Here is a 57,671-nt window from a genome sequence, read left to right as displayed (position 1 = left end):
TCGTTGGTCCTGGCCCGCTGCCTTCAATTTCCGCCAATACGCCGACTGGCAAATCGATTGGAAGGGTCCGTATGCCTTGCTCCTCCAAATAAGCCCGAACCTTGCGGGTTGTCTCATACTCCAGCATTGACAGCTCGGGATAGCGGTGCAGCTCCCGCCGTATATGGATCAGCTGTGGCAGCAGCTGCTCTGCTTCTTTCACAAGCCATTCAGATGTCATCGTGTAGGGATCTCCTTACCCTGCCTGTACCGTAATCGAGTCTTTATGCGGAGCTAACGGCTCATTTTCCCACACTGTGCTTGGAATCTCACGCCGCAGAACCGGTGCGACCTCGGTTGCGAAGAACTCGGCCTGCTCACGCTGCTCCGCTTCGGTCAGTCCGTCCACACTGATGCTGAGCACTTGATTTCCAAACACGGAATGATAGTTCAAAATCTTCTCGATCACACGTTCCGGACTGCCTACCAAGATAGGGCCATTTTCAATATTATCCTCAAGATCTTTGAAGGGGGATCTGTCATGAGGCGCTTTAAGTCGGCCATGAAACGCATCGTAATAAGGGCGAAAGCGTTTGATCGCTTCCTCTGTCGTTTTTGCCAAGTAAATGCTGCCTCCAGCACCTGAGCCAACCACTGCCTTACTCGGATCATGTCCGTAAAAAGCCAAACGCTCGCGATAATGATCGATGAGTTCTTTATATTTGGATTGGCGGTGTATTGTATTGGAGGAATATAAGGGCTCACCGTATTTGGCTGCCAATTCAGTCGAGAAGGTGCTTGACGCGCTGCCATGCCATACAGGTATCGACTTTTGATAAGGCCTTGGCTGCGTCGTGACATTATCCAGTTGTGAACGATAGCGACCTTGCCAGCTGACGTTCTCCTCATTCCATAAGCGCTTGAGGAGTGCATAACGCTCAGCAAGTGATTCCCACTGCTCCTCCTCAGTTATGCCGAAGAGCGGATAATGACTGGCATCATTCCCTTTGCCGATAATCAGCTCAATTCGCCCTCCTGAAAGATGATCAAGCGTGGCGTAATCCTCGGCAACTCGAACAGGGTCGAGCACACTCAGTACCGTTACGGTTGTAAGCAAGCGAATACGCGACGTTCTCGCAGCGATCGCGGTTAAGACGACTGGCGGTGAGGATGCCAAGAATGGCGCGGTATGCCGCTCACCAACTCCATAAGCTTCAAAGCCCAGCTCTTCGGCTAGAACAGCCTGCTTCAGCACGTTTTGAAATTTCTGTTGGGTCGTAAAGGTTTCCCCTGTGATGGCGTTCGGGGTGTTCAACATAAGGCTCATTAAAGCGAATTTCATTGTATTTGTCCTCCTTTATTTTTCACCGCTGCTCATGCATATTCTCCTATAATGGATAATGGCAGGCCACCGAGTGACCATTAGTAATCTCGACCAGCTTGGGCGCTTGCTCTCGGCAGCGCGCTGTAACCGCAGGGCAACGGGTATGAAACCGACAACCTGATGGTGGTGCCGCAGGCGAAGGAATTTCTCCTTGAATAGCAGCGAACTCTTTCTTTCTTGTCGGGTCAGGCCAAGGAATGGACGCGATAAGCGCAGCCGTATAATGATGGGCTGGATGACGAAATAATTCGTCGGCCTGTGCCACTTCAACCAGATTGCCGAGATACATAACCCCGATTCGTGAGGATACGTGTCTGACAATGTTTAACCCGTGCGCAATGAACACATAGGTTAAACCGAGCCGATTTTGCAGTTCCTGCATCAAGTTCACAATTTGCGCCTGAACCGAGACGTCAAGAGCAGATACAGCCTCATCGGCAAGCACAAATCGGGGGTTCAGTGCGATGGCACGCGCAATTCCAATACGTTGACGTTGACCACCTGAAAATTCATGTGGATATCTGGAAGCCCATTGAGGATTCAGGCCAACGATGTGCAGCAGCTCCTCCACCTTGGCTTTTTGTTCTGCAGGACTTAACGCTTCATGAACGGCCAGCGGTTCTGCGATCGTTTCACCTACAGTCCAGCGAGGGTTAACAGATCCGTACGGGTCCTGGAAAATCATTTGCATATCGCGTCTTACCGCTCGCCGTCTGCTGGTATCCATTGCTGTCAGCTCTTCGCCGCCAAAAAACACTTGACCAGCCGTGGCTTTCTCCAGCTGGATAAGAACGCGACCGAGCGTGGACTTTCCGCTTCCCGACTCACCGACAAGTCCAAACGTCTCGCCTTCACGGATCGTAAATGAAACATCGTCGACGGCATGAATAACAGCTTTCGTAAGTCCAAAAGCTCCTTTAACCGCGTAATGCTTTGTAAGCCCACGAACCTCAAAAAGCAGCTTAGCTTTGCTCAGTCTATCTTGTTCAGGCTCCAGCTGATTGATGTGTTCAATGGCTGTATTCGTTGCAGCGGGACTTGTGACGGGCTGACCAAGAGCCATAGCGCTTACCAAAACTTCGGTATGCCAGCAAGCAGCTTCGTGACCATCGGACCCTCTAAGCGGAGGTACTTCAGTTCGACATTGCTCTGTAGCCAATGGACAACGCGGATGAAAGCGGCAGCCCGAAGGAAAATCCGCTACATTAGGCGGTGTTCCCTCTATGGTATACAAGGGAGCATTGCGGTCGCTGTCCATCGTTGTGATAGATCGCAGCAATCCGGCTGCATAAGGATGCCGTGGCTGTGCAAAGAGACGGGCGGCGGGTGCCTGCTCGACAATCCTGCCTGCATACATGACGATCATCCGGTCTGCTATCTCCGCAGCTATGCCCAGATCATGCGTAATTAGCAGGATTGACATACCCAGTTCCGCCTTTAAATCATTCAACAAACGCAATATTTGCGCTTGAATCGTGACATCGAGCGCTGTCGTCGGCTCGTCTGCGATGAGCAGCTCCGGACCGCATGCGAGCGCCATCGCGATCATCGCCCGCTGCAGCATCCCACCCGACATTTCGTTCGGGTATTGGTTCATACGAAGCTTCGGTTCAGGAAATCCGACGCGACGCAGTAATTCAACCGCCTGCTCACGCGCCTCCTTATTGCTTCGCTTGTCATGACGGCGAATCGTTTCAACGAGCTGGGTACCGATGGTAAAAACCGGATCGAACGCAGCCATCGGCTCCTGAAAAATCATCGAAACCCTCTTGCCACGAATAGCCCGGAGTACACTCTGGGGCAGCGTTGTCAACTCTTCACCATCCAGCTTGACGCTGCCTGTCGCAACGCGGCCTTTATCAAACTCAATTAGCCTCATAATGGCTTTGGATGTTATCGTCTTGCCGCTGCCAGACTCCCCGACAAGGCATACGGTCTCGCCACGACCGATTTGAAAGCTTACGTCGGTAATCGGCGTAATGGAGCCGCCTGAGGACGGAAACTCCACTGTCAACCGATCGATTGTCAATAATGGTTGGGTCATAAGCCGCCTCCTACGATTTAGCCGCCGCTTTTTTTCGGGTCCAATACGTCCCGAATATAATCACCGATGATGTTAACAGACAGTACGAACAAGGCAATGGTAAGACCTGGGAACGTGCATATCCACCAGGCAACGGTCAAATACCCTCGTCCCTGTGCCAGGACTGTCCCCCAATCTGGTATTTCCTTTATAACTCCTAGACCCAGGAAGCTAAGCCCGGATCCGGCTAGAATTGAAGTTCCAATACCAATCGTTGCCATAACCAGAAAAGGAGCCAGTGAATTAGGGAGCACATGCTTCCAGAATATTCGGATACCCGAGCTGCCGATCGAACGCGAGGCGAGCACAAATGGCCGGTTTTTGATGCTGAGAACCTGACCGCGCATCACTCTGGCGTACCGAGGAATTGTTGCTGCGGCTATGGCCAGCACAACATTGAACAAGCTCGGCCCGAGCGCGGCTGCTATGGCAAGTGCCAGCAGAATACCCGGTATCGTCATAAGCACCTCAATAATCCGCATGATGACTTGGTCAATCCATCCTCCGATATAGCCGGATAACGCCCCTAATGTGGCACCTGACAGCCCGCCAACCACGACGGATGCAAATCCGATCAGAAGTGAATCCTGGCTTCCATACACGACAAGACTGAAAACATCCCTTCCTAAATAATCTGTTCCTAACAAGTGACCCGCACCGGGCGGCTTCAGTAAATTAGCTACATCCATCTTGGTCGGGGAATAGGGCGCAATCCACTGCGGTGCGATCGCACACACGATCAGGAACAGCACAATCAGTCCCGCAGCATACAGAAACAGCTCCGATGCGCCAATATGCCATTTTCGCACAATCCTTTTACGTTCGATCTTCCACATCGGTTTAAGGGCTGCTGCTTCTTTCATTCCGGTTCCTCCTCATCTTATTGCGACCGCCTAATGCGCGGATCGACGAATGTATAGGATACATCCACAAGCAGATTAACAGCGACATAGATGATCGCCGTGAAAAAGACAACACCTTGTACAACAGGCATATCCTTCGCTATGATCGCATCGGCAAGGATTCGTCCGATTCCCTGCCTTGCAAACACGGTCTCAATCACGACAGTTCCACTCAACAGCTCACCGATCATGACGCCTATCATCGTAAGCGCAGGTATGAGCGAGTTTCGTAGGGCATGTCGATACATGACCGCACGTTCCGCCAATCCTTTTGCACGTAGCGTCAGTATGAATGGCTCTCCCAGCACTTCCAGCATTGTATTACGGACCATTCGGACAATAAAACCGGCTCCGACCAATCCCAGGGCAAGACCCGGAAGGACAAGCGTGTCCCAACCATCCGAGCCCATTGCGGGGAACCAACCCAGCTGAATGGAAAACAGCAGCAGCAATAAAATCCCCGTCCAGAACGAAGGCATCGAGATCCCAAACAATCCGACGAACCTCGCCATAATATCGATAATACCGTTGCGATGTATGGCAGACAGGACGCCGAGCAGGATTCCGATTACGATGGACACTACCGCGCTGACGAGCGTCAAGGCTAACGTCGCCGGAACATGCGCCAAAATTTTGGGAAGCACCTCATCATGATTGATTCTTGATATCCCAAAGTTCCCATGAAGCAGCTCAACGAAGTAGTGTAAAAACTGGACATAGAACGGTTGATCCAGACCCATCTGATGACGCATGTCCGCGATCGCTTCCGGTGTTGTTGCATTCCCGTCCAGCATCTGAAGTACCGGGTCGCCGGGCAACACATACATAATGATAAAGACCAGCATCGACGAACCGACGACAACGAGCAAGGAGGTCAACAAGCGGGTTGCGATGGTTCCGGTCATGTAGCTTTCCTCCCTTTCAATTATTTACGGATACTGACATCATAGAACAGTGGGTAACCGAGCAGATCATATTTCAGTCCTTCTACTGTTGTGGGATGAGCTACCGTATAAGGAAATACGTAGATTGGAAGAATAATAGCCTTTTGGATCAAGTATTGCTGGATTTGCCCATAAATTGCCTTCCGTTTCTGCAGATCGGATTCCGCAGCACCCTGATCGAGAAGCTTGTCGATTTCCGGATCAGCCAAACGTGCCCAATTCGTGCCTCCTTTAGAAAACTCCTTATCCGAACGGAAAATATTACGAATCACATCCGGATCGGCTTTGACCTGAGAATTGCCCCAAAGGTCATAAGAACCATCCAACAGCGGTGTATTCGTGTCCTTTGTGATATTCAATACGGTATTAATGCCGATTTGCTTGATCTGTTGTTGGACAATTGCGGCAATATCATTGCGCTTCTCACGGTTTGGCGATCCGTCCAGATAGCGAAGGGTCAGCTTCTTACCGTCCTTCTCGCGAATGCCATCGGCTCCCTTTTTCCAGCCCAGTTCGTCCAGCAGTTGGTTTGCCTTTGCTACATCCGGCTTAATGCGATTCTCCAGTGTCGCATCATATCCGAGTAAGCCAGGCGTAAACGAGGACCAGGCACGCTCATAGGTACCTAAATACAGCGTTTTGACAATCGTGTCTACATCTACCGCAAGCTGGACCGCTTGGCGTGCCTTGGGATCGTTCCACGGTTCATTACGTAAATTGAAGTAAAGCGAGAAAGCCGTTCCGTTCGTGGCCGCTTGATCCACCTTGATCTTGGCATCATTTTTGAGAGCTGCTATATTTTGCGGCGGTACAGCTTCGGCGGCAAGCAATTGTCCGCTTTGTACGCTGCCGATCCGGGTCGCTTCCTCCGGTACAATCTTAAATGTCAGCTTGTCGAGATGAGATGGTCCTTTATTGTCAGCACCCGGTGGTCCCCAGTTATAATCCGGGTTCTTCTCAAGTGTAATCTCATCGTTCTCCGTCCACTTCACAAATTTGAACGGGCCCGTTCCGACGGGATGTTTTACATATTGATCACCAAATTGCTGAATAGCCGTCGGCGAAGAAATACCGAGGAATGCGGAGCTTAACCCACTAAGAAATGCTTCAAACGGCTGGGAAAGATTCACCTTGATCGTGTAATCGTCCACAACCTCCGAGGACGAGACAGGACCCAGCAATGAACGCGCTTGTCCTGTTACTGCTGCGACATGATCAAAATTTGCTTTGACCGCAGCAGCGTTAAACGGGGTACCGTCTTGAAATTTAACGTTTTGGCGAAGTTTGAACGTATACGTTTTACCATCATCTGATTTGGTCCAGCTGGTCGCCAGCCAAGGCTGAAACGAGCCGTCAGCCATTTGGAAAATCAAGCTGTCGAATATGTTCCGGAACACCCGATGTGATACGGCAAAGCCACTGGCACCTGGGTCCAGTTTATCGGGTGAAGTTGCCAAAGCGAAGGTCAATGTACCGCCCTTGACTGGCTTGCTGACTTCCGTTTTGTCGCCGCTCGTCTTCTCGGCCTCCGTCCCCCCTTTGTTCGTCGAGCAGCCTGCCAATACTAAGGTTAAAGCCACGAAAAACGCTGTGGATTTGATCCATTTGGATCCCAAAATAGTCTTCATCATCTATCCCCTATTCGTGTTCGTCTTCTCGTCAATCCGTACTACGCAAACATATTCTACAAATGTACAGCCCCTGCATGATTGACAGCCGCCGATGCCTGCTTAATCCGATCTATCTGACCGATATGGTAATGCACGTGTTTGATAAATCCGGCTACGATATCGGTGATTCGCACAGTTTCACCCTTGAAATTGATACCTGTTTTCTCCCAATCCTTTTCCGTCAATCGTCCGAACAGCAGGCTGTTATATTGAAGCAGAGCACGGAAAGCTTCCAGAATTTCACCGATTTCACTTTCGTTCGCTTTCTGTCCACTAACCCAGGCATCTTGATTAAAAGCGGGCAGTTGAGCTGTCGTATTCGCGAGAATATCACGAATACGAAACGAAACGACGATATTATGGTCCGCCAAGTGGTTAATGACCTCTGTTACGCTCCATGATTCGGGTGCTGCTTTCCATCTCAATTGCTCCTGATTAAGTCCATCAATCGCTTGAACCAATGAACGATGCGTATCCAGGTATGCTGGTATTTGATCTAAACTCATTCGGGTCCCTCCCAACAATTGTTTGTATAATGATTGCTTCATAATTACTACTTATCACATTGTTTTAGTTGGTATTAAATTAATACTTAACATACCATGACTGTTTCCGACCGTCCAATAGAGTTCTTCTATTCATTAATAACAAATTCCGATTGTAAATCGGGAACTTCAGCATCCACAGCCTAATGAAAGCAAGCAAAAGACTTTCAGAACGCTGCTGCTGCAGCGCCTAAAAGTCTCCGGTTGTCCGGCAGCCTCTTCTAGGTTTCCCTTCTATTCTTAGTGAGCAACTGGCTGCAATGTCAACGGTTTGTTATCCCAAACTGTACTTGGAATTTCGCGTCTCAGAACCGGCATGACATCAGCGGCAAACCGTTCTACCTGCTCAAGCTGCTCCGCTTCAGTCAAGCCATCCACACTGATGCTGAGCACTTGATGACCGTAAGCCTCGTGGTAATTCAGGATTTTTTCGATTACACGATCAGCGCTGCCCACGAGAGTAGGTCCATTCTGAATATTATCCTCAAGATCCTTGAAGGGCGATTGATTGTGCTGAGCCGATGCCGTATTGTGAAAAGCATCGTAATAAGGGCGATAACGTTTGATCGCTTCCTCGTTGGTATTCGCCAGGTATAAGCCTCCTCCGCCTGCTCCCACGACTGCGTCCTTGGGATCTCGCCCGTAGTAGGCCCAGCGTTCGCGGTAGTTGTCGATCAGCGCTTTATATTTAGCCTGCGGATGAAAGCCGTTGGATGAGAAAATCGGCTCTCCATATTTGGCCGCCAGTTCAGTGGATAGTGGACTTGATGCGCTGCCATGCCACACCGGAATCGACTTCTGAAACGGTCTCGGCTGTGTAGTGACTTGGTTCAGCGGAGAGCGATAGCGTCCTTGCCAGCTGACATTCTCCTCATTCCATAGCTGCTTGAGAAGCGCATAACGTTCGGCAAGAGACTCCCACTGCTCTTCCTCACTAATGCCAAAAAGCGGATAGTGCCGCGGGTCGTTCCCTTTGCCGATAATCATCTCGAACCGGCCTCCAGAGAGATGATCCAGTGTTGCATAGTCCTCGGCCACCCGTACCGGGTCCAGTACGCTCAGCACCGTTACTGTTGTAAGCAGCCGAATCTTGGAGGTATTGGCTGCGATAGCGGTCAATACCAATGGCGGTGAGGAGGACAGGAACGGTGCGCCATGCCGCTCACCTACACCATAAGCTTCATAGCCAAGCTTTTCGGCAAGAGTTGCCTGCTTCAACACGTTCTGAAATTTTTGCTGTGAGGTTAAGGTTTCCCCGGTTACAGCGTTTGGGATGTTCATCATCAGGCTAAACAATGCAAATTTCATCTTTCATTTTCCTCCTTAATCATATTCAATAATTCGTATCGATTTAGTATGAATTATTCGTTTAACCTACTCTATCACACGCCGCTGCAGACCGTCTAATAGGCTTTTTCTATTTTATTATTTAATAATTCAATTTATATGATGCTCCGCTACAGCTTCAACAGACTCCGTTTTATTCAATTTTGCCAAGGTGTATCGGTTTTGCGGGAAGGGCAAACCCAGGTTGCCACGCAGCGTATCCGCTTCGTATTCGGTTCGGAACAAACCTCTTTCTTGTAAGATAGGAACGACATGATCTATAAAATCATTTAATCCCGTCGGCAGAACGGCACTTCCGATCATAAACCCGTCCGCTGCTCCCTCCTCGAACCAGCGTTGTATCGTATCGGCAATTTGTATGGGCGTTCCTGTAAACCCGCCTCTTGGCGAAGCTACTCGGATTGCCAATTGACGTAAGGTGAGGTTTTCTTCTTTTGCTAATTTTTTAATGAAATCACTCGTGCTCTTAAATCCTTCACTTCCCAAATCCCCAAGATCCGGCAGCGGTTCGTCCAGCGGAAACTGACTAAAATCAAAATGATTAAAAAACCGTCCCAAGTAATGTAAGGCGACGTTTATATCCACAAGATTGGCAATTTGCTCATACTTCGCTTTGGCTTCTTCCTCAGTAAACCCGACAATCGGGCTAATACCCGGGAATATCAGTACATCACCGGCAGAACGTCCGAATTTGACTACCCTACTTTTCACATCCTGATAAAAGCTTTTGGCATCCTCTATCGTTTCATGTCCAGTAAATATGGCATCAGCTTCTTTCGCAGCCAGATCTCTGCCCGCATCCGACGATCCCGCTTGAAAGATTAAAGGCTGCCCTTGCTTGGATCTGGCTATATTGAGCGGGCCCTGCACCGAATAAAATTCACCCTGATGGTTAACCCGATGCATTTTGGAAGGATCTATAAATTGACCGGATTGCTTATCGCGAACAAAAGCATCGTCCTCCCACGAGTCCCACAGCCCCTTTGTTAGCTGCAAATATTCCTCTGCGATTCGATATCGCAGCTCATGAGAGGGATGCTCGGTTTTACTGTAATTTAAAGCTGATCCCTCCAAGGGAGAAGTGACTGCATTCCAACCCGCACGACCGCCGCTGATCATATCGATCGTTGCGAACTGTCTGGCAACCGTGTAAGGCTCGCTGTAAGAGGTGGAGAGTGTCCCGACTAGCCCTATGTGTGAGCTCACTCCTGACAGAGCGGATAAAACGGCAACCGGCTCAAATCGGTTCAAAAAATTCGGATGCGAGATTTCGTTAATATACAACCCGTCTGCCACAAAAACCAAATCCAGCTTACCCGCTTCGGCTTTGTGAACAAGCTGCTTATAAAAATCAAAATTTACACTTGCATCCGCCACAGCATCGGGATGTCTCCAAGCTGCCATATGACCACCAGGTCCGTGCAGCATCGCTCCAATTTTCAACTTTCTTGAGTTTCCTATGGTAAGCACCTCGCAATCGTATAATAGGAATCCTTAGACCTTTAATTGTGCAAAAGCCTCCTGCAGCTGCTCATAAGCATACAGTCGTTGTGCAAACTCATTTAATGCCACAGTCACAATAATCTCCTCAATTTGATATTCGTTGTGAATGGCGATCAGCTTCTGACGTACTGTCTCTTTGGAGCCGTGAATGATGTTTGCCTGCGTTTCCTGAATGGTGTAAGGCTCAGTTGTTTGCCGTCCATATTCCTTGATCTGTTCCCTATTTTTCACCGTTAAAGTGCGTCCGCTTTCCAAATGAATTTTGAAAATCTTCGAATTAGCTGCAGCCAGCTGCTCTGCCTCCTCGTCGGAATCAGCTATAATGACGGATAACGCGAGAATTGCTTGGGATTGCTTCAGGTATCCTGACTGAAAGTGCGAACGGTATAGCCCGAACGCTTCAACTATCGTTTTTTTCTCTCCATTGAACGACTGCGAGAATACGTAAGGAATACCCAGACTTGCCGCCAGTTCAGCACTTTCTACACTGGCACCGAGCAAGTATAAGTCGGCTGGCTGCTCTGGTAGAGGGGTTGCTCTGACACCATTCAAGGAATCCTCTGCATCCAGCTCATTAGCCAGCAATCGCTTTAATAATACGAGCTTATCTCCTAACGATGGACTGTTCCCGGATTCGTTCTGCTGAAGCGCTCGAGTGGAACGCGGCAAGCCCCCAGGTGCTCTGCCTATCCCAAGATCGACACGTCCTGGGGCAAGAGCAGCCAGAACATTAAAATTTTCTGCTACCTTATACGGGCTATAATGCTGCAGCATCACGCCGCCTGATCCAACACGAATCTGCTTCGTAACAGCTAATAAGTAAGCTATGAGTACTTCCGGCGAAGAACCTGCCAGTTTATCCGAATCATGGTGCTCAGACACCCAGAACCGGTAATAGCCCAGTTCCTCTGCTTTTTGCGCAAGCCTAATCGTATTATGAAACGCCTGATTTGCTGTCTCCCTTTCTCCTATCGGGCTTTGATCCAAGATACTTAACCTGAGTCCCATCCTCAACATCCTCTCAATCAAAATATATCCTATAGGTTTTGTTGGTTTAATATCTTACTAAAACTGTATCACTGCCCATTAACAGCGTCAACGGGTAGGACAATAGGTTCTTTCTATCCAATCATTTAAACATTCTATTAAAGGTTAGCAAAGCGCCTTGAATTGGATTCCTCTAACCGTATCCTGAAACAAGCTGTGCCATTGCAGGCCTTCTCCATTCAGTGAGATCAGGTTGGTGCGAAGGGAAAGGCTGTTTAAGGTCGGAAGCTCGATAGGCACCAGCAGTTTTTCCTGAACTTCCTTTTGAACACACAGCTCCGGTAGGAAGCTGATCCCGACACCTTTTAACACCAGTTTTTTAGCCGTTTCCAAATTATCGATATGATACACAATGTTTGGCGGAAGGTGCAGCGATTCGAACAGCCTATGAATTTTCATCCAGTCGAGTGATCCGCATTCAAAAAAAACCATAGGTTCATTAACAACGTCCTCAACAGTGACGGATTCCATCCTGGCGAAGGCATGCTCTTGGCGAACAAAAAGACGAATAGGATCATCAAAAAATTTAACGGAATGAATATGGGGATGAGTAATATTGCGGACAAGCCCTAAGTCGATTTCCTTGCTTAGCAGCTTGTCTAATAAAGCTTCAGATGGAGCGGTGGTCAGCTTAATTTGCACATCCGGCATTCGCTCCTTCAACACAGGGAGGATCTCGGGAATCAAATAATTTGCAACTGATACTGTGCAACCAATCCGTAACTCATCAAGTGATGTGCTCTTATGCTGCAGCTGCTGTTTACCTTTTTTATAAGATTGCAAGATTTGTTGGGCGTATGGCAAAAACTGCTTTCCCTTATCCGTTAAGGTGAATTGTTTGCCTTCTCTTTCAAAAAGCAAAGCATTTAATTCCCTTTCCAAGGATTGAATTCGGGCGGAAATCGAAGGTTGAGATAAAAACAAGGCGTCAGCGGCTTTGTTAAAGCTGTTGAAATGGATTACATAGACGAAAGCTTCCAGATTCTCAATATTCATAGCTAGTCCCCTTTCTTAATACCGAGCCTATAGAGCGGTCTTCCCCAAAAATAAACAGAGATACATCCACCTCAATAGAGGAATGATGCATCTCCAGTTATTTCATTATAAAATAACTAATCCGATATGTTTAGTATATTTTAAATATAGATTACCTTACCTGTTATGTCAATGCAGTATTTCTCATCATCATCGCAAGCCTGCATCCAGTTAAAGCACAAAAAAACAAGCTGATTCCGATTAAATATCGGAGCCAGCTTGCTGTGTAAAGTGTTATTCATCATCCATGAAAATTAAGCAGATACCACTTTGATTACGTTACGAACGGAATCTGCGGATTTATCAAGAGCTGTCTTTTCTTCAGGCAGAAGCTCCAATTCGAAAATCTTCTCGATGCCATCGCCACCCAACAAGGTAGGTACGCCCATGAACAGGTTGTCATAGCCATATTCGCCTTGCAGTAAGGCAATAGCAGGAATGATACGTTTTTTGTCCTTAATGATCGCTTCAGCCATTTGAACCAGGGAAGCTGCAGGTGCGTAGTACGCACTGCCGTTACCCAACAGGTTCACGATCTCACCGCCGCCTGTACGTGTACGCTGTACAATAGCTTCGATACGATCAGCAGGAATCAGCTTCTCGATCGGAATACCGCCTACGTTGGAGTAACGAACCAATGGAACCATATCGTCGCCGTGGCCGCCCAATACGAAGCCGCGAACATCTTCAACCGATACGTTCAATTCCTGTGCGATAAATGTGCAGTAACGAGCTGTATCCAATACGCCGGATTGACCGATTACACGGTTTTTCGGGAAACCCAAAGCCTCGTAAGCTACATATGTCATAGCATCAACCGGGTTGCTCAAAATGATGACGATGGAGTTAGGACTCGTTCTTTTTACATTTTCACAAACGGATCTTACGATACCTGCATTGGTGTTAACAAGGTCATCACGGCTCATACCTGGTTTACGAGCAATACCTGCTGTGATGATTACGATATCGGAGTTCGCTGTATCGTCGTAGTTGGAAGTGCCTACGATGTTGCTGTCAAAGCCTTGAACCGGGGAAGCTTCGAGCATATCCAAAGCTTTACCCTTTGTTGGGTTTTCCAATTGCGGGATGTCCAGCAGAACGACGTCTCCCAGTTCTTTCTGTGCTGCCAAGAATGCAGTTGTTGCCCCTGTGAAACCTGCGCCTACAACGGTAATTTTTTTACGTTGAATTGCCATAATAGTTAGCCTCCTGAAATGGTTTATTGGGGGATGAGAGGTTAAAGATTAAAGATTTAGTGATTAAGGTCATAACGTCCAAAAGTAGGCTTTCAGGATTAGGGATGTGCCTCCGGCCGCTGTTGAAACTGTGTTCTTATTATTAGATGAAGCGGTGGGAACACAGTTTCAAAGGCGGCACGTAAACTCTACGGCACAATCCCTAACTCCTTTTCGCACGATTTGGAGTTAAGTCAAGTTCACAAAGTCCATCAACCTTTCACTCGTTGAGTGTAGAAAGATTCGCCTCGATTATACCCCAGGCGTAACAAGGTCTAGGGCTGCTAAAAGCAAAGCAAAATCTAGAACCAAATACTAAGCAAGCTCAAGAACAGTCTAAAGATGGCTCAAGCAAGCTAAAGCACCTAAAAGCCACACACATCAATTCTGTAGGAGCATGAAATGGCAGTTCGTCAATGCGATGCTTCGCAAAGCTGAAGCTCTCATTGACGAACGTGTTTCACAGCTAAACTACCTTCGAGAAACCGCGGCGCTTGGAAGCGTGTCTGTGGGGTGCTTTGCGAAGCAAAGCCACCGCAGACGGTCGCGTTCCCAACACCTCAACTTTCTCCACAACGCTATCCCGCATGATAGCGAGTCAGCAGCAAGCTTCGTGTAACGAATCTTGCTGCTGACAGTCGCGTTCCATGTACCCCAGACGCTCAAGAACACCCAATCCCCGAGATCACTCGCAGAAAGATGCTCTATCGTCGTCCAGGGGGCGAAACCCCTGGGGTCCCCCTTACAAAGGGGGATTTAGGGGGATGCCCTTCTATTCCATATGTTTAATGATTTGGTTAGCGAACTCGGAGCATTTCACTTCAGTTGCGCCTTCCATCAAACGTGCGAAGTCATAAGTAACGGTTTTGTTGTGAATCGAAGTTTCCATGCCTTTGTAGATCAGCTCAGCTGCTTCCAACCAGCCCAAGTGCTCAAGCATCATTACGCCGGACAAAATAACGGAACCTGGGTTAACTACGTCCAAACCAGCATATTTAGGAGCTGTACCATGTGTCGCTTCAAAGATAGCATGCCCAGTTACATAGTTGATATTAGCTCCTGGTGCGATACCGATTCCGCCAACTTGTGCTGCCAAAGCATCGGACAGGTAGTCGCCGTTCAGGTTCAATGTTGCGATAACGTCAAAATCAGTAGGACGAGTCAATACTTGTTGAAGAGCGATGTCAGCGATAGCATCTTTAACGATGATTTTGCCAGCAGCTTCTGCTTCTTTTTGTGCCTGGTTAGCAGCGTCCGTACCTTTTTCTGCTTTAATTCTGTCGTATTGATTCCATGTGAAGGTTTGCTCGCCGAATTCTTTTTCAGCCAGCTCATAACCCCAGTTTTTGAACGCGCCTTCTGTGTATTTCATGATGTTGCCTTTGTGTACCAATGTCAAAGTTTTGCGTTTGTGTTTGATTGCGTACTCGATAGCGCCGCGCACCAAACGCTCTGTACCTTCGGAGGAAACAGGTTTTACACCGATACCGGAAGTTTCCGGGAAGCGAATGTTTTTAACACCCATTTCGTTTTGCAAGAAATCGATCACTTTTTTCACTTCAGCAGAACCGGCTTCCCACTCGATACCAGCATAAATATCTTCAGTATTTTCACGGAAAATGATCATATCTACTAGCTCAGGACGTTTAACCGGGGACGGTACGCCTGTGAAATAACGAACTGGACGGGAGCATACATACAGATCCAATTCTTGACGAAGTGCAACGTTCAAAGAACGGATACCGCCGCCAACCGGAGTCGTTAATGGCCCTTTAATAGCCACTATGTATTCACGAATTGCTGTTAAAGTATCGTTAGGCAACCAGCTTTCAAATTTATCGAATGCTTTTTGACCAGCAAATACTTCATACCAAGCGATTTTTTTCTCGCCATTATATGCTTTCTCAACTGCAGCATCCAATACGCGCTTGGAAGCAGCCCAAATATCAGGACCTGTGCCATCGCCTTCGATGAAAGGGATGATCGGGTTGTTAGGTACATTTAGAACACCATCAACGATAGTAATTTTTTCGCCTTCAGTTGGTAATGCGTATTTTTCGAATTTAGCCATGGGTATTAGTTCCTCCTTAGAATAGGTGCATAATTACACAAAATTGAACGGGAGCTACTGCGCTTGTCCTGATTCACACGAATAGGACAGAACAGCAGTAACAACCCGTTGATTGCAGTAATTCGGTTGATCAAAAGATTAACGATTTTCGATTGTAATATACTTTTGGCTCACAGGACCATTGTATTCAGCACGCGGACGGATCAAACGGTTATTCTCGTATTGCTCCAAAATGTGCGCGGTCCATCCGGATGCACGGCTGATCGCAAAGATCGGTGTAAACAAGTCACGCGGAATTTCCAGGGAAGTATATACGGATGCTGAGTAAAAATCAACATTCGGCTTCAAGCCCTTCTCGCCAGTGACAATATCTTCAATCTTTATCGACATTTCGTACCACTTCAGGTTACCGGTAATTTTGCCCAGCTCCTGAGACATTTTTTGCAAATGCTTGGCACGTGGATCGCCATTTTTGTAAACGCGGTGTCCAAAGCCCATGATCTTCTGCTTGTTGTTCAGCTTATCATGAACATAGCTGTCTACGTTGTCAAGCGAATCAATGTCTTCGAGCATCGCCATTACAGCTTCGTTCGCACCACCATGAAGAGGCCCCTTCAATGCACCGATTGCTGAAGTTACACCGGAATAAATATCCGATAATGTCGCAACAGTAACACGCGCGGCAAAAGTTGAAGCGTTCAATTCATGGTCAGCATGAAGCACCAACGCCGTGTCCAATGCCTGAATGGCTACTTTATCTGGTTCTGTACCAATCAGCATGTACAAAAAGCTCTCCGCGATGGATTGGCTCTGTTTAGGCGCAACAGGCTCCTTACCTTCACGAATACGGGCAAAAGCTGCGATGATTGTCGGAATCTGCGCTTGCAGCTTGATGGCTTTACGCAAATTCGACTCAGGTGACATATCGTTGGCTTCTTCATCGTACAAAGCCAAACAGGAAACCGCTGAACGAAGTGCTGCCATTGAATTGGCTTCCTTCGGATAAAGCTTCAGTTGCTCGATAACCTGAGCAGGGATGGGTGCAAACTTATTAAAATCTGCGATTAATTGCGCTAACTCAGAAGCATTCGGTAATTTACCATACCAGAGTAAATACGCAACCTCTTCAAATGTAGCATTCTCGGCCAAATCATCGATGTCGATCCCCCGATAAGTAAGGACACCATCAATGATGGAGCTGATTGAGGATGTTGTTGCGACAATACCTTCCAATCCTTTGGTAGCAGTCAAAGCAATCTCTCCTTTACGTTCAATTCATAACCTATACATAACGATATAGATAACTATATCACATAACACATATCCTAATGCAACTTGAGCGCAGGATGGCCATTCTCATCAATCTTACTATTCTACTATAAATGATTTACCAAGCAATGTGAACAAATACACACATAAAAGTTCATTATCGGTACAATAAACTTATGCTATCTCTCGATAACTTAAAAACCAAGAAGCCCCGGGCAGCTGTTCCGGAGCTTCCATTCACACTATAAAATCCACAAAACTCGGTGCTCTGAGCATCCCATGACGCGTCCAGCTGCTAAATTGAACTTTAACTTGAATACGTGGATCTAAATAAACAAAGTTTTGATCTTCACCGTTCTCCAGCTTCTTGCTGATAGCATCAAAAGCTTTTTTATGAGATGGACTCACTCCCTGCTCAATGATGCCTGCGGGCCGCATTTTCCCATTCTCCTTCACATGGGCAAGCCAGCCAAACTCATCTTTACGATAACCTGCTACATACACATCCGTATATTGATAATTCATGATTGCCAGCCAATCGTGGGACCGCCGCGACACATAGACGCTGCTTTTCCGTTTGGCCACAATGCCTTCCATCGACTTCTCTACCATCGATTCATATAAGTCCTCACCGCGTTCTTCAATCTGATTAACCACACTGAAATAATCATTCGGTAATAAAACTGATTCCAGGATGGAACGGCGCTTCATCAAGGAAAGCTGTCGAAGATCTCGACCTTTGTGAACAAGAATATCCCAGACTACGTAGCTAACTGGACTTTGATTTCTGAAAGCCTGAATTTTAGTTTTATTTGTTATTTGAAGCCGCTCCATGACCAACTCAAAATTAAATTGTTCGGATTCCGGATCTCTATAGCAGACCTCCCCATCAAGGACCACATCGCCCTCAATCGGGACGTCCCATAGCTCGGGATACTGTGAAGTGCATTCATTTTGATGTTCTGTAAATAGACGGGTCTCTTCCCCACTCTTTGATAGTATCAATCGGTGTCCGTCAATTTTCGGCTCAAATAAATAAGCCTGATCAGAAAAAGGTTTCTCGCGGGAGTTTAGTAGCATTGGCGCGATAAACATTAGCATCACCCTGTTACGATTTTACCATGTCTGATAGGTATGAATAATCAGGGAAATGATGGGGGAATATAGATTTAGTTGAAAATTTAAAGGAGGGCTTAACATGGCAGCAGGTCAGTCGAGAAGCAGCAATCAGTTAGTTGTGCAGCAAGCAGCACAGGCATTGGAACAATTGAAATATGAGGTTGCACAAGAGCTTGGAATTCAAATTCCAGCAGACGGTTATTATGGCTACATGGCTACTCGTGATACGGGAGCAATTGGCGGCCATATGGTTCGGCGGTTGGTTCAAATCGCGGAGCAGCAAATTTCGGGTAACCGCTTCTAATTCTATAGCATGCAGTAAATCGCCCTCAATCCTAACAAGGAAAGAGGGCTTTGTTATGTGTAAACTTGCTGATCTACTCTCTGGGCAGACCGGATGCATCCCGCAAGCTGTTTGCAAGCCATGCATAATAGTCCCTTTGCTCCTTCCAAGCTGCTGCCTTATTGCTATCCTGAGCGGCCTTGAGCTGTGCATCGGCAGCAGCCCATGAAGGCTTTAAAAACGTATTAATCATCGTAAGTGCCACACCTGGATCCAGCTTTGGCATATCGTCCTCAACCTCCAAAATATCATAGTTGTCCAGCCGGTTTGCCTGAATGATTTGGATCAATTTTACCGCATACTTCGGATCAGTCGCATACCCCGCATTTTGTAAGCAGCCAGCAGCCCCAATATAATCAAGCTCTTTGCAGCGTTCAAAAAAGCCGGACACCTTGTACCTGCTGTTCGCTATCAAAAATTCACTATGATCGATCACAGAGCCTTCCCATGTATCATAAGTCCGGAAACCGCCAATTATTTTGACGAAATGACCATTGGTATATTCTGTTGTCACGAATTCCTGTCCGCTGCCTTTGATCCCAAACAGGTTATTGCCTGGCGCTGCTGCACCCCAACCCGATTCAACAGCGCCCTGTGCAATCGTAATACTGGCCAGAATGCCGGTACGCCTCTGCTCAGAGACAGCCATAGGGGCTAGTATATTGATAAAATCCTGTACTTTCACCTCGCATCATCTCCTTCATACAGGATATTCAGCTTGTACCTTATTGATTGTATGGCAGCCCTGAACGCACTCTCCTATATGCCAATGCCTGCATTCCTTCAGGATGTTCCGCTGGATGGCTTGGGCCTGGTTCTTAAAAAACTTGCGCTGAGGGCAAACGATGGTAAAATGAACTTGTTTGCAATACTAAAATGTCATGGGGGCTCATCATGGGAAACAATCGCAGAATCGGCATCATTGATATCGGTTCCAACTCGATTCGCCTTGCCATTTACGAACTCAACCACCATCAGGCTCACCGGGTTATCGGCGAGTTCAAGCAGTCTGCACGCTTAAGTTCAAGGATCGGCTCCGATCAAATACTGCATACGCCAGATATCCGGGATATCGTTGATATTTTAATCCAATTTAAACAGATCTGTCAGGCTAACCAGGTCACTGAGATCCGCGCAGCAGCTACAGCAGCTATTCGCAATGCGGCCAATTCGCAAGAAATTATCGATCAGCTGCTGCAAGAAAGTGGGATAGAGGTAGAGCTATTGTCCGGAGAGGATGAAGCTACAATCGGATTTCTCGGGATGAGCAATTCTCTTGATATCGAGGATGGCATATTGGTTGATATTGGGGGCGGCAGTACAGAAGTCAGCCTTTTTAGAAATCGCAAGCTGGAACAAAGCGTGTCCTTTCCTTTTGGAGCCGTCAATACGGCAAGGAAATTTTCTATGGATGGCAGCTTGAACGAGGAACAGCTCAAAAATATCCGACTTATGGTGCTTACTGCGATTACAGAAGAACCCTGGATTGAACAGCATCCCCAGCTTCCGCTGGTGGGAATGGGCGGTACGATTCGCAGTCTGAGTAAAATCAGCCAGAAGAAACGAAAGTATTCTTTGTCTCGCACTCATAATTATAAAATGGAAGCTGTCGAAATGGAGCAGTTGGTGAAGTGGCTGCCGTCCCTGTCTACCGACAAACGGAAAAAGGTAGACGGACTGTCCAAGGATCGTGTTGATATTATTATTCCAGGCATGCTTATTTTGGATACGATCTTTCAGGCAGCCAAGTGCAGCCATTATGTGATTAGCGGCGCAGGTCTTCGCGACGGGCTTTTTCATGGACAATATTTGCCTGCTCCACAGTTAACGGCGTCAAGCATTCTAAAGCAAAGCACAACGAATTTGCTCGGACTGCACGCAAGTGCCCCAATCGAGCATCTGGAGCAGGTTGCAGGCCATGCTGTGCTATTGTACGATGCACTTCAGGGAATTCATCAATATGACAGCAGAATGCGACTATGCCTGCATACAGCGGCTTTGCTGCACCGTATCGGCGTGTCGATGAATTATTACCAATTTGCCAAGCATTCCTTTTATATGATTGCCCATTCCCCTCTCAATGGCTTGAGCCATCGGGAAATTCTGTTATGCGCATGCATCGCTTCTTACAAAACAAAAGGCAAGGTTCATCAAACCTATCAGCAGCACAAAGATGTTTTGCACGAAACCGATGTCGACGTTATCACCAAGCTGGGCACTTTACTGCAAATTGCGATCGCTTTGGATGCTTCGGAAACACAAGCTATCTCTTCGATCCGGGCAGCGGTGGAGGGGAAACAGCTTCATATTGCTGCCGCAATCAAATATAACCCCTCTGTCGAATACAGAGAGGTCGATAATGCAGAAAAAGATTTTCATAAAATATGGAATATGAAATTCTCATTCCAAACCTTTAATCAGGTGTGAGATTTCTTTTTCCAGACTTTGATTTTCATCGCTTCAAACTGGCTTCTTAGCGGCGGAGCCTCGTTGATGACCCTTGCATACATGCCATTGGGCTGCAGCATCCGAGCTTTCACGTTATCGCCCAGGCTCAACTCCAGTATTCGCATCAGGATCTTGCGTAAATCCTGATCGAATACCGGGCAAGTCAGTTCAATTCGTTTCGTCAGGTTTCTTGTCATCCAATCCGCGCTGGACAGGTACATCTCGTTCTCTCCGCCGTTTTCAAAATAAATAATACGCGAATGCTCCAGAAAACGGTCTACGATACTAATCACACTAATATTTTCACTCAAGCCCTCTACACCCGGCCGTAAACAACACACTCCGCGAACGATAAGCTCGATTTTGACACCTGCCTTGGATGCCTCATATAACTCGTCGATCATTTCCTGATTGGATAGTGAATTCAGCTTGGCAATGATACGGGCTGGTCTACCTTCGACTGCATGCTGGGCTTCACGGCGAATTTTCTCAAATAGTCTATCCTTCATCACCGTAGGCGCGACCCCAAATGCTTTCCAGTTATGAGGTGCCGAATAGCCGGTAACCTCATTGAACAGAGCCGACGCATCCTCACCAATGATCGGATCAGATGTAAACAGACCAATATCTGTGTAGAGTTTAGCCGTGCTATCATTATAATTTCCCGTACCGACGTGGACATAACGACGTAAGCCATCTGGCTCCTGACGGACAACCAAGGTGATCTTGGCATGCGTTTTTAAACCTACCAGTCCATAAACAACATGACATCCGGACTGCTCCAGCTTTCTTGCCCATGCTATATTACGTTCTTCATCAAAGCGGGCTTTAAGCTCAACGACCACTGTTACCTGCTTGCCCGATTCAGCCGCTCTTGCCAACGCCTGGATCAAAGGAGAATTGCCGCTGACCCGGTACAATGTCATTTTGATAGCCAACACATCCGCGTCATAGGCAGCCTGTACAACAAAATCGGTTACGGCGTCAAAGGATTCATACGGATGATAGAGCAGTACATCCTGCTGCTTCAGCTTCCCGAATATGTCCTCAACTTCGAGCAGCTCCGACGGATATACCGGCTCAATCGGTTTATATTTAAGATTATCGTAACCTTTTAAGGAAAAGGCCAGCTTCATCAAGAAGCTTAAATCTAACGGACCATCTATCTCAATAGAATTATCGGTGACCTCAAATTCGTCCATCAATTGAGTCAGCGCGTAAGCATGAATGCCCTTTTGAACCTCAAGCCTTACAGGCGCGCCCCAACGGCGGCGACGAAGTTCCTTCTCGATCTCTTCAAGCAGATCCTCGGCGCCTTCCTCGTTCAGAGTTAAATCGGCATTACGTGTCAATCGGAAGCCATGCACTGAAATCGGCGTATAACCCGAAAATAAAGTCTTAATATGATGTTCAATCAAATCCTCAAGCAATACAAATTCATGCTTCTTGCTATTCGATCTGGCGGGCACCTCAATACAACGGGCCAAATTGGAAGGAACCTGTACAATGGCAAAATACGGCTCCTCCTCCGGATCATCGCCCTCCTTCATTAATACAACAGCCAAGTAGACAGCCTGTGTATGCACCAAAGGAAACGGGCGGCTCTGATCCACAGCCATCGGTGTCAACACCGGAAACACAATATCATGAAAATAAATATCCATCGCTTTGCGCTGACTTATATTCAAGTCCTCATAATCCGTAAATATAATGCCTTCTTTAGCCAATTGTCTGGAAACATCGCGGTATGATTTATACTGCTCGGATACCATTTTGGCTGACCGCTTCATAATACGTTTGAACAAGCCCGCTGGGGTATAGCCGGTAAAGTCTTTTTTTATGTAACCCGCTTTAATCTGATCTTTAATACCCGCAACCCGCACACTCATAAACTCATCCAAATTGGACGCTACGATGGCCAGAAACTTGGCTCTTTCCAGTAAAGGCGTTTCCGCATCCTGAGCTTCTTGCAATACACGCCAATTAAACTCAAGCCAGCTTAAATCACGGTTAATATAATTAGACGATGCTTCTCTTTCTCTAGGCGCCGCGATCTCTCTCATAATGTTGCGTAACCTCCATAGAATTCGACCAGTTTCAAAATGAAATTCGATAGCTTTCGCGCTATTTCTACTCTCATTCTGCTATTTTCATCGTAGCTCGACAATGTCAACAGAAGATGCGATTTATGTTAATTATTTGTAAACTGTCATGGTTGGTTATGTATCAAAGCATATAACTCGGGTAAGGCCCTGTCAATGCGCGTCGGTTTCCATACCCGATTGACCCATACATGCTTGGTGCTCCCGCTGACCAGCAATTCTTCCCCACGGCGGATCTCGGAATCAAAATGCAATCGAATGCTCGAGTATTCCGCAATCCGGGTTCGTATCGTAATCAGATCATCATACTTGGCAGGAAGCTTAAACTGCATCTGCAAATCGATCAGGGGCAGTAATACGCCCTTTTCCTCTATCTCTTTGTACGTCATGCCCATAGAACGAATGAGCTCGGTTCGTCCGATTTCAAACCAATTGACATAATTCGTATGGTAAACAACGCCCATCTGATCCGTTTCCTGGTAACGTACTCTTAAAGTATATGCAAACCATGCCGATAATTCCATAGTTTCATTCATACCTCCTGCCTTCTATCATCCCAAGTTAGCTTTCTTCTCACTCTTCCGGCTGCAATCCATCATTGGAACACGTTCTACTGCTTATATAGTCGCAAAAAAAGAGTGAAACCGACATGCTTATCGAGTTCACTCTTTTGATTACGGTATACCTGTTAATTAAAGAACGCGTGCGCTTCCGGAGTAGATCACACCAACCTCTGGATAAATCGACACTTCCGTGCCGTCTTTAATGAGCTCCAAAGCACGTTCAACCCCAACAACAACGGTTTTGCTGAGCGAGATACCAACCACTGCTGCATGTGAGGTGATTCCACCTGTTTCGGTGATAATCGCGGATGCTTTTTCGATCGCAGGCATATAGTCCTTATCCGTTGTTACGGTAACCAGGATGCAGCCTTCAACTGCCTTGGCATTAGCTTCTTCTGCACTTTTGGCTGCAACTACTGTACCTGTTGCAATTTGTGTTCCGATGCCTTGACCTTTGGCAATCATATCACCAATTTGATGAACCTTAATCAGGTTCGTCGTTCCTGAGCGGCCTACTGGCACACCAGCCGTAATAACAACCAGATCACCAAGACTCACGAGTCCTGCATCCAAGCTGCTGTCAACCGCGTGGCTGAACAGCTCGTCCGTAGTTTCACAATGCTCGCCCTTAACCGGGATAACGCCCCACACCAGCGATAAGCGACGCAGTACATGGTCAATTGGAGTGACTGCAATAATTGGTGCTTTCGGACGGTATTTGGACACCATACGAGCAGTATAGCCACTTTCCGTAGAAGTCAATATCGCTTTGGCTTCCAGATCCAGTGCAGAATTGGCTACCGCTTGCGAGATCGCTTCGGTTACCGTTTTTTGTTGTGCATTGCTTTGACGAATAAAAATTTCACGGTGCTCCAACGCACTCTCTGCACGCTCAGCAATACGAGCCATCATCATAACGGACTCAAGCGGATATTTCCCGGCTGCTGTTTCACCGGACAGCATCACAGCATCTGTTCCGTCAAAAATCGCATTGGCCACGTCACTTGCTTCCGCACGGGTTGGGCGCGGATTGCGCTGCATGGAATCCAACATCATCGTTGCTGTAATAACCGGTTTACCGGCTTGATTACATTTCTTGATCATCGCTTTTTGTACGATTGGCACATCTTCAGCCGGAATTTCCACACCAAGATCGCCACGAGCAACCATTAAGCCATCGGAAACCTCCAAAATTTCATCCAGGTTATCGACACCCTCCTGGTTTTCGATTTTGGATATGATTTGGATATGAGTAGCGTTGTGACGCTCCAAAATTTCACGAATTTCGATAACGTCGCTAGCCTTACGTACGAATGAAGCAGCGATAAAATCGACACCTTGCTCGATACCAAAGATGATATCGTTAGCATCCTTTTCCGTAATACCGGGAAGATTAATTTTAACGCCTGGTACGTTAACACCTTTTTTACCGCCCAATAGACCGCCATTGACAATGCGGCATTTGATTTCAGTAAAGGTTTTGTCTACAACCTCTAAACCGATTAAACCGTCATCGATCAGGATGGTTGCGCCGACTCTGACATCTCTTGGCAAATCGGCATAAGTGATATGCACACGGTTCGCATCTCCGATAATTTCCTCAGTTGTTAGCGTGATAAACTGATCCTGCACAAGCTCAACCTTCTGATCGTCCTTCAGCTTGCCTGTACGAATTTCCGGGCCTTTGGTATCCAATAGAATAGCAACGGTCTTATTCAGCTCCTCAGCAGCCTGACGAACGTTCTTGATCCGGTTGCCGTGCTCTTCAAAATCGCCGTGCGAGAAGTTCAAACGGCATACGTTCATTCCGCCGTTGATAAGCTTTTTAAACATTTCCAGTGACTCACTTACCGGACCGATGGTACATACTATTTTCGTTTTACGCATGATTGTGATTACCCTCCTGAGTGTAAGTAAACCTTCCGATTTTCCTGAATTTCTTATAACGGTCTTCTACTAGCTCTTTCTCTGAAAGAACAACCAACTCCTGCAAATTATTTATTAAGGTTTCTTTAATGACCTCTGCCAAAGACGCCAGATCGCGATGGGCACCGCCGCGTGGCTCAGGGATAATCGCATCAATAACGCCTAATTTCAAAATATGATCGGCAGTTATTTTCATCGCCTCGGCCGCTTCACCTGATCTTGTAGCATCCTTGTACAAAATCGAGGAAGCCGCTTCCGGCGTGCTGACCGAATAGATTGAATTCTCAAGCATAAAAACGCGATTGCCGACACCGAGAGCCAATGCCCCGCCGCTGCCGCCTTCACCGATGACCACACATAGAATCGGCACGCCAAAAGAAGCCATCTCCATCAGGTTTCTGGCGATAGCCTCGCCTTGTCCGCGTTCCTCCGCTGCACTACCCGGATAAGCTCCTGGTGTATCAATAAAGGTAATGATAGGTCGCTTGAACTTGTTCGCCTGCTTCATCAAGCGCAAGCCTTTACGCAAGCCATCTGGATGAGGCATGCCGAAGTGGCGGGCAATATTATCCTTCGTATCCTTGCCCTTTTGATGCCCGATCACGGTAACAGGAATGCCACCGAGCCTCGCCAAGCCACCAATAATAGCCAGATCATCGCCGTATAAGCGGTCGCCATGCAGCTCCATATAATCGGTAAAAATAAGCTGGATATAATCAAGTGTTGTCGGCCGCTGCGGATGACGGGCCAGCTGCATTTTTTGGGATGTGGACATACTGCTATACAGCTCGGCCGCTAATTGCTCGTAGCGATTCTCCAGGCGGGCAATCTCATCGGAAAAATCCATTTGCCTTTCAGATCCAAAATTACGCAATTCCTCGATCTTAGCCTTCAGCTCCAGCAATGGCTGTTCAAAGGGTAATTCACCTGCCATTCTACAAATCCCCCTTTACGACGTGCAAATCCAGCAAGCGGATCAAAGTGCTTTTCATATCCTTACGTACCACTACCATATCCACCTGACCGTGGCTTAAGTTAAATTCAGAGGTTTGGAAATTGTCGGGCAGCTTTTGACGAATGGTCTGTTCAATAACACGGCGTCCCGTAAATCCAAAGGCTGCGCCCGGCTCAGCAATAATATAGTCGCCCAGCATGGCATAGCTAGCAGATACGCCCCCGAAGGTAGGGTCCGTAATCACGGAAATAAACAAGCCGCCCTGCTCGTTCAACTGTGCCAAGGCAGCACTTGTTTTGGCCATCTGCATCAGACTGAGGATACTCTCCTGCATCCTCGCGCCACCCGAGGTGGAGAAGATGATGATCGGATACTTCTTCTGTATCGCAAGCTCAATTGCTGATGTCACTTTTTCCCCAACAACCGAGCCCAGGGTACCGCCCATAAAATCGAAGCTCATCACCGCGGCAACAACCGGAAATCCGCCAATCGTGCCTTCGCCGGTAATAACCGCATCGTTCATGCCGGTCGTGTCCACTGCTTTACGATATTTGTTCACATAATCCGGGAATTCCAGCGGGTCCTCGGAAATCATTTCACTGTCATATTCAAAAAAACGGCCCTCATCCATGACCATCTGGATCCGCTCAACCGCACTTAATTTGAAATGGTATCCACATGTGCTGCACACCTTGAGATTCTTTTCCAGCTCCTTGGAAAATTGAATCGTTGCACACTTCGGACATTTATTCATCAAGCCTTCGGGAATTTCCCTCTTGGGCTTGTCGTCAGGAATGTTTTCCCCGTTCTCATCGACCCGCGGCACGGTAGTTCTATTGGCGCCTGGAATGGTCGCATACTTTTTTTTCTGAAAAAAGTCTTTAAATTGCACGGCTACACCTCACTTGCTGTTGTTGTTCAAATGCGGTCCTTCATTCTCACGTTAATGTCTATGCAAAATGGAGTTGAGTACGTCCTGCACTTCTTCCACTTCACCTTCAGGAACCACGATTTCAAATTGATTCTTAGTCATGTTAATCGCCCGTACTTGAACAAGAAAGCCTTCTTCCGTCAGCTTTTCCTTAATTCGATCTGCAATTTTGGCAGTTGGCGCAATATAAATAACGGTCCACATGAAACAAGACCTCCCGAACATAATGCACTAATGATAGCATAACTTATCTTTTTATCGCAAGAAATTAACTTTGGAGAGAAAACAAGCAGACATTCTCTCTGCTTGGACCGCTCGTTTGGGCATAAATGCTCCATCAAACAAGACAAATCTTAACAGAAATCATGCCTGCCAACCCCTGATTACTTTTGGTAATAAACGCTTTTTGTCACCGTCGAGCTCTTTCCAAGGTTATTAACAGCTTTAAATACAAACGTGTTTTCACCCGCTTTTAAGGGAATATCATACTTGGAAAAATAGCTGCTGCCGCCGATTTTCTCATCATTTAAATACACAAGCGGAAACGAATCGTTCTTATCTGTTACTGTTCCTGATACCGATATCTTGCTAGACGAGGTTTTCTCTGGAATATAATCTACCTTGAGAATGGGACCTCCCGCTGTAAAGGTGATCCTTTTGGTTACTGTGGTCACTTTACCCACGCTGTTTTTCGCTTTGAAAATCAGAATGTTCTCACCCTCAGCCAGTACGATGTCTCTCTTTGAAAAATAACTGCTGCCACCGATCTTCTCATCATTTAAATAGACGGTTGGAAACGAATCATTCTTGTCCGTCACCGTTCCTGATATGGATATCGTCTGTGAGTTCGTTGTCTCCGGGATATCATCTACCTTGAGAATCGGACCTCCTGCTGTAAAAGTAATCTTTTTTGTAATTGTCGTCACTTTATCCACATTGTTTTTCGCTTTGAAGACCAGAATGTTCTCACCCTCGACCAGCACAATATCACTCTTCGAAAAATAACTGCTGCCGCCAATTTTCTCATCATTTAAATAGACGGTAGGAAACGAATCGTTCTTATCCGTTACCGTACCCGATATCGATATCGTCTGTGAGTTCGTTGTCTCCGGGATTTCATCTATCTTAAGAGTCGGACCTCCCGCTGTAAAGGTAATCTTTTTTGTAATTGTGGTCACTTTATCCAAACTGTTTTTCGCTTTGAACACCAGAATGTTCTCACCTTCGACAAGTACAATGTCACTCTTTGAAAAATAATTGCTACCGTGGATTTTCTCATCATTCAAATATACGGTAGGAAACGAATCGTTCTTATCCGTTACCGTACCCGATATCGATATCGTCTGTGAGCTTGTGGTTTCTGGAATATCATCAATCTTTAACTCTGGACCTTCGATTTCATACGTCACTTTTTTGACTATCGTGTTTGTTTTTCCACTGGATAATGTGGCAATGATAGTTAGCTCATAGCTCCCTTCCTTCTCTAACTTAAACCCTTCTTTAAATTGACCGTCTATGATCTTCGTTACATCTTTGCCATTGATCGTTACCTTTGCATTGTTACTAACTGTTCCTGATATGTATACAGTAGAATTTGACGTTTTTTCAGGAACACTTACTTTAAGAAGTGGTCCATCACCTTGATCTTTGGCCGATGTCTTAATGGCTCTATACAAAAGCGTGGCGATTTCTGCGCGAGTTATAGGCTTGTCAGGACGGAATGTACCATCTTCATATCCACTGATTAAAGATCTTTCGGTAGCTATCGCAACATAATCCCTTATTCCGTAGGAAACTTTGCTTACATCTTTAAATTTTCGATCCAATATATTTTTGTTGGTCAGGTCGTTGGTGGTGAGTCCCAAAGTTTTGACTAATGCAACCGCAACATCTTCGCGAGTAGCTTTAATTTCCGGGCTAAAAAACGCTTTGCCTCCAGGAGGATAATAGCCGGTTAAAAAATCTTTGGCTGCTTCCACATACGGATACGACCATTTGTCAGTTTGAACATCATAATAGGAAGGCGCTTTGGGTGAAGGTATATCCAAATAAAAAGTAGTCGCAATGAGCTTGGCAAATTCTTCTCTGGTAATTGAGTTGTCAGGTTTGAACGTTTCATCCTCATAACCGTTGATGTATCCTTTTTTGGACAAATCGGATATCGCCTCATATGCCCAATGATCAGTCTTCAAATCAACGAACACAATATTTTGATTAATCACACCACCATTGACGGCCTGATTTTGCAGCACATTATCAACTGCTGCTGCGGTAAAAGTGGAGCACTGAAACAACAACAAGGATAGCATTATACAAACTAACCTTTTACTTTTCATTACCATCTTCCTCTCTCCTTCAATTCATAACATTCCATCCACTTATGCAGCCTTTAGAACCATTACTTTGGAACCACAACAACTGTTATTCAACAATATATGGTAAATTCCTGCTAAAAAAATAAAATCCGGCATTTTCCCGGATTTTTTGTGATCACACGCTGCTATTTTACTCTCGCTGTATCCTTGCCCAATAAATCTTCGATAACCTGAATCAGCTTCGGAGACGGCTTTACGTTAAATTGATCGTTTAAGCTGAGTGTTTTTTGGCTGCTTTCGTAATAGAGAACAACAGATAACGATCCCTGATGCTGCAGCAGAAGCTCCTTCAGACTGGATAATATGCGCTGCTGCTCATGGGCAGGTGAAATTTTGATATAAACTCGCTGGTTCGAAGGGGGACTTACTGCCTTATTCGGCTGTACCTCACGCGCAGCAGGTGGAGTCACGGTTCGTTCATTTGTGCTTTTTCCTTTATCCGGCTTGCTGACTGTCCTGCTGCCTGGCTTATGGGTAGGAGCAGCTGGACGTCGCATTGCGTTCGCCAGCAGCTCAGGATCATTTAAGGCAAATAACTGATCCGCCAGCAGCTTAACCTCCTCATCACCCTGCTGCAGCTTAGCTTTAATGAGCACCGGCTTCCCCTTTTGAACGAGCGGGGCATATTGCTTCCAAACCTCCGGGAACAGCACGACCTCGACCTTGGAAACGCGATCCTCCAGCTCCATAAAGGCCATCGGCTGGCCCTTCTTGGTCACGATTGTTTTGCTGGAGAGCACCAAGCCCGCTACTATCACCTCACTGTGATCCGGCATTTCCGGCAGGTAATGCAGCAGATCGATCTCCAGCTCTCTCAGTACCTGCTCGTAATCATCAAGCGGACTGCCCGAGATATAAAGACCCAGCAACTCCTTTTCAAACTCCAGCTGTTGAGTCATGGTGTAGGGCGCAATCTGCGGATATTCGACATCCCAGTTCACATCCTCAACAAAGCCAAACAAATGCAGCTGAAGATCGTCGCGTTCCTTTCGCCATTTGAGCGCAGCATTGATCGTATCCTCAAGCATCGCAAGCTGCTGGGCGCGATGACCCGGTAAGGAACCAGCTGCGCCTCCTTGAATGAGTGATTCCAATACACGTTTGTTGCACACTCGTAAATCCACACGACGGCACAGATCAATCAAGCTCTCAAATGGGCCTTCATCGCTGCTGCGCTCCTGCATAATGGTTTCAATCGCATGCGTGCCTACATTTTTGATGGCAGCTAGTCCAAACCGTATAGCTCCAAAACTGACCGGATTATCCTCCAACTCTTCGAGCGATTGCGGCTGCTTTGCTGGAGTGAAGACGATCCCGCTCTCGTTGACATCAGGCGGCAGTACAGCAATACCCATCCGACGACATTCATCGACATATTCAGCTACTTTATTGTGATTACCCATCACAGCTGTCAGCATCGATGCCATAAACTGAACCGGGTAATGAGCCTTGAGATAAGCCGTTTGAAAAGCCAGCACTCCATAAGCGGTAGCATGCGCGCGCGGAAATCCGTAATCGGCGAAGCGGACGATCATATCGTAGACCTTGTTCGCTTCAGCTGCACTATAACCAAGCGATTGGCTGCCTTTAACAAAATGCGCACGTTCCTCGTCAAGTACCTCACGCTTCTTCTTGCTTACGGCCCGACGCAGCAAATCCGCTTCGCCCAGACTGAAGCCGGCCATTTGGGAAGCAATTTGCATGATTTGCTCTTGATACACAATAATTCCGTACGTATCACGCAGGATCGGCTCCAGATCCGCATGCGGGTATTCCACTTCGATTTCCCCGTGCTTACCTTGTATAAAACGCGGGATGAATTCCATTGGGCCTGGACGGTACAGCGCGACTACTGAAATAATATCCTCAAACCCCGACGGTCGCAGCTCCTTAAGCACCTTGCGAACCCCGGGAGATTCCATTTGAAATACACCTGTTGTGTCTCCTCTACCCAGCATTTCGTAGGTAGCCGGATCATCGATTGACAGCTTATGAAAATCAAGCTCAATTCCTGTCTGCTCCTTGATCCACATCAGAGTCCGTTCGATGATTGATAACGTTCGCAGTCCGAGAAAATCCATTTTTAACAGCCCGATGGCTTCCAGATGCTCCATGGAATATTGCGTTAATGCCGTCTGCTCGTTGCCTTCCTGCAAAGGTACGTACTGAGTTAACGGCTCGCGCGAAATCACGACACCTGCGGCATGTGTCGATGCGTGACGAGGCATTCCCTCCACCTTCATGGCCATATCCAGCAGCTCTGCCGTCTTCGGCTGTCTGGCAGCTAATGCTTTCAGATCAGGATTGGCTTCAACCGCCTCCGCCAGCGTCATCCCGAGCTGATGCGGAATCATTTTGGCTGCGCGGTCCACTTCATTATATGGCAGGTTTAATACACGGCCCACGTCACGAACGGCAGCCTTGGCAGCCATCGTTCCGAACGTAATAATCTGCGCAACATGCTCGGGACCGTATTTGGCCACGACATAGTCAATAACCTCATCCCTCCGCAAATCGCTAAAATCGATATCGATATCCGGCATCGATATCCGTTCCGGATTCAAAAACCGTTCAAACAACAGCTTGTAGCGGATCGGGTCGACATCCGTAATACGCAGCACATAGGCAACCAGACTTCCTGCAGACGAGCCCCGTCCCGGTCCTGTTGCAATCCGCTGCTCGTGCGCAAAGCGAATAAAATCCCATACGATGAGAAAATAATCAGAAAAGCCCATTCGTTCAATAACCGACAGCTCGTAAACGAGACGCTCCTCAATCTGCTTGCGAAAGCTCGGGTCCTGCCAGGAATCCGAGTGCTCATATCGCATTCTGAGCCCCACCTTACACAATTCGGCAAGGTATTCTCCAGCGGTCGAATGATCAGGAATCGGCTCGAAACGCGGCAAAATGGAACGGCCGAATTCGATCTCCAGCTGACAGCGTTCCGCTATAATCGACGTATTGGCAATCGCCTGCGGTACGTGAGGAAACAATCTGTTCATTTCCTCAGCGCTTTTCAAATAAAGCTGGCTCGACTGGAACTTGAGACGATCCGGATCGTCCACCGTTTTGCCAGTGCCAATGCACAGCAATATGTCCTGTACCGCATGGTCCGGCTCACGAACATAGTGAACATCGTTGGTGGCAACTAACGGAATTCCCGTATCCTCACTCAGACGCAGCATGCTTTGGTTCACTTTTTTCTGCTCCAGCAGACCGTGATCCTGCAGCTCCAGAAAGAAATCATCCCCGAATATGGCCCGGTAGCGAAGCGCTGCTTCCTTGGCTTGCTCATATCGCTCATGCAGCAGATGCTGGGACACCTCGCCGCCCAGACAGGAGCTTGTGCAAATGAGTCCTTCCGAATATTGAGCCAGGTGCTGCGGATCAATCCGCGGTTTATAATGATGGCCCTGCAGATGTCCAATCGAGCACAGCTTCATCAGATTCTGATAGCCCACCTGATTTTTGGCAAGCAAAATCAGATGATAGATCGGATGTTCCTTGCGTGTGCCCTTATCACGAATGGAGCCAGCCGTATAATACATCTCACAGCCAATAATCGGTTTAATGCCGTGCCGTTTGCATGCTTTATAAAAAGGAATCGCTCCATACATGACGCCGTGATCAGTCAAGGCAAGTGATTTCATGCCCATGGCTGCCGCTTGCCCGACCATATCGTCGATACGCGCCGCACCGTCCAGCAAGCTATATTCGCTATGTACATGCAGATGCACAAAGTCGCTCATCTGCCTCGCCCCCTCCATATGTGTCCGAATACCTATATATAAATATCTTATCATAATACGAACACGTGTACCATACAATTTACAATAGGAGAACAAGCTTCGAAGATGAAGAGGGTGAAAGAAACGATGACAAGCTTTTTAACCAAATGTGCAATGGATTGGTTTATTGCGTTCGGAGTTGTGCTTGGAGGCACGCTGCTCGGAGGGATCGGGGCCGTCCTTATCATGGAACCGCCAACGACGAGAATGCTGCTAATTTCGGAACAAATCAAAATCTGGGCGGTAGTAGCTGCTGTAGGCGGAACCATCGATCCGATCCGAGTCATTGAAAGCAATTTGACCGAGGGCTATATATCCCCGGCCATTAAGCAAATTTTGTATATTGTGTTCGCGTTTATCGGGGCACAGGTCGGAACCTCGCTGATCCAATGGATTTGCAAGGGAGGCAACAGCAGTTGAGGGTGCCGCCTTTTGAACAATTTACCGGACTGCTGCAGGCTGCTGGCTTGCTAGCGGCGGGAGCGATCATCGGTTGTGCTGTATTTGTGAGTATTTACCATCATCACCTGAATGCCACGCTCCTGGAAAATCGTGAGCTGCGAGCGGAAAACGAGCAGCTGATTCAGGACAATAATTCCTATCGGATTAGCAAAACCCAACAAAATCGAATTAATCGCCTTGACGTGATTGTCGAGTCGGGTGAAGACCAGCCCTTCGACAAACTGACCGAGCAAGAGCTGGAACGCAGGATCCGCAATGACCTGAATATTGTTAAAGGTCAAAAAATCAGCAGCATCGCCGAATCCCCCCAGCTCTACCGGTCACTGATTGCTCAGAAAACCTATCATGCGATTATGGACAAGGACTACACGGTCAACATTACAACCATGCTGCTGCTTCAAACTGAGCTGAAGGTTTGGGTTACCGCCAAGGAAGCCAAGCGTAGTCCTGGTTAAGAGGCGGCGGACTCTAACAGTCTATCTGGAACTCAAGGAGCACCGATACGCACTGGAAAGTGGGTCAGGATGGCTGAGCTCGCTTCCTGCTGCTGAATAGCTGTCGTGTTGTTAATCATGTAGCTGATGGTCATCGGTAGCTTGATTTGCACATTATACAGCCCAAAGGGTACCTGCTTGCCAGCCGCATCCTTTTGATCCCAATTGAAGGTGATACCGGCGCTGGACCCGCTGTTAAACAGCCCCTTCGGAGCCTCAAGCGTTCCCGACCAAACGAGCTGCGGCTTCATACCGTCATCATTTTCGCTTTGACGTACAATTTCGATTTCAAAAGAAGTAGATGCGTCCAGGGTGAGTTGATCTGGACTTACATTTTTTACGTTAAAGTGAATCGTGGCCGGTTGATCGGACGTAAAGGCAGCTTCAGGATCAGTTTTCTCGCCATTCGATACGATGGCAGTCAAATCAAATGGATAATTGCTCCGTCTGGTGCCAATGACAGATTCAACCATCGTCCAATCCACCGGGATGAGCTTTGGTTCGATAGCGGCAGGGAGTGAATACGTGTCTGGATCATAGTCGGGTGCCGCTTGATAGATCCACACGTCCCCAAGCCATTGGCTATGAATGTGATGCCAGCCGCTGCCGTGCTCGAAAGCTTCGACCGTCTGCGGTGCCAGTGTGCCCAACACCCGAGCTCTTCGATCTGGATGCTCATACACATTCACAGTAGCCTTGAACGTCACACGGGTATCTTTCTTTTGCAAATCCTTGGGGTAGCCAGTGTTCGTGTGGACCCACCGTTTTCCTTCCCAGGTGTCAATGTAATACCATTCCTTGTAAAGCGTTATTTTACTTTGTATCCACTGCGGCTGCAGCCATCCCACGACCTCACTGCCTAAATCCGGTGCATTGAAAATCGGCGTGATCGTCCTTAACTGTGCTGACCACCCCGAGCTATTGCTGCCTTCTGCATTCACATCGTCGAATATCGGCTGCTCAGGATGAATCCACTTGTAGCCCATCCAGGTCTGGATGCGGTAATAGCCTTGATCCGAATAAATGGATCGCACCACCTGCGGTGAAATGGTTCCAAGGCTGCGAGCACCTCCTGATCGTTGATCATACAGATGTTCACTTCCCGCAAGGGCTATATACTGATAATCATTATCATCCATTTCCGGACTTTGCACATGAACCCAACGATCACCGTCAGTCGTCTGGATTCGAAACCAGGCTTCGTCATGCGTGCTCAGCAGCTTCCGGTCCCATCCGTCCTCTGCTCCTGTCACTTGAACCTTTTGCGGAGCTGCTTCATAAAGCTCCACACCATCGATGGTATCGTAAACCGGAGTAACCTTATCCTTAAGGTTGAGTGCTTGGGGAAGCTTCATACCTGTCGAATTCGAGTCCGCCGCTAGCGCGTCCTGAGGGAGCCAGGACAAAGTCAGTAACAGCAGCAGCACAACCCTTATTGGTATCTTTATAAAAAAATGCGATTTCATCAGCATCTTCCTCTCGACTTTGTTGGTCATTAACTAAGACGCATCATTCAAGAGAAAGGTTTCTAAACGAGAGATCATCATCGAACTTATATTTACCAGTCTGCCGACCTATTTCCTTGCTAATGGCAAGTTTAACAAGGCAGCGGTTTCCTCTGGAGATGCTGTCACAACGAGACGAAGCCTGTATCCATTGAAGCTAAAGCTCAGTTCCTCATCATGCCCTGCATTCGTATGGCTGACTATCCCCTGCTCCTCCAACAAGGTACGAACCTGTTGAATAAATCTGGAATCCGACACCCCAAAGCTTACGGCCATGCGAGGTGGCATTGCGATCATAGCAATTGGAATCCAACGCCTTTGGGTTGAAGTTACAATCGTATGCGCTGTACCCCCGATAACAAAGTTAAAGTTGTCTTGCTCCTTGATCGTTTTTAATTGCAAGGTGCCCTTCAGCCATTCTCGAAACCCAATGACATCATTAACGGGAAAACCAATTTCACGGAGATACATCACTTTAAGGGGACCGCAGGGAGCCAGCACACCTTCATTCACATAGGAATGGGTTATGATTTCTAATAAATTACCGTCGCCGTCACGGAAATAAATATTTCTACCTGTCTCAAAGACATCTATTTCGTGCCCTGCAGGCCATTTTAATGGTGAAATTCCAGCACTCCTGACAAAGGCAGCACTGGCCTCAAATTCAGAATAAGGTACCTCAAATGCAATATGGGCAGGGGCTATTGGCTCAAAAGCTTCCGTGAATGTTAATGCGAAATCAGCGGTCGGTTGAAAAGTAATGGCCGTTTCCGATTCGAACACAACGGGAAATTGCAGTTGATCGTGATAAAACTGCTTCACGGCAAGCTTGGAGACTGTATGTAATTGTAGTCCTGCAAAATGAGTAATCATTTGTCCACGCTCCATTTCACTTTCTATAATTTACAATAACAGCATCCATAGCAAGCCACAACCATATTCGTTTCAATTCAATCATGGAAATCCAGTCCAGAACGGACTTCTCTAACATAACCGGTTCGAATGACAAAATCACCGAAATGCTCGCCCGGATTTCGTTCATTGGCATATCTGTGGATGATAGGTGTTAACTCTCCCAGAATCTCCGCTTCATTCAGGCTTTCCCGATAAAGCTTGCTCATTCTCTCACCCGCAAACCCCGCACCCATATAAAGATTGTATTTGCCGGGAGATTTGCCAATCATGGCAATTTCACCAAGCACTGGCCGTGCACAGCCATTCGGGCAGCCAGTCATCCTGATAACGATTTCCTCCTCATGTAAGCCTGCGTCGTCCAATACCGTCTCTATCTTCTCCAGTAATGCGGGCAGATAACGCTCAGCCTCGGCCATCGCCAGGCCGCAGGTAGGCAGCGATACACAAGACATCGCGTTTCGACGAAGAGCAGATTGCTGATAACCATCACTGAGTCCGTATTTTTCCACCAGCCTCATCACTTTTCCCTTATCTGTACTGGATACATTTGTGATGATGAGATTCTGATTTCCCGTCAAGCGGAAGTCACCTTTATGAATTTTGGCGATTTCGCGTAAGCCGGTCATCAGAAGATAGCCCTCCTGATCCTTAATTCGCCCGTTCATGATAAACAGTGTCAGATGCCACTGATTATTGCTTCCCTTCACCCATCCGTAACGATCACCGTGATGCTCGAAATAATAAGGACGCGCACGATCTAACTCCCATCCCAGCCGATCATGCAGCTGGCTAATAAACCAGTCATATCCGTATCGGTCGATTGTATATTTAAAACGGGCATTTTTGCGGACCGAACGATTGCCATAATCCCGCTGAATCAATACGGTTTTCTCCGCTACCTCAATGACCTGATCTGGAAGGCAGAAGCCAATTACCTGTGATAATTGTGGGTACGTAGTCGTATCACTGTGCGTCATACCCATTCCCCCACCTACGGCCACATTAAAGCCCTTCAGCTCTCCATCTTCAATAATGGCGATAAAACCCAAGTCCTGCGAAAATACATCAATATCATTAGAAGGCGGAACGGCCATCCCGATCTTGAACTTACGCGGCAAGTAAGCGGGCCCGTAAATCGGCTCAACCAATTTGCCCTGCAGGCTGTCAACCACCTTCTCGTCATTAATCCAGATTTCATGATAAGCAGGAGTGCGTGGTGACAAGTGGTTGCTGATCGCTCGTGTCCAACCGTATACCTCAGTATGAATATCAGACTGATACGGATTGGGATTGCACATGACATTACGATTCACATCCCCGCAAGCTGCACGTGTTGTCATCAACGCATCATTAACTTCCCGTATGGTTTCCTGCAGGTTCCATTTCACGATACCGTGGAGCTGAAAAGATTGCCGCGTTGTCAAACGCAGAGTATCGTTTCCGTACAGACGAGCAAGGTTATCCAATACCAAATATTGTTCTGGTGAGGCCACACCTCCGGGGGCAAGCACACGCAGCATGAACTGATAGGCTGGTTCAAGCTTCTTTTTTTCCCGCTCATTACGCTGATCCCGGTCATCTTGCATGTAGCTTCCATGAAATTTAAGAAGTCTGTTATCATCCTCTGGAATAGAGCCTGTAATACGATCACGCAATGCATCATAAATGGTGCCGCGCAAATATTCACTACCCCGTTTAATGTGCTCGACCTCGCTTGGCGGTCCTCCTGGCGGAGTTACTTTCGGTGGATTTGCCGGAACCTTCAAAGAACTTCCCATTATCCTCTGCGAACTCCTTGAAGAAGTCGCTGGCTCCACCTCTATCGAACTCATGGATGTTAAGTATCGTACGTGATCCTCTTTATCTGGTGCCATTTCTATTAACTCCTTTCATTGTTGGATGTCTGTAGATGGATTCTGATAGTAATGGGAGAGTTCAACGATCATGGCACCCATCCGTTCGGTTTCAGGTGTTAATATTCGTCTCACGCCCTCCTCCTTCAATGCTTCGGCCGTCACTCTTCCAACTGCCGTCGCGAGCACCTTCGTATTGAAGCTTTCATTAATCCTCAGATAATAACCATTATTTTTGGAAAAATCATACAAATAGCGAACCTGAACCGCTGTCGTAAAACAGACCGCATCGACGGAGCCATCCATAATCTCCTGGCATAATTGACGCGATACCTTATCATCCGGAGCGATATGTTTATAAGGCAAAAGTGTCCTGGTTGCTGCTCCCTTATTTTTCAAAAAAGCTACCAATAACGGCATAGGCTCGCCATGCAGCTGAATGGTTACCCCTTGACCTTCAAATGCATAGGATTGCAGTTCTCGAATAAGTCCTTGCGTTGTACCATCATCATCAATGACAATCGGCTTAATCCCGATTTTTTTCAGCATGGCAAATGTTTTATACCCTCTTGCTGCGACTTTGGACTGTTTCACAACTGTGAGAAGGCTTTGCGTCACACCGATTCGTTCTGCCTGCTGAAGTAAAGCTTCAAGTCCGGTTCCCGTTGTGAAAATCATCCAGTCGGTTCCACTCTCCACCAGATTAAGCAGGTCACGCTCCACTTCATTTTCAGCAAGGAGCAAGGTCCCTTGTTGTGGACGAATAACGGGAATACCGTCATGTTTTTCAATAATTGCACTCAGTTCATTTAATTTACGGGAACCGGTGATAACAATCCGTTTTCCATCCAAACCTCTAGCCATTCTGAATACTCCCTTCTGTATGATGCAGTTTAACAATGAATTCCGACTTGATAACTATGATAAAAGAAAAGGACTTAAAGGAAACCATCCAAAGTTCATGAATTTATAACCATCCATTGCACTTGATAACCTATTGCATGCAACATCCAAGTTCAACAGATTGATAGACATTTGTCATTTTATGATGAAAAAATGAAGCTTACTGTATCCTTACAAATGGTATGATAAAAAACACAGTATTCATTCATCCTATATACAAAAAGATACCTGGGGAGGTCTAGTTCATGTGGAAACCTGATCGTTTAAGCGACCAAACTTTATTTCAACAAATTGCTGATGATCTCGAACGGAGAATCTCTTATGGCGAGTTTCCAGCTGGAAGCTTGCTTCCTTCCGAACGAAAATTAGCGGAGCAGTTGGGAGTGAACCGCAGTACCGTGATCCAGGCCTACGCGGAGCTGCGGGCGCATGGGATTATTGAGAGCCGATCGGGAAGCGGAACGCGAGTAAGTAAATATAAATGGGGAGCTACGCCCAAACATACCCCTAACTGGCATCGATACGCAGAAGGTGGTAACTTTTTGCCTAATTTGCCTTTTTTGCGACGTATCCGTGAAGCTCTGGGGCACAATCAAACCTTGATTGATTTTGCCAGCGGCGAATTGGCAGGAGACTTATCCCCTGTCGAAGAGATCAATCTGCTCATGAGCGAACATGAATATACCTCCTACTTGGGCTATGACAACCCGCAAGGGTACATTCCGCTCAGACAAGCATTGGTAGCGTACTTGAAGCAGTACCGGGGAATTCAAACGACAGAGGAGTCCATTCTCATCACATCGGGTTCACAGCAATCCTTGTATTTAATTACACAGTGCTTGCTGTCTCCTGGAGATGCGGTTGCCATAGAAGATCCTTCTTATTGCTATTCATTGCCTATGTTTCAATCAGCCGGTCTCCGCTTGTTCCGTCTTCCCGTAGATGATAAAGGAGTTCGACCTGATGATATCCGTTCACTCTACAAGAAGCATCGGATCAAGATGGTGTTTATTAATCCGAATTTTCAAAACCCAACCGGCGCTGTTCTTGATGCTGAACGCCGTAAGGAACTGCTCGATGTGGCGAGCGAGCTGGGTCTCCCCATTGTAGAAGATGATCCCTTTAGCCTGACTGCCTATGACGGGGTACCTCCAAAGCCGCTCAAATCGATTGATCCCATCGGATCCGTTCTCTACATCGGTTCATTTTCCAAAATAGCCGCTTCAGGATTGCGTATTGGATGGATGGTTGCTCCCCATTCCGTCGTCGAGCGGTTGGCCGATGCCAGGCAGCAGATGGATTTTGGACTTAGTGTAATCCCACAAAGGGTGGCTGCGCAGTTTTTGAAATCGGCTTATTTCGTTCCTCATTTGGAGCGTTTGCGCATGCATCTGCTGTATAAACGGGATTTGTTGATTGAAGCACTGCATAAGGAATTACACGAGCTCGTCAGCTTCACAGTCCCACAAGGAGGCTTGCATCTTTGGTGCAAAATTATACCCGAGGTAAATGATAACAAGCTGTTGGAAGAAGCCATTCGAAGGGGGGTTATCTTTGTCCCTGGAAGCGTCTATGGTTCCGAATCAGGTTATGTACGATTCACTTATGCGAGAGCGCGAGCTGATGAAATCGGTCCAGGAATATCGAAATTTTCAGCGGCTCTTCAGGAAGCCAGGGTGAATAAGTACTGAAATAAACCATTCACTCGACTCACAGGAACTGGATGGCTAAAAAAGTGGGAGATTGGAAGGTTACTTAGCCATGCACATCCTCTATAGTTAACCCCATAAAATATATAATTATAGAAGGTGACGATGAGTATGCGAATACGTCCATACAATTTTTATGCAGGTCCTGCTGCACTACCTATAGAGGTATTAGAGCAAGCACAAGCGGAGATGATCGATTATAAGGGAATAGGCATGTCCATTATGGAAATTTCGCATCGTTCCAAAGAATATGAAGAAATCCATAATGAGGCACAGCAGCTCTTTAAAGAACTGCTTAAGCTTCCGGCAGGGTATAAGGTGCTTTTTCTGCAGGGTGGAGCGAGTACGCAATTCTCAATGATTCCGATGAATTTTCTCTCACCAGGCAAAACTGGAAACTATGTGATGACAGGGGCTTGGGCGGACAAGGCGATCCAGGAAGCTCGAAAGTTCGGGGAAACGGTCATAGCGGCTTCGGGAGAAGTAAATAACTATATGGAAATTCCATCCATTTCAGACATACAGGTTAACCCGCAGAAGGCTGCTTATCTGCATATTACTTCAAACGAAACGATCAATGGCTCACAGTTCCACAGCTTCCCGCATATGGATCATGTTCCCTTGATAGCCGATATGTCCAGTGATATCCTGTCACGTCCCATAGATGCCTCACAATTCGCCTTGATCTATGCCGGAGCTCAAAAAAATCTCGGTCCATCCGGAGTCACGGTGGTCATATTGCAAGAAGAAATCATTAGAAATATTCCTGCACATTTACCTGCGATGCTGAACTATGAGACGTATACCCAACACAATTCGCTGTTTAATACTCCACCCGTTTATTCGATTTATATGGTCAATCTGGTTTTGAAATGGATTAAGCAGCATGGTGGTTTGGCAGGTTTGGAGAAACGAAATACGGAGAAAGCCAAGCTGATTTATGATGCTATCGATCAAAGTGGCGGATTTTACACAGGTATGGTCAAACCAAACAGCCGGTCACTGATGAATATTACTTTTAAAGTCCATAACGAACAATTGGAGAAGCTCTTATTGCAGAAAGCGAACGCCGAGCATTTTATTGGATTGGAGGGGCATCGCAGCGTGGGACATCTCCGTGCGTCAACTTACAATGCAGTGCCCTATGAAGCATGCCAAGCGCTCGCGGATTTGATGATTGATTTTCAAAAGCGCAATGGATAACACAAAAAGGTTAGCATCTCCTAATGCTGACCTTTTTCGCTCTCCACGCGTATTGCCTATCGTTGCAGCGCTTTGATATCCTTTATGATTTTATCGTAGGGTGTGTCCATGCTCCCATCATATTTGGCCACTACCGTACCTGACGAGTCGACCAGATAAAACAGGGTTCCGTGAATGACTTGATTGGAGGATGCATCTCTGGTTACGATAGATTTAAACGACTTGAGGGCAAATGTTTGGATTTCATCAAACTCATATCCGGTTAACGCATGCCAATTGGAAAAATCAGCGTCAAATTTAGATAAGTATTTTTTTAAAGCCTCCGGTTTGTCCCGCTCCGGATCTACTGAAAAAGAAACGATTTGAGCCTCAACACCTGCTGCCTTCAATTGCTTTTGCAGCTTTGACATGTTAGCTGTCATTGTCGGGCATACCGTAGTGCAATAGGTAAAAACAAAGTCGGCAATCCAAACCTTTCCTTTTAAATCAGATAAAGCGACGGTTTTTTCATCCTGATTGATGAAATTGAAGGGTGTCACCTGATAATGGAGTTGATTCGGTTTGCCATTGCTGCAGGCGGCTGTAAATATAAGGATCAAACCTAACCAACCAACTAAAATAACTTTTTTCATAACTGCCTCCCCCTTCATTGATGGATTGAGAGCCATTGTGCTAAAGCTTCCATTTCTTCACCATTTAATATGTGGTTAAAGGCAGGCATACCTACAGCACCACCTTGAATGATACCCAACAACTCTTCCTTGGTCATATTCGATCCAATATGCTGCAAGCTTGGACCTACCCTACCGCTTAAGTCAGCAGCGTGGCAGGATAAACACTGTTTTTTATACAACGCTACTGCGCCAGCCTCACCAGGTACAGTTGTATTCGAAGCGTCATTTCCTTGATTACATGCGGTTGATACAACAACAACAACGAAGAACATCATAAAAACTAAATAACCTTTTCTTCTATTCATCCCCAACGATCAGTTCCTTTTTGGGCAGTATCAATTTAAAATCCCCTCCCTGTTTATGTTAAAAAGGACGGCCTGTCGTATCCACTATCATCATGACAAACACCACCATCAAGTAATTCACCGATATCAGGAAATTGGTTTTGGCCCATCGGTCCATATTCATTGTTGTTCTTCCACGCAGCGTATGCCAGAACCAGACGATACCCGCAAGCAAGGATACAATCAGAAAGAGGCTACCGGAATAATCATACATATACAACAGGAGGACTGTCGGCAGCAGCAGCGCTACGTATGGGATCATTTGTACTTGGGTACGTCGTATTCCTTTGCGAACAGGCAGCAGTGGATAACCTGCCGCTCTATATTCCTCCACACGCCGAATGGCGAGCGACCAGAAGTGAGCAGGCTGCCACAAAAACAATAAGGCAAACAAGAGAACAGCCCCTGCGTCAATCTCATTTGTACTTGCACAATAACCGATCACTGGCGGCATAGCACCGGACACACCGCCGATGGATGTGCTCCAGGTCGAGCTGCGCTTCAGCCATATCGTGTAAATGACAATGTAGACGAACATCCCGACCAAACCGAGCCAGCCGCACAGCGCGTTCACTTTCCAGAACAGGATCACTTCACCCGTTATGCCAAGCGTTAAGGCGTACAACAGTACGCCTCTTATTTTCAGTCGACCGGCTGCAAGCGGCCGCTCTTGGGTTCGATTCATCTTCCTGTCCAGCTTATAATCCCAAATATTATTGAACACGCACGAGGACGCCATCGTTAAGACGGTTCCAAGCAACGTCCATATCAATAGGCTCCATTCCAACGACCATTTGGAAGCCAGCCAATAACCTCCAAAGGCGGCAAACAGATTCAGCTGAAGAATGCGGGGCTTGGTCAATTGAATCCAGTCTTTGAATGTACCTGCAGCTTCACTTGCTCTATTCATAAAGCCACCATATTGTACAACATGATCCACATCGATCCTGCTACGATTACCAAAAGAATGACCAGACCGAGAATCAGCGAGATCAGGTTATAACGCGGTTTCTTCTCATCACGCAGATGCATGAAAAAAATCAGCTGTACGCACAATTGCAGCACGGCTGCCGTCATCAGCACAACCGCGTTCATCGTCCCCTCCAGCCAGCCGTTCATCACAATGACAATCGGAATTACCGTCAGGATAAGAGAACAAAGAAATCCGAGCGTATACGATTTGAACGATCCATGTGATTCATCCTGCGAATGAGCCATTTCAACCTGTGCCATTTAGCTCACCCCCATTAAATAAACAACTGTGAATACAAAAATCCATACCACGTCAAGAAAGTGCCAGAACAAGCTGATCACATTGACTTTTCGCTTCGTTACTGGCGTGATTCCCTGCCTCGATAGCTGAATCATCAGTCCGACCATCCAGACCAGTCCGATCAATACGTGCAGGCCATGGGTACCTACCAGTGTATAAAAAGCGGATAAAAAAGCACTTGTGCCCATTGTTGCGCCTTCATTGACCAGATGAATAAATTCGCTGACCTCCAGCCCGATGAAGACTGCGCCTAGAGCTACCGTAACACCAAGCCAACCGATCAAGGCTTGTCGTTTCCCTTTATGCATCGCTAATAAGGCCAATCCGCATGTGTAGCTGCTAGCAAGTAATATGAACGTACTGGCGATCACCCCGCCCAGCTCGAACAACTCAGCCGGTCCTGGCCCGCCGTTGGTATTGCCGCGAAGAACGATATAGGTGGCAAAAAAAGTGCCGAATATCATAACATCAGTCATCAGGTAGATCCAGAATCCGAATGTACGCATCTCCTCCAGATCCGGATGATTGTGATGCTCTGCATGTGACTCAGGTTGATAAGCATGCCCTGACAAATTGGATGCAGCCATTAGCTTGTCACCTTCCTTATTGCAGCTTCCGTGCGTTCGATTTCATCCACCGGGACATAATAATCGGTATCATAATTAAAGGAATGGACAATCATACAAATCGCTACCCCCGCTAATCCTGGTATTGTGAACCAAAGCCAATGAAATACGAAGCCAAAACCGGTCATAAACCAAAAGGCTGCCATAATAATCGGGATCGCGGAATTTTTAGGCATATGAATGGGTTCCAGCTTCGCAGGTTTAGGCGATGGTGGTCCGCTTTCCCTGCGCAGCTTTTCTTCCCACCACTCATCCTGCGCGGAGACTTGCGGGAGTACCGCAAAGTTATAATGTGGCGCTGGAGAAGGGATAGACCATTCCAGTGTGCGCCCGTTCCATGGATCTCCCGTTGTGTCGAGATTGGCTGCACGGTGTTTGACGCCATGGGCAATTTGCCATACCTGAAACAGGAATGCGATTCCCATCAAGCCAGCACCAATAGTGGAAACCATATTCATTTCCCACCAGCCCTTGTCCCATCCGTAGGTAACGACCCGCCTGGTCATACCCATCAGACCGAGCACATATTGCGGCATAAAACACAGGTAAAAGCCGATATTCCAGAACCAGAACGCCCACTTACCAATCCGCTCATTCAGCTTGAAGCCGAATAATTTGGGCCACCAATAATACAGACCGGCAAAGTAACCGAACACCACACCGCCAATAATGACATGATGAAAATGGGCTACCAGAAAATAGCTGTTGTGAAACTGAAAATCCGCCGGGGCTACCGACAGCAGCACCCCTGTCAGCCCGCCCGTGACAAAGCAGGGAATAAATCCGATCGTCCAAAGCATCGGTGTTTCGAACGTAATCTTGCCTCGAAACATCGTAAACAGCCAATTGAATACTTTGGCACCTGTGGGAATCGCGATCAGCATCGTCGTCAGAGCAAAGAAGGCATTGACATCTGCGCCCGAACCCATCGTAAAGAAATGATGCGCCCACACAAGAAACGACAGAATGCTAATAATCATCATGGCATACACCATCGATTTATAACCGAACAGCTTTTTCTTGGCAAAGGTTGAGACGATCTCCGAAAAAATGCCGAAGGCAGGGAGCACGATAATATACACTTCAGGATGTCCCCACATCCAGATCAGATTAATGTACATCATGGGGTTGCCGCCACCGTCCAAGGTGAAAAAATGCGCACCCGCATAACGGTCCAGAAATAGCAGTGCCAATGTTGCCGTCAAAATCGGAAAAGAAAAAATAATCGCGATACAGCTCGATAATACGGACCATGGGAACATCGGCATTTTCATCAGCTTCATGCCGGGAGCACGCATTTTCAGAATCGTGACGATGAAGTTGATCCCGGTCATCAAGCTGCCAATCCCCGATATCTGGATTCCCCAAATATAGAAATCCTGTCCGACACCCGGGTTATGCATAAGCCCCGAATAAGGCGGATAAGCAAGCCAGCCCGCATCCGGTGAACCTCCGATCACAAAGGACATATTGAAAAGCATCGCACCCGAGAAAAACAGCCAGAAGCTTAACGAGTTGAGAAACGGAAAAGCCACATCTCTCGCCCCGATTTGTAAAGGAACCATCACATTAAACAAGCCAAACATAAAGGGCATCGCCATAAACAAAATCATAATGACGCCATGGGTGGTGAATATTTGATTGTAGTGATCCGGTGCCAGGAAACCAAACTCCGGCACAGCCAGCTGCGTCCGCATCAGGAGCGCATCCACGCCTCCACGAAACAGCATAAGAAAAGCACAGATGATATACATAATACCGATTTTTTTATGATCGACGGTTGTTAACCATTCACGCCACAACCAACCCCACTTTTTGAAAAACGTTAGCACGAATAACACCGCTATAATAGTAATAACAATACTGACATCCGCCCCGTAAATTAACGGATCGCCCGTAACAAAGAAATCCGCAGCGAAGCTTATTATTTTCTCCCACATGGGCAACTCTCTCCTTACTTTTCGATTCCGGGCCTGTTACTCTTTGACCTGAATCTTTTGAATATCTTTCCATGACAAGCCATGATTGTGCAATGAAGCATACTTCGTGACCGTCATCTCAAACAAGCCTTCAGGAAAAGCAGAAAATGTCCTCACATCCGATGCAGCCGGTTTGGCTAACTGTTGGTAATCGTCCAGAGTAAGCTCAGGTGAGGTCGCTTTAACACCTTTCACCCACTGTTCAAAATCCGCCTGGGTTGTCGATTCCACATTAAAATACATCTTGGCAAAATCTTTTCCGGTAAAATTGGCGCCAGATCCCCAATAATGCCCCTGCTCATAGGCTTGCAAATATAGGGTCATAGCCATACCGGACATTGCGTACATCTGACCGCCAAGCTGCGGAATCCAAAAGGAATTCATTGGAGAATCGGCTGTGATCTCGAATCGGACAGGCACACCCTTCGGGAATTTCACTTCATTCACTGTCGCAATTCCCTGCTCCGGATATTGAAACAGCCATTTCCAATCCAGTGAGGTCACCTGAATGGTTATCGGCTTTTCATCTGACGCCAGTGGCTTGGAAGGCTCCAGCGCATAGGTAGCCTGCACGGTAATTACCGCCAGCACGCCTATAATCACAATCGGAATACCCCACCAGATCACCTCCAGCCGGGTACTGTGCTCCCAATTTGGCGTATATTTGGCTGTGCTCCCTTTTCTGTCACGGTACCGCCAAACAATGAATGCCGTAAGAAACAGAACAGGCACGATAACCAAACAACACAATACGGTTGAAATGAGCATTAAATCTCTTTGCTGCTCCGCAATCGGTCCTTTGGGATCTAACACGATAATGTTGTCTGCGCATCCGGTAGTCGTCAATAATACAAGCGTCAGCAAGTAAAACAACGCCAACCATCGAAGCACATGGGGTAATTTCATATTTCTCAGCTCCTATCAACTAACCTTCGTACTTGAATTACGTTTCACTTTATAAGAGAACACTGGGTGTGTCACCAGCCGCTTGCCAAGATATCCAACCGACCATGTTCAAGAAAATGAAACAAAGAAGACATGCTTTGTCCATAAAGAAACCTTTCGTAAGGACCCTTGTTATGGGATGGTAACGACCTTAACTGCTTGTATACTTGAATCCTCCGGACCTTTAACCGGAAGGCCTGCATTCAAATGCCTCATGATGTAATCAATAATTTCCTGAGTTATCATCTGACCCGGCATTAAAATTGGAATCCCGGGAGGGTAAACATAAATGAATTCAGCGATAATTCGATCACACGATTGCTGAAAACATACTTTTTCTGTACGTGCATAGAAAGCATCTCTTGGCGATAATTCAAAGCTCGAGGCAGCAGGAACATCGACAGCTTCGATGTAGTGAACCGCTGCAATACGATGGAATCCCGCTGACATCTGCCGCAATGCTTGCAGCAAGCGATTCACTTCCCGCTCAGTATCTCCCATCGTAATGAGGCACAAAATATTCGTCAGATCGCTCAATTCGACCTCTATCCTGTGCTTCTCCCTCAGCCACTGTTCGGCTTCATATCCGGTTATGCCTAGTTGACCCAGATGAATACAAAGCTTTGTAGAATCGTAATGAAACACGCCGTCAGTACGAAGGATATCATCTCCATAACAGTACAATCCGGGAATTTCATTAATTCGGCTGCGGCCATAATGGGCTAAATCTATCGCTTTCTGAGCCAATACTTGTCCATTCACAGCCAATTGCCTTCGGGCAGCATCAAGGGAAGCCAGCAGCAAGTAGGAGGTCGAGGTCGTCGTCAGCATGCTCATTACCGTACGTATTCTCTCTATGCTTACCCGATTGCCCTTCACATTTAATATCGAGCTCTGGGTCAGCGAACCGCCGAGCTTATGCACGCTCGTTGCAGCCATATCCGCACCCGCTTGCATAGCCGATATCGGCAGCCTTTCGTGAAAGTGGATGAGTGTACCGTGTGCTTCATCAACAAGAACCGGGATGCCGTGACTGTGCACGAGTTCGACCATCTGGGATAAATCGATGCTTGTTCCATAATATGTCGGGTTGATGACGAGTACTGCTTTCACATCCGGGTTGAGCTTTAGCGCCTGCAGGATCGATTCCTTTACAACTCCATGCTCGATTCCAAGCTTCTTATCCCTTTCGGGATATACCCATACCGGGATTGCTCCTGCAAAAATAACAGCGGATAAAATGGACTTATGTGCATTTCGGGGAATGATAATTTTATCGCCCGGTGAACAAACCGACATAATCATCGCCATGATAGCTCCGGTAGTGCCTTGTACGGAAAACAGTGTATAATCTGCACCAAATGCATCTGCCGCGAGCAGTTCCGCTTCACGAATCACGCCTGTTGGCTGATGAAGATCATCGAGCGGCATAATGTTAATAAGATCAATCGATAAAGCATTATCCCCCATAAAAGCTCTGAATTCAGGGTCCATCCCTTTCCCTTTTTTATGACCCGGGATGTGAAACGGTAGTGGATCGCTTGCGGCGTGCTCTACCAATGCTGTAAACAAAGGCGTCTTCTGATGATTCATTCTGATCTTTCCTTTCACTTAAACATCCTCTTCGTATTCAGAGCTCATCCAAACCAGTCTATTCTTTAACCAAACTGACACATTCACTCGCCAGCTTCGTCATTGCGGCATAATTCCCGGCCTCAATCCACTGTTTATTTACCAAATGTCCACCCATGCCTACAGCACACGCCCCCGCGGCAATGACCTCACGAATGTTGTGTAAACCGACACTTCCTGAAGCGATCATCGGTATCTGATCTAGCGGTGCGCGAATTTCTTTCAAATAAGAGGCGCCACCCAGTGAACCCATTGGGAACACCTTTACAGCTTTGGCTCCTGCCTTGCTCGCTTTCACAATCTCTGTTGGTGTCATTACTCCCGGATAGACATCGATCTGATGCCTGATTCCATAGGCAATCACTTCTGCATCCATATTAGGGGAAACTAGAAATTGTGCTCCTGCGTCAATCGCTTGTTTGGCCATGTTCACATCGAGCACAGTTCCAATACCGATGTATAAATCGTCGCTATATGCGGTTCTCCAACGTGAGACCAGCGCATAAGCCCCATCTGTATTTGTCGTCACTTCAATAAACCGAATTCCTCCATTGGCCAACGCATCCAGGGTCTGGTCAGTTGTGGCTGGTGACAGCCCTCTGATCATGGCCATTATTTTTTCCTTTTTCAAAACGTTCAGTATGCTCATCTGATTCAACCCCCTGCATAATCAAGCTTCTATGATAACCGCTTGTACAAACCGATCGTAAAGGATGCGAGTAGAAACGTAACCATCCATTTCTTTTCTTTACGTGCCAGCCATTAGACAACACAAATGAACCTATAAACTGGATCGGGAGAAATAAAACCGATTGGATGGTTACTTTACTTAGAGGAAGTTTTACATTAAAAGGAGCAGTCACCGCCTGAAATTTATATGAAAAGGAGATTTATTATGTCTGGAAACAATGAAGTCCGAGCGAGAAAGGCCATACAAAACATTAGTCCCTATACACCAGGAAAGCCTATCTGGGAGCTTCAGAGTGAGCTGGGGATATCCAGGATCATCAAACTAGCTTCAAACGAAAATCCGTTGGGACCTTCTCCCAAAGCTTTGGAGGCCATTATGTGTTCTTTACCGGACATTCATCGCTATCCAGATTCAAGCACAACGAACTTACGGCAAGCTATTGCCGAGAAACTCGACATGAAACCGCAACAATTGATTATCAGTAATGGAGGCGATGAGTTAATAACGCTTGTCTCCGAGGCTTTTCTGGAGCCTGGCGATGAAATCATTGTCCCTGCTCCATCGTTCAGCGAATATGAATTCGGGGCACTTCTGATGGGAGCAAACGTCGTTAATGTCCCGCTTGGGGAGTCGTATACCTTCGATATTGATGCCATCGTAAACGCGGTTACGGAGCGAACCAAGTTGCTCTGCATTTGTTCATCTAACAACCCGACCGGCACCTATCTATCACAATCTGTCTTGCATCATTTGCTGGACGTGCTGCCTAAACATATCCTGGTGCTGTTTGATGCGGCTTACAGTCAATACGCTACAGCTGCCGACTACACAAACGGGCTGGAATTTGTCCGCGCCGGATATCCGATTGTCGTACTTCAGACGTTTTCAAAAATATACGGTTTGGCAGGATTACGAGTCGGTTATGGGGCGGCTCCAGAATCCATTATTCAGCAGATTCTTAAGGTGAAGGAACCTTTTAATGTCAATGCATTAGCTCAAGCCGCGGCTTCGGCTGCTCTTCACGATACTGGCACTTACGCCTGTCTTTACAAGTGAACTCAGAAGGCAAAGAACAGCTCTACCGTTCATTTCGGGAACTCCAGCTACCGTTTGTTGAAAGCATGAGCAACTTTGTGTTGGTTGATCTGGGCACGCATGCCAAATTTATTTATGAGCAATTGTTAAGTAAAGGAATTATTGTTCGTTTCGGGGGAATATGGAATCTTCCAGGCCATATTCGGGTTTCGGTGGGAAAGGAAGTAGAAAATTCAGCCTTTATACAGGAATTAAATGAAATCTTACACCTACGAATGTAGGTTCTGCAGCGCTAAAGCAACTCGTGCCATCGTCAGCTGGGTGTCTCCCCCCTCCCCTAACCAAACAAAGCATCCCTATCGCAGGGATGCTTTGTTTTCTATTCCTTATCATGAGCTTGGTACGGCCTGAAGTGTGTGTTATAATCACTAGCACGATAAAATGATAAATGGAGGGTATTTCATGCTTACCTTTGAACAAAAGCTTGCGATTATGGAGTCTTTCCCTGAGCTTACACGCAGCGATGTATCGCTTGGCCGCGTTAATTTCAGCTATGAGCAAAGCGCGTACGATAAAAAGAACGTAGCCTACCACCTGCACCCGAACGGTAACGGATTTATTTATGCGGGCCGGCTGCGAGGCTATTCTACCGATGACAAAGGATTTGTCAATATTCGTGACTATGAGGCGGATGCGCTTCGTTCTCTTGTTGCCGAATCGATCCTTTCCTTGACGGATACTTCAACCCAAAAAACGCCCCCGCGTACTGAAAGCACGCAAAAGGAGCGTTGGGAAGGTCCTGATAATCAGTCCCTTGTGGTAACCTTTGAAGATGAATTATGGTATGTGTATGCTGGAGTCAATCTTGAATCCGCGTTTGAAACCTACGAAGAAGCAGCGCAGTACTGTCTTGAAGAAGGATTTACTAAAGCTACCTGAACCTGATTTCAAACAAGCTCATATGAATTCTTGATCTGAACCCCGGCAGGCAGGATCGCCTCAATATGCCCCCGTATCAAGCTCTGTTCCTTGCTGTCCTCACTGAGTATAGCTATAATGCCGCTGTCGCCGCGGGTACGTATTAACCGTCCGATTCCTTGTCTCAGGCGCAGCAGCATATAGGGCAGATCCACCTCTTCAAAAGGATTCACGGCTGCTTTGCGTTTCGCCATAAAAACAGGGTCCTGCGGAGGAAACGGCAGCGACCAGATGATCACATTGGAGAGTGATGGGCCTGGTACATCAAGTCCTTCCCACAGTGTAACCGCGCATAATACACTCTGCTCATCACGCTGAAATTCTGAAATCAGATGGCTGATTTCCTGGTCACCCTCGAACAGGAGACGCAAATCGGTACAGGCCGGATAATGTCCAATCTCTCTTTTGAACTGCTGTAAATCGTCTTTAGTTGGAAACAATAGCAGTGCTCTTCCTTGCGTCCGCTCCAGCAGGCTGGATGCTGCCCGCATCTTTTCAGTAAAGCTGCCTCCCTCTAACCACTTCGGCATGATCACTTCCATTTGCTGTGCATAATCATAAGGAGAAGCCACGGAAAAGGACGTGTATTGCTCAATCCCAAGACTATCTGCCACATATTCAAAGGAGCCCTCAACAGATAAAGTCGCTGACGAAAACACGATAGGCATACTGGACGAGTTGAATACCTGCTCCCGCAGCACTTCCTTCACGGTTCTCGGCATAATCGCCAAAGTAAGCCCATCCTCACTTTCCGTTACCCAACAAATTAAGCTGTCGGATTGCTCAAATAAAATCAGTGCCTTTTGCATCATTTCCAGATGCTCCTCCACAATACGCAGCTGGTAGTCATTCAACGTATACAGCTCGCTCTCAAACACCAGCTCTTCCTCTATAGCCGTAAGGACACTACGGAAGCGCTGCACCTCTCGAATCAGCTTGTCATTCAATATAACCTGCTTCCGATCCGTACCCGGTATCGCCTTGCTCTGACGTCCCAGCACATCAAACAGCGTTTCACTTTGGACAATCGCTTCATCTATGAGTACAGCCAGCGTCTCGCGCACTTCACCCTCCAATAGGCGAACGATCAACGCTTCAAATACGACATGTTTTAATTTAAAGGTCAAAGCCTTCTGTCCGGCAGATTCCAATAAATGCCCTTCATCAAAAACAACCGCACAATGATCTGGCAGCAGCGGCAGTTGGCCTTCCCGTTTGCGTCCTTCGTATGTCCATATATGCTCCATATAAAAATCATGCGAGCAAATAATCAGATCCCCCGACTTGCGGTAATGATCCCTTGACAGCGTCTGGCCGCAGCGATGCCGCTTCTCACAGGTAAAACAATCCTGGAACGTATCCCAGTTGATTTGTTCCCATTGCTCATCATTCATATGCGGATAATGCTTACGATCTCCATAGGCATGAAACGACTGCATCGGCTTGTAGCTGTGGACAAATTCAGGCAGGCTCTCATACAGATCCTGAAACAGATCGGCATCCGCCGCCCTCATACGTGCCTCCTCCAGCTTCACCAGACATACATATTTATCCGGTGATTTGCCCAGTCGGGCATCGATCGCCAGACCCAGGTGCTGAGCCAGCTTCGCAATATCCCCCTCCGGCTTAACGAGCTGCTCGATCAATGACTCATCGGCACAGGCAATGATGGCCGGCTTGCGCATATAACGCGCATAACAAATCGTGTACAGCAGATACACTAAAGTCTTTCCTGTTCCCACCCCGGCCTCAGCAAATATGGTCTGTTTTTCAGCAAACGCTCTTTCCAGCTGAAAAGCCATATAAATCTGTTCATCACGAACCTCGAAGCCGGATTCCGGCAGGATATCATAAAATACATCAGCTATCCAATCGCCAGCCTGCTGGGTAAAGGATTGTCTTGGATCATAGTTAAAAGGGTAACGCTCCACTATTATTGTGCCTCCATAAAATCGAATTCTATTTTAAAAACCTGATCATCAGATAAACAACTGCCGCGTTAAAAATAATCAACAGTGGGATGCCTATCGTGAATGACCTGTGTTTGGTTTTATGATGCCATACCCGCATTCCTATCCAGCCCCCAACCGCTCCACCGAGTAAGGCAATGAGGAATAGCTGCTTCTCAGGAACCCGCTGACGGGATTTTTTGGCGTACCGCTTGTCCTGACCCATTCTGATAAAGCCCCATATATTCATCACTATCAAATAGATAAGAAGTATATTCACTTGAGCCTCCATAATTAACTTAATTCAAAGATGACGAAATGAACATGATACTCTCAGCCAACCACAAAGCTCCAGGGTAACCGATGAGCACAAGCATATCGTTGCTTTTACCCACAAAAATCGTTACATTAGTAATATTGCCAAGAGACTTCCGGACTAACGCGAGATTCACTCTCTAGCACCAACGATTAGAATAAAGGATGTGCGTCATTCATGCAAACCGTTCAGACCATTTTGTTCGCGCTTATTCTCGTTACTTTGGCTTGTTCTGTCTACTACAGCTTCCGCTCCCGTAAGCATATCGATCCCAAGCTGCGAGGCATCTATAGCTCACGAATGAACATCATGATGGGGATTATGCTCGTCCTGATTGCCGTCAGCCAGCTGTTTTTTTTCACGGATTCCAATATCCGCCGCGTATTCGGTACCATCTGCTTCCTGCTAGGTGTTTTTAACCTGTTCTCAGGACTGCGCAATCATGCCCACTTTACCCGTCAATAATAAGGCTTTCTAGAAGTCCGGTGAATAAGTCTCGCTGCGCGGCCAAATATCCTTCCGATCGCTGTTGAAATCGTGAAATTGGATGAGATTAAGCGGTTTATTCACGATTTCAAAGGCGAACGCTTACGCTTCTCCAGGATCATTTGGCCGCTGCGCTCGTTCTTCACCGGACTTCTAGACCTGATCAATAAACTGTGCAGTGAGCATCGCTTTGGCGACCAGTGTTTGCGTATTCGCATGGTAGATGGCGACATCAATTTTACCGAATTTACGACTCACCTCAATGATTCTTGGAAGAATCTCGATCTCACTGTCAATTTGCACAGGCTTAACGAAATAAGAGGACATGTTGTCCATAACGAGATCGCCTTTTTTGATATCCTGCACAATATGGTACGCAGCCTGCTTCATCAGTATGGTCAGTACACCTTCAGATACGGTGCCAAGCTGGTTCGTCATCTGGGGGGTAATGGCCCCACGGAATATGGGGTATCCTTCTTTGTTGCGTTCCTCTGCAAAGCCAGACCAGATCAAATCCTCGAAGGTTTCCCCATTCTGCGGCTGCCGTTGAATGTGCTGCATCGCTTTTAATACGTCTTTACGGCTAATGACAGCCATAATCTTACGATTCGTATCAATGATCGGGAGCAGGTCTATCCCTTCCCAAACCATCATATGCGCGGCGGTTGCTACGGAAGTATTTGGCGCGGCGGTCAACGGATTGCGCGTCATCAGCTTATCCATCGTTTGCTCCGGCTCTGCACCAATCAAATCCTTCGATGTAATCATCCCTATGACCCGATTCCATTCATCCACTACCGGAAACCGGCTATGTCCGGCCTGTTCATTAAGTCGCTGCCAATCCTTGAGCGTATGGTGGCTCTTCAATACAACGACTTCCATGGAAGGAGGCACGATGTCCTCAATCAGCAAAATCTTCTTCTTGATAAGCCGATCATAAATGGCCCGATTGATCATGGAAGCTACCGTGAACGTGTCATAGCTGCTTGAAATAATTGGAAGCTCCAGCTGGTTGGCGAGCCTTTTTACCTCTTCACCCGTACCGAACCCCCCTGTAATCAGCACACCGGCCCCTTGCTCCAATGCACATATGTGAGCTTTACTACGGTTACCTACGATGAGCAGACTGCCCGGATCAATATAGCGCATCATCGCATCCTGCTGCATCGCCCCGATCACGAACTTATACAACGTTTTTTGCAAACCACCGAGTCCGCCCAGTACCTCACCGTCTACAATATTAACAACCTCGGCAAAAGTCAGCTTGTCGATATTATCACGCAGCTTTTTTTCCACGCGAACCGTGCCAACCCGCTCCTTGGTGCTGACGAGCCCCAAATTATCTGCTTCTTTGATAGCTCTATAGGCCGTACCTTCACTGACTGCAAGTTTCTCGGCAATTTTGCGAACCGAAATTTTTGAACCGATCTTCAGGTTCTCAATATACTTTAATATTTGCTCGTGCTTGGTAGCCGTTTCCTGCGCTGTATAGTCCATAACTGTACCACCAATCTCTAAATCTCTGTATTAATCTGTATGACTCATTATAAACGCTCTTCAGCATAAAAAAAAGCCCTTCACGAACCAATATCTGGGCTCATGCATAGGATAACGCATACTTATTTTGGAGGTGCCTTATCGATGTATAACCAACCTGTTGTCAATTCCAATCCATCTGGCGAAGCTGTTTACCAAATGGACCCCGCTATGGTCGAAAAGCTTCACCACATGAAGCAGCATATTCATGGTATATGCAAGGAGCACATGCATCGACCGGTACGTGTACAAACCACTCATGGTACAACCTTTGATGGCTATATCATTCACATCGACGATGTACATCTGTATTTGAACCCCCTACCCGGCCACGTACGCGGTTTCTTTAATCCGCTGGCAGCTGCTCAGCAGCAATATGCATATAACAATGTGATATTGCCATTGGTATTGTTTAATCTGCTGACCATCGCACTCCTTTAAATTTGCTGAACTGCTCGTCCCACCTGCAGACAAAAGAGCCATTCTCCGCACGATCGGAGTATGGCTCTTTAGCATTACTTCTTAAATTGCATCAGCTTGCGACGGCCAGATAACATTTGCTCCATCTGCCAGCCTTTCATCCGCTTGATACGCACAAT

The 57,671-nt window shown here is 47.0% G+C and carries 51 protein-coding genes (1 of these 51 running past the window's edge); 11 read left to right on the top strand and 40 right to left on the bottom strand.

Annotation, left to right across the window (positions count from 1 at the left end; translation table 11 throughout):
* The 15 genes from OB236_RS33115 to OB236_RS33045 form a co-directional block, all read right to left on the bottom strand.
* Window positions 1-220: the 5' portion of an amidohydrolase gene (locus OB236_RS33115; RefSeq protein WP_262687854.1), read on the bottom strand. 971 nt of this gene lie to the left of the window's left edge; the window shows 220 of its 1,191 coding nt (coding positions 1-220); it begins with the start codon at window positions 218-220; the stop codon falls past the left edge of the window.
* Between the two features lie 15 nt (window positions 221-235).
* Entirely contained in the window at window positions 236-1,321 is a 1,086-nt protein-coding gene (locus OB236_RS33110) for an LLM class flavin-dependent oxidoreductase (protein WP_262687853.1), read from the bottom strand.
* Between the two features lie 46 nt (window positions 1,322-1,367).
* Window positions 1,368-3,407 (bottom strand): ABC transporter ATP-binding protein, encoded by a 2,040-nt coding sequence (locus OB236_RS33105; RefSeq protein ID WP_262687852.1) that lies wholly within the window; start codon window positions 3,405-3,407, stop codon window positions 1,368-1,370.
* A 17-nt stretch (window positions 3,408-3,424) separates the two neighbouring features.
* Complete coding sequence (locus tag OB236_RS33100; protein ID WP_262687850.1) at window positions 3,425-4,309, bottom strand: ABC transporter permease; 885 nt, start codon at window positions 4,307-4,309, stop codon at window positions 3,425-3,427.
* A gap of 17 nt (window positions 4,310-4,326) precedes the next feature.
* A complete protein-coding gene (locus OB236_RS33095; protein ID WP_262687849.1) occupies window positions 4,327-5,253 on the bottom strand; it encodes an ABC transporter permease in 927 nt (308 codons plus the stop codon).
* 20 nt (window positions 5,254-5,273) lie between these two features.
* Window positions 5,274-6,920 (bottom strand): ABC transporter substrate-binding protein, encoded by a 1,647-nt coding sequence (locus OB236_RS33090; protein ID WP_317259404.1) that lies wholly within the window; start codon window positions 6,918-6,920, stop codon window positions 5,274-5,276.
* Between the two features lie 56 nt (window positions 6,921-6,976).
* A complete protein-coding gene (locus OB236_RS33085) occupies window positions 6,977-7,468 on the bottom strand; it encodes a DinB family protein (protein ID WP_262687846.1) in 492 nt (163 codons plus the stop codon).
* A 279-nt stretch (window positions 7,469-7,747) separates the two neighbouring features.
* Entirely contained in the window at window positions 7,748-8,815 is a 1,068-nt protein-coding gene (locus OB236_RS33080) for an LLM class flavin-dependent oxidoreductase (protein ID WP_262687845.1), read from the bottom strand.
* 129 nt (window positions 8,816-8,944) lie between these two features.
* Window positions 8,945-10,282 (bottom strand): LLM class flavin-dependent oxidoreductase, encoded by a 1,338-nt coding sequence (locus tag OB236_RS33075; RefSeq protein WP_408638548.1) that lies wholly within the window; start codon window positions 10,280-10,282, stop codon window positions 8,945-8,947.
* Between the two features lie 66 nt (window positions 10,283-10,348).
* Window positions 10,349-11,365, bottom strand: a complete 1,017-nt coding sequence (locus OB236_RS33070; protein ID WP_262687844.1) for an LLM class flavin-dependent oxidoreductase — start codon at window positions 11,363-11,365, stop codon at window positions 10,349-10,351.
* Between the two features lie 144 nt (window positions 11,366-11,509).
* Window positions 11,510-12,400, bottom strand: coding sequence for a LysR family transcriptional regulator (locus OB236_RS33065; protein WP_262687843.1), 891 nt, complete (start codon window positions 12,398-12,400; stop codon window positions 11,510-11,512).
* A gap of 293 nt (window positions 12,401-12,693) precedes the next feature.
* Window positions 12,694-13,635: a malate dehydrogenase gene (mdh, locus tag OB236_RS33060; protein WP_076233188.1), complete on the bottom strand. Its 942-nt coding sequence runs from the start codon at window positions 13,633-13,635 to the stop codon at window positions 12,694-12,696.
* Between the two features lie 811 nt (window positions 13,636-14,446).
* The gene (icd, locus tag OB236_RS33055; protein ID WP_262687841.1) at window positions 14,447-15,745 is read right to left on the bottom strand and encodes an NADP-dependent isocitrate dehydrogenase; all 1,299 of its coding nucleotides are present in this window, start codon (window positions 15,743-15,745) and stop codon (window positions 14,447-14,449) included.
* A 138-nt stretch (window positions 15,746-15,883) separates the two neighbouring features.
* Window positions 15,884-16,996, bottom strand: a complete 1,113-nt coding sequence (gene citZ, locus OB236_RS33050) for a citrate synthase (RefSeq protein WP_262687840.1) — start codon at window positions 16,994-16,996, stop codon at window positions 15,884-15,886.
* A 255-nt stretch (window positions 16,997-17,251) separates the two neighbouring features.
* The gene (locus tag OB236_RS33045) at window positions 17,252-18,109 is read right to left on the bottom strand and encodes an ATP-dependent DNA ligase (protein ID WP_262687839.1); all 858 of its coding nucleotides are present in this window, start codon (window positions 18,107-18,109) and stop codon (window positions 17,252-17,254) included.
* Between the two features lie 103 nt (window positions 18,110-18,212).
* Between OB236_RS33045 and OB236_RS33040 the strand changes: the two genes are divergently transcribed.
* Entirely contained in the window at window positions 18,213-18,437 is a 225-nt protein-coding gene (locus OB236_RS33040) for an alpha/beta-type small acid-soluble spore protein (protein WP_240416184.1), read from the top strand.
* 73 nt (window positions 18,438-18,510) lie between these two features.
* Here the strand turns inward: OB236_RS33040 and OB236_RS33035 are convergent, their stop codons facing one another.
* A complete protein-coding gene (locus OB236_RS33035; protein WP_262687836.1) occupies window positions 18,511-19,161 on the bottom strand; it encodes a glycoside hydrolase family 73 protein in 651 nt (216 codons plus the stop codon).
* Between the two features lie 209 nt (window positions 19,162-19,370).
* Between OB236_RS33035 and OB236_RS33030 the strand changes: the two genes are divergently transcribed.
* Window positions 19,371-20,903 (top strand): Ppx/GppA phosphatase family protein, encoded by a 1,533-nt coding sequence (locus OB236_RS33030; protein ID WP_262687835.1) that lies wholly within the window; start codon window positions 19,371-19,373, stop codon window positions 20,901-20,903.
* Here the strand turns inward: OB236_RS33030 and ppk1 are convergent.
* From ppk1 to OB236_RS32990, 8 genes are all read right to left on the bottom strand, one after another.
* Window positions 20,894-22,987: a polyphosphate kinase 1 gene (gene ppk1, locus OB236_RS33025; protein WP_262687834.1), complete on the bottom strand. Its 2,094-nt coding sequence runs from the start codon at window positions 22,985-22,987 to the stop codon at window positions 20,894-20,896. The two genes, OB236_RS33030 and ppk1, sit on opposite strands and share 10 nt — an antisense overlap.
* A gap of 146 nt (window positions 22,988-23,133) precedes the next feature.
* Complete coding sequence (locus tag OB236_RS33020; RefSeq protein WP_262687833.1) at window positions 23,134-23,562, bottom strand: acyl-CoA thioesterase; 429 nt, start codon at window positions 23,560-23,562, stop codon at window positions 23,134-23,136.
* Window positions 23,563-23,718: 156 nt separating this feature from the next.
* Window positions 23,719-25,476, bottom strand: coding sequence for a pyruvate kinase (gene pyk, locus OB236_RS33015; protein WP_262687832.1), 1,758 nt, complete (start codon window positions 25,474-25,476; stop codon window positions 23,719-23,721).
* Window positions 25,469-26,449, bottom strand: coding sequence for an acetyl-CoA carboxylase carboxyl transferase subunit alpha (gene accA, locus OB236_RS33010; RefSeq protein ID WP_262687831.1), 981 nt, complete (start codon window positions 26,447-26,449; stop codon window positions 25,469-25,471). The genes pyk and accA overlap by 8 nt, the downstream gene beginning before the upstream one ends.
* Window position 26,450: 1 nt before the next feature.
* Complete coding sequence (gene accD, locus OB236_RS33005) at window positions 26,451-27,362, bottom strand: acetyl-CoA carboxylase, carboxyltransferase subunit beta (protein WP_262687830.1); 912 nt, start codon at window positions 27,360-27,362, stop codon at window positions 26,451-26,453.
* 51 nt (window positions 27,363-27,413) lie between these two features.
* Window positions 27,414-27,605 carry a glutamate decarboxylase gene (locus tag OB236_RS33000; RefSeq protein ID WP_076233175.1) on the bottom strand — a complete coding sequence of 64 codons (192 nt, stop codon included), beginning with the start codon at window positions 27,603-27,605 and terminating at the stop codon, window positions 27,414-27,416.
* A gap of 179 nt (window positions 27,606-27,784) precedes the next feature.
* On the bottom strand, window positions 27,785-29,743 hold the full coding sequence (locus OB236_RS32995; protein ID WP_262687829.1) for an S-layer homology domain-containing protein: 1,959 nt from the start codon (window positions 29,741-29,743) through the stop codon (window positions 27,785-27,787).
* A 158-nt stretch (window positions 29,744-29,901) separates the two neighbouring features.
* The gene (locus OB236_RS32990; protein ID WP_262687828.1) at window positions 29,902-33,525 is read right to left on the bottom strand and encodes a DNA polymerase III subunit alpha; all 3,624 of its coding nucleotides are present in this window, start codon (window positions 33,523-33,525) and stop codon (window positions 29,902-29,904) included.
* Between the two features lie 126 nt (window positions 33,526-33,651).
* On the opposite strand from OB236_RS32990, the gene OB236_RS32985 reads away from it, so the two are divergent.
* Window positions 33,652-33,984 carry a YtrH family sporulation protein gene (locus tag OB236_RS32985; protein ID WP_262687870.1) on the top strand — a complete coding sequence of 111 codons (333 nt, stop codon included), beginning with the start codon at window positions 33,652-33,654 and terminating at the stop codon, window positions 33,982-33,984.
* 2 nt (window positions 33,985-33,986) lie between these two features.
* Entirely contained in the window at window positions 33,987-34,481 is a 495-nt protein-coding gene (locus OB236_RS32980) for a hypothetical protein (protein WP_262687869.1), read from the top strand.
* A 32-nt stretch (window positions 34,482-34,513) separates the two neighbouring features.
* On the opposite strand, the gene OB236_RS32975 is transcribed toward OB236_RS32980, so the two are convergent.
* The 4 genes from OB236_RS32975 to OB236_RS32960 all read right to left on the bottom strand — a co-directional run bounded on the left by OB236_RS32975 (window position 34,514) and on the right by OB236_RS32960 (window position 39,657).
* On the bottom strand, window positions 34,514-35,986 hold the full coding sequence (locus OB236_RS32975; RefSeq protein ID WP_262687827.1) for a flagellar hook assembly protein FlgD: 1,473 nt from the start codon (window positions 35,984-35,986) through the stop codon (window positions 34,514-34,516).
* A gap of 108 nt (window positions 35,987-36,094) precedes the next feature.
* Window positions 36,095-36,898, bottom strand: a complete 804-nt coding sequence (locus OB236_RS32970; RefSeq protein WP_262687826.1) for a VOC family protein — start codon at window positions 36,896-36,898, stop codon at window positions 36,095-36,097.
* 77 nt (window positions 36,899-36,975) lie between these two features.
* Window positions 36,976-38,718, bottom strand: coding sequence for an assimilatory sulfite reductase (NADPH) hemoprotein subunit (cysI, locus tag OB236_RS32965; RefSeq protein ID WP_262687825.1), 1,743 nt, complete (start codon window positions 38,716-38,718; stop codon window positions 36,976-36,978).
* A 111-nt stretch (window positions 38,719-38,829) separates the two neighbouring features.
* Window positions 38,830-39,657 carry a uroporphyrinogen-III synthase gene (locus OB236_RS32960; RefSeq protein WP_262687824.1) on the bottom strand — a complete coding sequence of 276 codons (828 nt, stop codon included), beginning with the start codon at window positions 39,655-39,657 and terminating at the stop codon, window positions 38,830-38,832.
* A gap of 284 nt (window positions 39,658-39,941) precedes the next feature.
* Here OB236_RS32960 and pdxR point away from each other — a divergent pair, with 284 nt between their 5' ends.
* Window positions 39,942-41,387 carry a MocR-like pyridoxine biosynthesis transcription factor PdxR gene (pdxR, locus tag OB236_RS32955; RefSeq protein WP_262687823.1) on the top strand — a complete coding sequence of 482 codons (1,446 nt, stop codon included), beginning with the start codon at window positions 39,942-39,944 and terminating at the stop codon, window positions 41,385-41,387.
* Between the two features lie 129 nt (window positions 41,388-41,516).
* Entirely contained in the window at window positions 41,517-42,608 is a 1,092-nt protein-coding gene (serC, locus tag OB236_RS32950) for a 3-phosphoserine/phosphohydroxythreonine transaminase (RefSeq protein ID WP_262687868.1), read from the top strand.
* 56 nt (window positions 42,609-42,664) lie between these two features.
* Here serC and OB236_RS32945 read toward each other — a convergent pair whose 3' ends face one another.
* The 9 genes from OB236_RS32945 to OB236_RS32905 all read right to left on the bottom strand — a co-directional run bounded on the left by OB236_RS32945 (window position 42,665) and on the right by OB236_RS32905 (window position 50,730).
* Entirely contained in the window at window positions 42,665-43,240 is a 576-nt protein-coding gene (locus OB236_RS32945; RefSeq protein ID WP_262687822.1) for an SCO family protein, read from the bottom strand.
* Window positions 43,241-43,254: 14 nt separating this feature from the next.
* Entirely contained in the window at window positions 43,255-43,587 is a 333-nt protein-coding gene (locus OB236_RS32940; protein ID WP_262687821.1) for a c-type cytochrome, read from the bottom strand.
* 58 nt (window positions 43,588-43,645) lie between these two features.
* Complete coding sequence (cyoE, locus tag OB236_RS32935; protein ID WP_262687867.1) at window positions 43,646-44,536, bottom strand: heme o synthase; 891 nt, start codon at window positions 44,534-44,536, stop codon at window positions 43,646-43,648.
* Entirely contained in the window at window positions 44,533-44,859 is a 327-nt protein-coding gene (gene cyoD / locus OB236_RS32930; RefSeq protein ID WP_076233165.1) for a cytochrome o ubiquinol oxidase subunit IV, read from the bottom strand. The genes cyoE and cyoD overlap by 4 nt, the downstream gene beginning before the upstream one ends.
* Window positions 44,860-45,486 carry a cytochrome o ubiquinol oxidase subunit III gene (gene cyoC, locus OB236_RS32925; RefSeq protein WP_262687820.1) on the bottom strand — a complete coding sequence of 209 codons (627 nt, stop codon included), beginning with the start codon at window positions 45,484-45,486 and terminating at the stop codon, window positions 44,860-44,862.
* Window positions 45,486-47,465 (bottom strand): cbb3-type cytochrome c oxidase subunit I, encoded by a 1,980-nt coding sequence (locus OB236_RS32920; protein WP_262687817.1) that lies wholly within the window; start codon window positions 47,463-47,465, stop codon window positions 45,486-45,488. Before OB236_RS32920 ends, cyoC begins: the two co-directional genes overlap by 1 nt.
* A 36-nt stretch (window positions 47,466-47,501) precedes the next feature.
* Window positions 47,502-48,410: a ubiquinol oxidase subunit II gene (gene cyoA, locus OB236_RS32915; RefSeq protein WP_262687816.1), complete on the bottom strand. Its 909-nt coding sequence runs from the start codon at window positions 48,408-48,410 to the stop codon at window positions 47,502-47,504.
* Between the two features lie 171 nt (window positions 48,411-48,581).
* Window positions 48,582-50,042: an aminotransferase class I/II-fold pyridoxal phosphate-dependent enzyme gene (locus OB236_RS32910; RefSeq protein ID WP_262687815.1), complete on the bottom strand. Its 1,461-nt coding sequence runs from the start codon at window positions 50,040-50,042 to the stop codon at window positions 48,582-48,584.
* A 58-nt stretch (window positions 50,043-50,100) separates the two neighbouring features.
* The gene (locus OB236_RS32905; protein WP_262687814.1) at window positions 50,101-50,730 is read right to left on the bottom strand and encodes a bifunctional 4-hydroxy-2-oxoglutarate aldolase/2-dehydro-3-deoxy-phosphogluconate aldolase; all 630 of its coding nucleotides are present in this window, start codon (window positions 50,728-50,730) and stop codon (window positions 50,101-50,103) included.
* Between the two features lie 246 nt (window positions 50,731-50,976).
* Between OB236_RS32905 and OB236_RS32900 the strand changes: the two genes are divergently transcribed.
* From OB236_RS32900 to OB236_RS32895, 3 genes are all read left to right on the top strand, one after another.
* The gene (locus OB236_RS32900; RefSeq protein WP_262687812.1) at window positions 50,977-51,828 is read left to right on the top strand and encodes a pyridoxal phosphate-dependent aminotransferase; all 852 of its coding nucleotides are present in this window, start codon (window positions 50,977-50,979) and stop codon (window positions 51,826-51,828) included.
* A 65-nt stretch (window positions 51,829-51,893) separates the two neighbouring features.
* Window positions 51,894-52,088 carry a hypothetical protein gene (locus OB236_RS39945; RefSeq protein ID WP_332843798.1) on the top strand — a complete coding sequence of 65 codons (195 nt, stop codon included), beginning with the start codon at window positions 51,894-51,896 and terminating at the stop codon, window positions 52,086-52,088.
* 181 nt (window positions 52,089-52,269) lie between these two features.
* Window positions 52,270-52,746, top strand: a complete 477-nt coding sequence (locus OB236_RS32895; RefSeq protein WP_262687811.1) for a hypothetical protein — start codon at window positions 52,270-52,272, stop codon at window positions 52,744-52,746.
* Between the two features lie 8 nt (window positions 52,747-52,754).
* Here OB236_RS32895 and OB236_RS32890 read toward each other — a convergent pair whose 3' ends face one another.
* Both OB236_RS32890 and OB236_RS32885 read right to left on the bottom strand, forming a co-directional pair.
* Window positions 52,755-54,716, bottom strand: a complete 1,962-nt coding sequence (locus OB236_RS32890) for an ATP-dependent DNA helicase (protein ID WP_262687810.1) — start codon at window positions 54,714-54,716, stop codon at window positions 52,755-52,757.
* A 28-nt stretch (window positions 54,717-54,744) separates the two neighbouring features.
* Window positions 54,745-55,014 carry a DUF1294 domain-containing protein gene (locus tag OB236_RS32885; RefSeq protein ID WP_262687809.1) on the bottom strand — a complete coding sequence of 90 codons (270 nt, stop codon included), beginning with the start codon at window positions 55,012-55,014 and terminating at the stop codon, window positions 54,745-54,747.
* Window positions 55,015-55,227: 213 nt separating this feature from the next.
* Here OB236_RS32885 and OB236_RS32880 point away from each other — a divergent pair, with 213 nt between their 5' ends.
* A complete protein-coding gene (locus tag OB236_RS32880) occupies window positions 55,228-55,515 on the top strand; it encodes a YtpI family protein (RefSeq protein ID WP_076233148.1) in 288 nt (95 codons plus the stop codon).
* Between the two features lie 174 nt (window positions 55,516-55,689).
* On the opposite strand, the gene OB236_RS32875 is transcribed toward OB236_RS32880, so the two are convergent.
* A complete protein-coding gene (locus OB236_RS32875) occupies window positions 55,690-57,033 on the bottom strand; it encodes a DRTGG domain-containing protein (RefSeq protein ID WP_262687808.1) in 1,344 nt (447 codons plus the stop codon).
* Window positions 57,034-57,177: 144 nt separating this feature from the next.
* Here OB236_RS32875 and OB236_RS32870 point away from each other — a divergent pair, with 144 nt between their 5' ends.
* Window positions 57,178-57,513, top strand: coding sequence for a hypothetical protein (locus tag OB236_RS32870; protein WP_262687807.1), 336 nt, complete (start codon window positions 57,178-57,180; stop codon window positions 57,511-57,513).
* Window positions 57,514-57,671: the final 158 nt, after the last annotated feature.

The organism is Paenibacillus baimaensis (genome assembly GCF_025567575.1).
Note: the sequence above shows the minus strand (reverse complement) of the source record. Positions and strands in the feature narration are given on the sequence as shown.

Coding starts and splice junctions, on each gene's coding strand:
- OB236_RS33110 (WP_262687853.1), bottom strand. CDS start 1,321: ATGAAATTCGCTTTAATGAGCCTTATGTTGAACACCCCGAACGCCATC.
- OB236_RS33105 (WP_262687852.1), bottom strand. CDS start 3,407: ATGACCCAACCATTATTGACAATCGATCGGTTGACAGTGGAGTTTCCG.
- OB236_RS33100 (WP_262687850.1), bottom strand. CDS start 4,309: ATGAAAGAAGCAGCAGCCCTTAAACCGATGTGGAAGATCGAACGTAAA.
- OB236_RS33095 (WP_262687849.1), bottom strand. CDS start 5,253: ATGACCGGAACCATCGCAACCCGCTTGTTGACCTCCTTGCTCGTTGTC.
- OB236_RS33090 (WP_317259404.1), bottom strand. CDS start 6,920: ATGAAGACTATTTTGGGATCCAAATGGATCAAATCCACAGCGTTTTTC.
- OB236_RS33085 (WP_262687846.1), bottom strand. CDS start 7,468: ATGAGTTTAGATCAAATACCAGCATACCTGGATACGCATCGTTCATTG.
- OB236_RS33080 (WP_262687845.1), bottom strand. CDS start 8,815: ATGAAATTTGCATTGTTTAGCCTGATGATGAACATCCCAAACGCTGTA.
- OB236_RS33075 (WP_408638548.1), bottom strand. CDS start 10,282: ATGCTGCACGGACCTGGTGGTCATATGGCAGCTTGGAGACATCCCGAT.
- OB236_RS33070 (WP_262687844.1), bottom strand. CDS start 11,365: ATGGGACTCAGGTTAAGTATCTTGGATCAAAGCCCGATAGGAGAAAGG.
- OB236_RS33065 (WP_262687843.1), bottom strand. CDS start 12,400: ATGAATATTGAGAATCTGGAAGCTTTCGTCTATGTAATCCATTTCAAC.
- mdh (WP_076233188.1), bottom strand. CDS start 13,635: ATGGCAATTCAACGTAAAAAAATTACCGTTGTAGGCGCAGGTTTCACA.
- icd (WP_262687841.1), bottom strand. CDS start 15,745: ATGGCTAAATTCGAAAAATACGCATTACCAACTGAAGGCGAAAAAATT.
- OB236_RS33045 (WP_262687839.1), bottom strand. CDS start 18,109: ATGTTTATCGCGCCAATGCTACTAAACTCCCGCGAGAAACCTTTTTCT.
- OB236_RS33040 (WP_240416184.1), top strand. CDS start 18,213: ATGGCAGCAGGTCAGTCGAGAAGCAGCAATCAGTTAGTTGTGCAGCAA.
- OB236_RS33030 (WP_262687835.1), top strand. CDS start 19,371: ATGGGAAACAATCGCAGAATCGGCATCATTGATATCGGTTCCAACTCG.
- ppk1 (WP_262687834.1), bottom strand. CDS start 22,987: ATGAGAGAGATCGCGGCGCCTAGAGAAAGAGAAGCATCGTCTAATTAT.
- OB236_RS33020 (WP_262687833.1), bottom strand. CDS start 23,562: ATGAATGAAACTATGGAATTATCGGCATGGTTTGCATATACTTTAAGA.
- pyk (WP_262687832.1), bottom strand. CDS start 25,476: ATGCGTAAAACGAAAATAGTATGTACCATCGGTCCGGTAAGTGAGTCA.
- accA (WP_262687831.1), bottom strand. CDS start 26,449: ATGGCAGGTGAATTACCCTTTGAACAGCCATTGCTGGAGCTGAAGGCT.
- OB236_RS33000 (WP_076233175.1), bottom strand. CDS start 27,605: ATGTGGACCGTTATTTATATTGCGCCAACTGCCAAAATTGCAGATCGA.
- OB236_RS32995 (WP_262687829.1), bottom strand. CDS start 29,743: ATGGTAATGAAAAGTAAAAGGTTAGTTTGTATAATGCTATCCTTGTTG.
- OB236_RS32990 (WP_262687828.1), bottom strand. CDS start 33,525: ATGAGCGACTTTGTGCATCTGCATGTACATAGCGAATATAGCTTGCTG.
- OB236_RS32985 (WP_262687870.1), top strand. CDS start 33,652: ATGACAAGCTTTTTAACCAAATGTGCAATGGATTGGTTTATTGCGTTC.
- OB236_RS32975 (WP_262687827.1), bottom strand. CDS start 35,986: ATGAAATCGCATTTTTTTATAAAGATACCAATAAGGGTTGTGCTGCTG.
- OB236_RS32970 (WP_262687826.1), bottom strand. CDS start 36,898: ATGATTACTCATTTTGCAGGACTACAATTACATACAGTCTCCAAGCTT.
- cysI (WP_262687825.1), bottom strand. CDS start 38,718: ATGGGAAGTTCTTTGAAGGTTCCGGCAAATCCACCGAAAGTAACTCCG.
- OB236_RS32960 (WP_262687824.1), bottom strand. CDS start 39,657: ATGGCTAGAGGTTTGGATGGAAAACGGATTGTTATCACCGGTTCCCGT.
- pdxR (WP_262687823.1), top strand. CDS start 39,942: ATGTGGAAACCTGATCGTTTAAGCGACCAAACTTTATTTCAACAAATT.
- serC (WP_262687868.1), top strand. CDS start 41,517: ATGCGAATACGTCCATACAATTTTTATGCAGGTCCTGCTGCACTACCT.
- OB236_RS32945 (WP_262687822.1), bottom strand. CDS start 43,240: ATGAAAAAAGTTATTTTAGTTGGTTGGTTAGGTTTGATCCTTATATTT.
- OB236_RS32940 (WP_262687821.1), bottom strand. CDS start 43,587: ATGAATAGAAGAAAAGGTTATTTAGTTTTTATGATGTTCTTCGTTGTT.
- cyoE (WP_262687867.1), bottom strand. CDS start 44,536: ATGAATAGAGCAAGTGAAGCTGCAGGTACATTCAAAGACTGGATTCAA.
- cyoD (WP_076233165.1), bottom strand. CDS start 44,859: ATGGCACAGGTTGAAATGGCTCATTCGCAGGATGAATCACATGGATCG.
- cyoC (WP_262687820.1), bottom strand. CDS start 45,486: ATGGCTGCATCCAATTTGTCAGGGCATGCTTATCAACCTGAGTCACAT.
- OB236_RS32920 (WP_262687817.1), bottom strand. CDS start 47,465: ATGTGGGAGAAAATAATAAGCTTCGCTGCGGATTTCTTTGTTACGGGC.
- cyoA (WP_262687816.1), bottom strand. CDS start 48,410: ATGAAATTACCCCATGTGCTTCGATGGTTGGCGTTGTTTTACTTGCTG.
- OB236_RS32910 (WP_262687815.1), bottom strand. CDS start 50,042: ATGAATCATCAGAAGACGCCTTTGTTTACAGCATTGGTAGAGCACGCC.
- OB236_RS32905 (WP_262687814.1), bottom strand. CDS start 50,730: ATGAGCATACTGAACGTTTTGAAAAAGGAAAAAATAATGGCCATGATC.
- OB236_RS32900 (WP_262687812.1), top strand. CDS start 50,977: ATGTCTGGAAACAATGAAGTCCGAGCGAGAAAGGCCATACAAAACATT.
- OB236_RS39945 (WP_332843798.1), top strand. CDS start 51,894: ATGAGCAACTTTGTGTTGGTTGATCTGGGCACGCATGCCAAATTTATT.
- OB236_RS32895 (WP_262687811.1), top strand. CDS start 52,270: ATGCTTACCTTTGAACAAAAGCTTGCGATTATGGAGTCTTTCCCTGAG.
- OB236_RS32880 (WP_076233148.1), top strand. CDS start 55,228: ATGCAAACCGTTCAGACCATTTTGTTCGCGCTTATTCTCGTTACTTTG.
- OB236_RS32875 (WP_262687808.1), bottom strand. CDS start 57,033: ATGGACTATACAGCGCAGGAAACGGCTACCAAGCACGAGCAAATATTA.
- OB236_RS32870 (WP_262687807.1), top strand. CDS start 57,178: ATGTATAACCAACCTGTTGTCAATTCCAATCCATCTGGCGAAGCTGTT.